This is a genomic window from Cnuella takakiae (assembly GCF_001953305.1).
Classification (GTDB): domain Bacteria; phylum Bacteroidota; class Bacteroidia; order Chitinophagales; family Chitinophagaceae; genus Flavisolibacter; species Flavisolibacter takakiae.
The window spans coordinates 2,571,387-2,629,057 of record NZ_MTFE01000010.1; the positions used below are offsets into that span (position 1 = coordinate 2,571,387).

Annotated in this window: 39 protein-coding genes (2 of these 39 cut by a window edge); 15 read left to right on the top strand and 24 right to left on the bottom strand. The window is 50.4% G+C overall.

All coding sequences use genetic code 11. The features are described 5' to 3' along the window. From BUE76_RS11275 to BUE76_RS11290, 4 genes are all read left to right on the top strand, one after another. On the top strand, nucleotides 1-3,052 hold the 3' portion of the coding sequence (locus BUE76_RS11275) for a SusC/RagA family TonB-linked outer membrane protein (RefSeq protein ID WP_073046438.1). It extends 86 nt beyond the left edge of the window; only the last 3,052 of its 3,138 coding nucleotides appear in the window; its start codon lies off the left edge, out of view; it ends in the stop codon at nucleotides 3,050-3,052. An 11-nt stretch (nucleotides 3,053-3,063) separates the two neighbouring features. Beyond that, the gene (locus BUE76_RS11280; protein WP_073046299.1) at nucleotides 3,064-4,929 is read left to right on the top strand and encodes a RagB/SusD family nutrient uptake outer membrane protein; all 1,866 of its coding nucleotides are present in this window, start codon (nucleotides 3,064-3,066) and stop codon (nucleotides 4,927-4,929) included. Nucleotides 4,930-5,113: 184 nt separating this feature from the next. Further along, on the top strand, nucleotides 5,114-8,446 hold the full coding sequence (locus tag BUE76_RS11285; RefSeq protein WP_073046301.1) for a VCBS repeat-containing protein: 3,333 nt from the start codon (nucleotides 5,114-5,116) through the stop codon (nucleotides 8,444-8,446). Nucleotides 8,447-8,486: 40 nt separating this feature from the next. After that, complete coding sequence (locus tag BUE76_RS11290; RefSeq protein ID WP_073046303.1) at nucleotides 8,487-9,794, top strand: vanadium-dependent haloperoxidase; 1,308 nt, start codon at nucleotides 8,487-8,489, stop codon at nucleotides 9,792-9,794. Nucleotides 9,795-9,815: 21 nt separating this feature from the next. Here BUE76_RS11290 and BUE76_RS11295 read toward each other — a convergent pair whose 3' ends face one another. The 3 genes from BUE76_RS11295 to BUE76_RS11305 all read right to left on the bottom strand — a co-directional run bounded on the left by BUE76_RS11295 (nucleotide 9,816) and on the right by BUE76_RS11305 (nucleotide 15,821). Further along, nucleotides 9,816-10,619 carry a glycoside hydrolase family 16 protein gene (locus BUE76_RS11295; RefSeq protein ID WP_073046306.1) on the bottom strand — a complete coding sequence of 268 codons (804 nt, stop codon included), beginning with the start codon at nucleotides 10,617-10,619 and terminating at the stop codon, nucleotides 9,816-9,818. A 52-nt stretch (nucleotides 10,620-10,671) separates the two neighbouring features. Next, nucleotides 10,672-11,844 (bottom strand): glycoside hydrolase family 43 protein, encoded by a 1,173-nt coding sequence (locus BUE76_RS11300; RefSeq protein WP_073046309.1) that lies wholly within the window; start codon nucleotides 11,842-11,844, stop codon nucleotides 10,672-10,674. 221 nt (nucleotides 11,845-12,065) lie between these two features. After that, a complete protein-coding gene (locus tag BUE76_RS11305; protein WP_073046311.1) occupies nucleotides 12,066-15,821 on the bottom strand; it encodes a ThuA domain-containing protein in 3,756 nt (1,251 codons plus the stop codon). Nucleotides 15,822-16,093: 272 nt separating this feature from the next. On the opposite strand from BUE76_RS11305, the gene BUE76_RS11310 reads away from it, so the two are divergent. Further along, nucleotides 16,094-19,180, top strand: coding sequence for a PVC-type heme-binding CxxCH protein (locus tag BUE76_RS11310; RefSeq protein WP_073046313.1), 3,087 nt, complete (start codon nucleotides 16,094-16,096; stop codon nucleotides 19,178-19,180). Nucleotides 19,181-19,248: 68 nt separating this feature from the next. Further along, a complete protein-coding gene (locus BUE76_RS11315; RefSeq protein ID WP_073046316.1) occupies nucleotides 19,249-20,154 on the top strand; it encodes a hydroxypyruvate isomerase family protein in 906 nt (301 codons plus the stop codon). A 505-nt stretch (nucleotides 20,155-20,659) separates the two neighbouring features. Here BUE76_RS11315 and BUE76_RS11320 read toward each other — a convergent pair. Together BUE76_RS11320 and BUE76_RS11325 are read right to left on the bottom strand one after the other, a co-directional pair. Next, nucleotides 20,660-20,971 (bottom strand): hypothetical protein, encoded by a 312-nt coding sequence (locus BUE76_RS11320; protein ID WP_143157412.1) that lies wholly within the window; start codon nucleotides 20,969-20,971, stop codon nucleotides 20,660-20,662. 165 nt (nucleotides 20,972-21,136) lie between these two features. Further along, nucleotides 21,137-21,469, bottom strand: coding sequence for an ArsR/SmtB family transcription factor (locus tag BUE76_RS11325; RefSeq protein ID WP_073046321.1), 333 nt, complete (start codon nucleotides 21,467-21,469; stop codon nucleotides 21,137-21,139). 234 nt (nucleotides 21,470-21,703) lie between these two features. On the opposite strand from BUE76_RS11325, the gene BUE76_RS11330 reads away from it, so the two are divergent. Beyond that, nucleotides 21,704-21,991, top strand: a complete 288-nt coding sequence (locus BUE76_RS11330; RefSeq protein WP_073046324.1) for a hypothetical protein — start codon at nucleotides 21,704-21,706, stop codon at nucleotides 21,989-21,991. Nucleotides 21,992-22,235: 244 nt separating this feature from the next. Here BUE76_RS11330 and BUE76_RS11335 read toward each other — a convergent pair whose 3' ends face one another. Both BUE76_RS11335 and BUE76_RS11340 read right to left on the bottom strand, forming a co-directional pair. After that, on the bottom strand, nucleotides 22,236-24,230 hold the full coding sequence (locus tag BUE76_RS11335; protein ID WP_143157413.1) for a PAS domain-containing protein: 1,995 nt from the start codon (nucleotides 24,228-24,230) through the stop codon (nucleotides 22,236-22,238). Between the two features lie 62 nt (nucleotides 24,231-24,292). Beyond that, the gene (locus tag BUE76_RS11340) at nucleotides 24,293-24,481 is read right to left on the bottom strand and encodes a hypothetical protein (RefSeq protein WP_073046331.1); all 189 of its coding nucleotides are present in this window, start codon (nucleotides 24,479-24,481) and stop codon (nucleotides 24,293-24,295) included. A gap of 89 nt (nucleotides 24,482-24,570) precedes the next feature. Here BUE76_RS11340 and BUE76_RS11345 point away from each other — a divergent pair, with 89 nt between their 5' ends. Next, nucleotides 24,571-24,804 (top strand): LysM peptidoglycan-binding domain-containing protein, encoded by a 234-nt coding sequence (locus tag BUE76_RS11345; protein ID WP_073046334.1) that lies wholly within the window; start codon nucleotides 24,571-24,573, stop codon nucleotides 24,802-24,804. A gap of 157 nt (nucleotides 24,805-24,961) precedes the next feature. Here the strand turns inward: BUE76_RS11345 and mqnE are convergent, their stop codons facing one another. Further along, nucleotides 24,962-26,119, bottom strand: a complete 1,158-nt coding sequence (gene mqnE / locus BUE76_RS11350) for an aminofutalosine synthase MqnE (protein WP_245798407.1) — start codon at nucleotides 26,117-26,119, stop codon at nucleotides 24,962-24,964. Nucleotides 26,120-26,431: 312 nt separating this feature from the next. Here mqnE and BUE76_RS11355 point away from each other — a divergent pair, with 312 nt between their 5' ends. Beyond that, a complete protein-coding gene (locus BUE76_RS11355; protein ID WP_073046444.1) occupies nucleotides 26,432-27,685 on the top strand; it encodes a nucleoside permease in 1,254 nt (417 codons plus the stop codon). 166 nt (nucleotides 27,686-27,851) lie between these two features. Here the strand turns inward: BUE76_RS11355 and trxA are convergent, their stop codons facing one another. Then, nucleotides 27,852-28,172, bottom strand: coding sequence for a thioredoxin (trxA, locus tag BUE76_RS11360; RefSeq protein ID WP_073046337.1), 321 nt, complete (start codon nucleotides 28,170-28,172; stop codon nucleotides 27,852-27,854). A gap of 233 nt (nucleotides 28,173-28,405) precedes the next feature. After that, nucleotides 28,406-32,035, bottom strand: a complete 3,630-nt coding sequence (dnaE, locus tag BUE76_RS11365; RefSeq protein ID WP_073046339.1) for a DNA polymerase III subunit alpha — start codon at nucleotides 32,033-32,035, stop codon at nucleotides 28,406-28,408. A 170-nt stretch (nucleotides 32,036-32,205) separates the two neighbouring features. On the opposite strand from dnaE, the gene BUE76_RS23995 reads away from it, so the two are divergent. Continuing rightward, nucleotides 32,206-32,898 (top strand): C40 family peptidase, encoded by a 693-nt coding sequence (locus BUE76_RS23995; RefSeq protein ID WP_083596648.1) that lies wholly within the window; start codon nucleotides 32,206-32,208, stop codon nucleotides 32,896-32,898. 284 nt (nucleotides 32,899-33,182) lie between these two features. On the opposite strand, the gene BUE76_RS11375 is transcribed toward BUE76_RS23995, so the two are convergent. Both BUE76_RS11375 and BUE76_RS11380 read right to left on the bottom strand, forming a co-directional pair. Then, nucleotides 33,183-34,679: a lipopolysaccharide biosynthesis protein gene (locus BUE76_RS11375; RefSeq protein ID WP_073046342.1), complete on the bottom strand. Its 1,497-nt coding sequence runs from the start codon at nucleotides 34,677-34,679 to the stop codon at nucleotides 33,183-33,185. A 101-nt stretch (nucleotides 34,680-34,780) separates the two neighbouring features. Then, nucleotides 34,781-36,451, bottom strand: coding sequence for a M1 family metallopeptidase (locus BUE76_RS11380; RefSeq protein ID WP_073046345.1), 1,671 nt, complete (start codon nucleotides 36,449-36,451; stop codon nucleotides 34,781-34,783). A 96-nt stretch (nucleotides 36,452-36,547) separates the two neighbouring features. On the opposite strand from BUE76_RS11380, the gene BUE76_RS11385 reads away from it, so the two are divergent. Further along, complete coding sequence (locus BUE76_RS11385; protein WP_073046348.1) at nucleotides 36,548-38,191, top strand: ABC transporter substrate-binding protein; 1,644 nt, start codon at nucleotides 36,548-36,550, stop codon at nucleotides 38,189-38,191. 63 nt (nucleotides 38,192-38,254) lie between these two features. Here BUE76_RS11385 and BUE76_RS11390 read toward each other — a convergent pair whose 3' ends face one another. The 3 genes from BUE76_RS11390 to BUE76_RS11400 form a co-directional block, all read right to left on the bottom strand. Beyond that, nucleotides 38,255-40,540 (bottom strand): M4 family metallopeptidase, encoded by a 2,286-nt coding sequence (locus BUE76_RS11390; RefSeq protein WP_073046350.1) that lies wholly within the window; start codon nucleotides 40,538-40,540, stop codon nucleotides 38,255-38,257. Nucleotides 40,541-40,626: 86 nt separating this feature from the next. After that, nucleotides 40,627-41,550 (bottom strand): hypothetical protein, encoded by a 924-nt coding sequence (locus tag BUE76_RS11395; RefSeq protein WP_143157415.1) that lies wholly within the window; start codon nucleotides 41,548-41,550, stop codon nucleotides 40,627-40,629. Between the two features lie 773 nt (nucleotides 41,551-42,323). After that, on the bottom strand, nucleotides 42,324-42,599 hold the full coding sequence (locus BUE76_RS11400) for a hypothetical protein (RefSeq protein WP_143157416.1): 276 nt from the start codon (nucleotides 42,597-42,599) through the stop codon (nucleotides 42,324-42,326). Nucleotides 42,600-42,972: 373 nt separating this feature from the next. Between BUE76_RS11400 and BUE76_RS11405 the strand changes: the two genes are divergently transcribed. The 4 genes from BUE76_RS11405 to BUE76_RS11420 all read left to right on the top strand — a co-directional run bounded on the left by BUE76_RS11405 (nucleotide 42,973) and on the right by BUE76_RS11420 (nucleotide 49,188). Beyond that, nucleotides 42,973-44,886, top strand: coding sequence for a DNA topoisomerase IV subunit B (locus tag BUE76_RS11405; RefSeq protein WP_073046359.1), 1,914 nt, complete (start codon nucleotides 42,973-42,975; stop codon nucleotides 44,884-44,886). 79 nt (nucleotides 44,887-44,965) lie between these two features. Then, nucleotides 44,966-45,871, top strand: a complete 906-nt coding sequence (locus tag BUE76_RS11410; RefSeq protein WP_245798408.1) for a DUF1835 domain-containing protein — start codon at nucleotides 44,966-44,968, stop codon at nucleotides 45,869-45,871. A gap of 213 nt (nucleotides 45,872-46,084) precedes the next feature. Beyond that, nucleotides 46,085-48,595: a DNA gyrase/topoisomerase IV subunit A gene (locus tag BUE76_RS11415; protein ID WP_073046362.1), complete on the top strand. Its 2,511-nt coding sequence runs from the start codon at nucleotides 46,085-46,087 to the stop codon at nucleotides 48,593-48,595. A 65-nt stretch (nucleotides 48,596-48,660) separates the two neighbouring features. Continuing rightward, a complete protein-coding gene (locus BUE76_RS11420) occupies nucleotides 48,661-49,188 on the top strand; it encodes a DUF4269 domain-containing protein (protein ID WP_143157417.1) in 528 nt (175 codons plus the stop codon). A gap of 136 nt (nucleotides 49,189-49,324) precedes the next feature. Here the strand turns inward: BUE76_RS11420 and BUE76_RS11425 are convergent, their stop codons facing one another. The 9 genes from BUE76_RS11425 to BUE76_RS11465 all read right to left on the bottom strand — a co-directional run. Further along, nucleotides 49,325-50,437 carry a PQQ-dependent sugar dehydrogenase gene (locus BUE76_RS11425; protein ID WP_245798409.1) on the bottom strand — a complete coding sequence of 371 codons (1,113 nt, stop codon included), beginning with the start codon at nucleotides 50,435-50,437 and terminating at the stop codon, nucleotides 49,325-49,327. Nucleotides 50,438-50,731: 294 nt separating this feature from the next. Further along, complete coding sequence (locus BUE76_RS11430) at nucleotides 50,732-52,267, bottom strand: SulP family inorganic anion transporter (protein WP_073046367.1); 1,536 nt, start codon at nucleotides 52,265-52,267, stop codon at nucleotides 50,732-50,734. Nucleotides 52,268-52,423: 156 nt separating this feature from the next. Then, on the bottom strand, nucleotides 52,424-53,362 hold the full coding sequence (locus BUE76_RS11435) for a hypothetical protein (protein ID WP_073046369.1): 939 nt from the start codon (nucleotides 53,360-53,362) through the stop codon (nucleotides 52,424-52,426). Nucleotides 53,363-53,511: 149 nt separating this feature from the next. Then, nucleotides 53,512-53,946: an SsrA-binding protein SmpB gene (smpB, locus tag BUE76_RS11440; RefSeq protein ID WP_073046372.1), complete on the bottom strand. Its 435-nt coding sequence runs from the start codon at nucleotides 53,944-53,946 to the stop codon at nucleotides 53,512-53,514. A 56-nt stretch (nucleotides 53,947-54,002) separates the two neighbouring features. Beyond that, the gene (accD, locus tag BUE76_RS11445; RefSeq protein WP_083596650.1) at nucleotides 54,003-54,917 is read right to left on the bottom strand and encodes an acetyl-CoA carboxylase, carboxyltransferase subunit beta; all 915 of its coding nucleotides are present in this window, start codon (nucleotides 54,915-54,917) and stop codon (nucleotides 54,003-54,005) included. Between the two features lie 250 nt (nucleotides 54,918-55,167). Further along, on the bottom strand, nucleotides 55,168-55,377 hold the full coding sequence (locus tag BUE76_RS11450) for a hypothetical protein (RefSeq protein WP_143157418.1): 210 nt from the start codon (nucleotides 55,375-55,377) through the stop codon (nucleotides 55,168-55,170). A gap of 167 nt (nucleotides 55,378-55,544) precedes the next feature. Next, nucleotides 55,545-55,871, bottom strand: a complete 327-nt coding sequence (locus BUE76_RS11455; protein ID WP_143157419.1) for a hypothetical protein — start codon at nucleotides 55,869-55,871, stop codon at nucleotides 55,545-55,547. Between the two features lie 135 nt (nucleotides 55,872-56,006). Then, nucleotides 56,007-56,900, bottom strand: a complete 894-nt coding sequence (locus tag BUE76_RS11460; RefSeq protein ID WP_073046381.1) for an aldo/keto reductase — start codon at nucleotides 56,898-56,900, stop codon at nucleotides 56,007-56,009. Between the two features lie 187 nt (nucleotides 56,901-57,087). Further along, nucleotides 57,088-57,671, bottom strand: the 3' portion of a protein-coding gene (locus tag BUE76_RS11465; RefSeq protein WP_073046384.1) for a 4Fe-4S dicluster domain-containing protein. Its footprint extends 748 nt past the window's final position; only the last 584 of its 1,332 coding nucleotides appear in the window; the start codon falls outside the window, past its right edge; its stop codon occupies nucleotides 57,088-57,090.

Consider the following 57,671-nt stretch of genomic DNA (forward strand, 5'->3'; position numbering starts at 1 on the left):
CGTTTCGGTTCAGGTAAAAGGTGGGGCCACTGGCACCCAAACCAATGAAGCCGGTAACTACACGCTGCAAGTGCCGGCCAATGCAACCCTTGTGTTCAGCTATGTAGGTAACGAAACCCAAGAAGTTGCAGTGGGCAACCGCTCCGCTGTGAATTTTCAGTTTAAGTCTACCAATCAGGAAATGCAACAGGTAGTGGTTGTGGGTTACGGCCGGCAAAAGAAGGCCACCGTTACCGGCTCGGTTGCGGCCGTGCAGGGTACGGAGCTGGACAAGTCGCCAACCGTTAACCTGTCCAACTCACTGGCAGGCCGTCTGCCGGGTATCACTGCCATTCAAGGCAGCGGTGAGCCAGGATATGATGGTTCTACCATTCGTATTCGCGGTACCAACTCTTTTGGTAACAGCTCACCACTTGTAGTTATTGATGGTGTGCCTGACCGGGCCGGTGGTTTGGATCGTCTGAACCCTGCCGACATCGAGAGTATGTCGATTCTGAAAGATGCTGCGGCCGCCATTTATGGTGCCCGTGCAGCAAACGGTGTCATCCTGATTACTACCAAACAGGGAAAAATCGGTAAGCCTGTAGTTTCCTATGACTATAACTATGGTCTACTGCAGCCAACCGTTGTTCCGGAAATGGCCAACGCTGCTCAATATGCCGAATTGATGAATGAGCAAACGATGTTTCAAAATGTACCTTTTGCCCAATGGGGTGCCGCTTGGCCTGCTATCAAGCAACAAGGTTTTTATGTTCGTTCTGACAACAACCAAAGAGTAAATGCCATTTATTCTCCACAGGACGTACAAAAATTTGCAGATGGTTCCAGCCCACTGACCCATCCCAATACCAATTGGTACAACAGTGTGTTTAAGAAATGGACGAACCAGCAAACACACAGCCTGCAAGTAAGCGGGGGTACAGAAGCGTTGCGGGTTTTGGCTTCCATTGGTTATCAAAACCAAGATGCTTACTACAAAAACTCAGCTACCAAGTACAGCCAATACGATGCCCGCATCAATATAGATGCAAAGATTAACAAGTACATCAACACAACCATTGGTGCTTTGTACCGCCAGGAAGTCCGCGATTTTCCAACGGTAGGTGCCGGCGATATTTTTAGGATGTTGGTACGTGGCAAACCTACAGAAATGGCTGTATGGCCAAACGGTCTTCCTGGACCGGACATTGAGAACGGACAAAACCCTGTTGTGGTAACTACCGGTGCCACTGGCTATGATAAGGACAGGCGCAATTATCTGCAAGCAAACGGGCAGATGGTGATCAGCAACCCCTGGGTAAGTGGGCTGAAGCTAACACTGCAAGCAGCAGCAGATAAATATATGCGCAATACCAAACGTTTTGCTACCCCATGGGCACTGTACACCTGGGATAAAACTACTTTTGAGGCGGATGGTGTAACGCCAAAGCTCACAAGAACAATCCGTTCAACCTTTACTGACCCTCAATTGAACATGGGGAATGAGGATGCATTGAAACTTACGCTGACAGGCTTATTAAACTATGACCGCACCTTCGGTGACCATACCGTAGGATTACTGGCTGGTATTCAAAAAGAGCAAAATGATGGTGAAAGCTTTTCTGCTTTCAGACGAGATTTCATTTCGGCTGCACTGGATCAGTTGAGTGTTGGTGGACAACAGCGGCAGAATGTCGGAAGCGGTGGTTTTGCTGAAGCCCGCCTTAGTTATTTCGGCCGGGCTGCTTACAACTACCAGGAGAAATATCTTGCAGAATTCTTATGGCGTTATGACGGTTCCTACTTCTTCCCAGAGAAGGATCGTTTCGGATTCTTTCCTGGCGTGCTGGCAGGCTGGACCATTTCAAAAGAAAAATTCTTTGAGCCTGTAAAGTTTGTCAACAACCTGAAGATTAGAGGTTCTTATGGCCAGATGGGTAATGACCGTGTGGACTTGCCTGCATTTGGATTTTTGTCTACTTACTCACTTTCCGGTACACAGGTAATCAATGGTCAACTGCAGCGTACACTTACCGAGGCCCGTGTGCCTAACCTGAATTTTACATGGGAAGTTGCTACTAACGCCAATATCGGTTTGGAAGGTACCCTGTTCAACAATCGTGTTTTCTTTGAGGCAGATGTATTTCGCAACAAGCGTGATCAAATGTTGATTACTAATTCCGCAACTATTCCAAACAGTGCAGGTATTGCTTCCCTTCCTCCTGTAAATGAAGGGGAAATGGTAAATAGGGGATGGGAGTTCCGATTGGGTTACAATGGTAAACGCGGTCGCGATTTCACCTATACGGTATCAGTGAACGGAGGCTACTCTAAAAACGAGGTGCTGAAATGGAATGATATTGCCAGCGCACCTGAGTATCAAAAAACTGTAGGCCGTCCTGTTGGTACCAATGGTGCTGCGTATTTAGTTTTTGAGTCTGATGGCATTTTTGTGGATGAAAAAGATATCGCAGCAAACAAACTCGATTATACGGCTTTTGAACGGGAACTGCGACCCGGCGATATGAAATTTAAGGATATCAACGGCGATAATAAGATTGATAACTTCGATCAGGTACGTCTTGACCAAACCCGTGATCCACGCTTTACCGGTGGCCTCAGTATTAATATGAGTTATAAAAGCTTCGACCTGTCCATGCTGTTTCAGGGTGCAACAGGCGGCCTGCAAAGGTTGAACTTTAACGAGACCGGTGAGTTTGGCAACTGGCTTACCTATGGTTACAACAACCGTTGGTCTGTTGATAATCCAAGCAGCGAACATCCTCGTTTGGTGAGCCGTAATAACCGTTACTATGCCGGCAGCCAGGGCAACAATACTTATTGGTTGCGCAGCAACAGGTATTTGCGTTTCAAAAACTTTGAACTGGGTTACAACCTTGCTCCCAGCATCGGCGACAGGTTGGGTATCAGCCGCTTGCGCTTATATGTAAGTGGGTTGAACATTGCTACTTGGGATAAGTTGGGCATTTGGGATCCGGAGGCAACAGCAGAAAACGGGTATGCTTATCCTCAGTCCCGTATTATTTCATTTGGTGCCCGTGTTACCTTCTAATTCCTACAATCATGAAAAGTACAATAAAGCAATTTTGGATTTTGTTGCTGGCGGCAGGTGGCTTGCTTTCTGCCTGCAAAAAAGATTTTTTAAATACAAAGCCGCTCGATCAAATTGATGGGGCAGCTACCTGGCAAGACCCCGCTTTAGCGCAGGCATTCGTATTTGGCCTTTATGGTGGGTTGTTTGAAGGTGGCTTTGATGAGGAGATGCTTGCTGCCCTCACAGACGAAGCAATTTTTACCCACCAGGGACGCAACATCAATACGATTAATCAAGGCAGCGCAAGCCCTTCCAACCCGGGATGGCAGAACCGTACAACATCATTTGGTGAAATGTACCGGTTCATTCGCCAGACCAATATTGCGTTGCAAAATTTGCCTGATGCTGCTATCGCTGACGAAATGATGAAAAAAAGACTCATTGGTGAAGCTCGTTTTCTCCGGGCGTACTATTATCATCAGCTGTTGCGTTTTTATGGCGGTGTACCCCTTGTTACTAAACCTTACCTGTTAAGCGACAGTTTCAGCATTGCTCGCAATACGTATGCGGAGATACATAACTTCATTATTACAGAAGCAGACCAGGCAATCACTTTGCTGGCCGGTCAATCAAAAGTAAAAGGACGTCCTTCTGATTTGGCTGCGATGGCGCTAAAAGCAAGGCAGTTGCTGTACGCAGCATCCGATTTGCACGATGTGCCTACGGCAAAGTCAAAATCAACAGTGCTGAATTCATATGCAAACCCTGAGCTGGTCGGCTTTGTTTCCGGCGACCGCCGGGCACGCTGGCAGGCAGCAAAAGATGCCGCCAAAGCGGTGCTCGACGCAGCTGGTTCTGGTTATAAAACCAACCTCACGGCCCCGGTTACGGCCGATGAAGGACGCAAAAACTACCTGGCTATTGCCATGGGCGGCCGCAGCAAACACCCGGATGCTGATGCGGCTGTTGCTAGCTCCAACGAAATTTTGTTCGAACGCACTTTTTCGCCAGAGCAGGAAGTGGGTGCAATGCGACATGGTCTGCGCCAGGGCCCCAATGGCTACAACAACTGGGCAGGCAATACGCCTATTCAGCAGGTGGTAGACGACTACGAACTGATGGACGGCACCCGCTTCGACTGGACCAATCCGGCGCACAAAGCAGATCCTTATGCTAACCGCGATCCCCGTTTTTATGCATCCATTTTATATGATGGTGCTGGTTGGAAGCCGCGGAACCGGGCAGAAGATCCTGCAAACCAGATCCAGACCGGAACCTACTTTGCTGGCGCCAACAAAATTGTGGGCATCGATACCCGACAGGGCCCCATCGAGAACTGGAACGGCAGCTTTACCGGATATTATTTCCGCAAGTTTATCGATCCGGATCCAGCTATCCGCGACAATACCACGCCACAGCTGGTACCCTGGCCTTTCTTCCGATACACCGAAGCGGTTTTGAACTATGTTGAAGCCTGCATCGAACTGGGTGAAGACGCGGAAGCCCGTAACTGGTTGAATAAAATTCGGTTCCGCGCAGGGATGCCGGCAGCTACCGAATCCGGAGCGGCGCTTCGCGACCGTTACCGCAACGAACGCCGGGTGGAACTATTGCTGGAAGAACAAAGGTATTTTGACGCAAGGCGTTGGATGATTGCCCCGCAAACCTTGGGTAGAAAGGTGCAGTTCATTCAGATTGAAGGACAGTTAAAACCGGGCGCTACGGCACCTTCGCCTTACCGAAAAGACCCGAACGTTTTCAACTACACCTACACACCTGTGGTGAACAACGATCTGGAAAACAGGACTTGGTTGGATAAAATGTATTTCCGGCCTATTAGTTTGTCCGAGATTCAGCGTAACAGTAAACTGGTACAAAACCCAGGTTACGAATAAATCGGGATTCTTTCCCAACAGGCAAAAACCAATGCAGCCGCTGGCTGCATTGGTTTTTTTATTGGGTGCCCATCCTGTTTTCTGTCCACAATCACACTGTGCAACAGCTGTTTTTCCTAATTTTAATAGGTGTACCCATTGTTGCGGGTCCCTTTGTTTTTTCGCCAACCACCGAACCGCCGATATGCTTTGCCGCCTGATTTCCGTGCTGTCCCTGGGAACCTGTAGTTTCCTGTTTTCCTGCTCCGCCGACTCCAACAAAAAAGAGGCTTCCGGGCCCTCTTTGTTTACCCTGCTGCCAGCCGAACAAACAGGTATCGCGTTCAACGATACCCTTGTTGAAGGGGTAAATACCAACGTACTGATGTACGAATACTTTTACAATGGCGGAGGGGTTGCCGCCGGCGACCTAAATGGTGACGGTCTCGATGACCTATATTTTTCAGCCAACATGGCTGCCAATAAATTGTACCTGAATAAGGGCAATTTGAAATTTGAAGATATTACCGACGCCTCCGGGCTGGTTACCCGCGATGGTCCCTGGAAAACAGGTGTAGCCATGGCTGATGTAAATGGCGACGGCAGGCTGGATATCTATGTTTCTTACTCGGGCAACCTGCGGCCCGAAAAGCTGGTGGGCCAGCTTTTTATCAACCAGGGCGCCGGTGCGGATGGGATACCGCATTTCAAGGATCAGACCACCGCTTTTGGCCTCGACATCCCGGGGCATACTACCCAGGCTTATTTCTTCGATTACGATGGGGATAGCGACCTCGACCTGCTGCGCCTCAATCACAACCCCCGCAACATACCGGTGCTGGATGAAGTAAATACCGCAGCCCTGCTCAAGGTAGCAGAGCCGCTCTATGGCCTTCGGCTGTACCGCAACGACGGAAGCCGCTTTTCAGATGTAACAGCGCAAACCGGTCTCAATAGTTCGGCTTTGAGTTATGGCCTGGGTGCGGGCATATCTGATTTCAACAACGATGGCAGGCCGGACATCTATGTTTCCAACGACTACTCGGCTCCCGATTACCTGTATATCAATAATGGTGATGGCAGTTTTACCGATAAAAAGGCGCAAGCCCTCGGTCACATTTCGCAGTTTTCGATGGGCAACGATGTGGCTGATATCAATAATGATGGCCTTTCCGATATTATCACCCTGGACATGCTGCCCGCAGACAACCGCAGGCAAAAGCTGCTCTTTGCTCCCGACAACTACGAGAAATTTGACCTGGGTGTAAAAAGCGGTTTTCACTACCAGTACATGCGCAATATGCTGCAGGTAGCCAATGGCGATGGCACGTTTAGCGAGGTAGGCCAGCTGGCTGGCATCAGCAATACCGACTGGAGCTGGGCGCCGCTCTTTGCCGATTACGACAATGATGGCTGGAAAGACCTGTTTGTAACCAATGGTTATGTGCGGGATTTTACCAATATGGATTTTATGAAGTACATGGGCGACCGGCTGGAAAACCGGGAGTCCGGCGTGCTGCGTTCCGATGTGCTGAAGCTGGTAGAACAAATGCCTGCATCCAACGTGGTAAATTATTTTTTCCGCAACAACGGCAACCTCACCTTCAGCGATGTCTCCGCAGGCTGGGGTATGACCGAGCCTTCCAACAGCAATGGCGCTGCCTACACCGACCTGGACAACGACGGCGACCTGGACCTGGTGGTGAACAATATCAACAAGCCCGCATTTGTGCTGCGCAACGATGCCGATAAAGTTGCCAAAGCACAATTTTTAAAAATCAAACTGCAGGGTTCTGGTGCCAATACCATGGGTGTAGGTGCCAAACTATGGCTTTATGCCGGTGGCCGCAGCCAGTACCTGGAGCAAATGCCTACCCGCGGTTACCAGTCGAGTGTTTCGCCGGTACTGCATTTTGGATTGGGCAATACTTCCGCAGTGGACAGTCTCAGGATTATATGGCCCGGTGGCAGTCAGCAGGTAATGCGGAGTATCAAAGCCGGTCAAACCCTCACCCTGAAACAATCCGATGCACAGGGTAAAACCTTGCCGGCCAACAGCCCCAAAACCCTATTTACGGAAACTTCCAGCCCGGTGCCCCACCAGCATGGGCCCGTAGCGGTAAACGATTTCAAACGCCAGCCCCTGATGGTGAATCCCGTGTCTTATAGCGGCCCCTGTATGGTAAAAGGCGATGTAAATGGAGATGGCCTGGAAGACCTGTTTGTTGGCGGCGGCAGCGGCACTGCCGGGGCCCTTTTTCTCCAGCAAAAAGGGGGCGTTTTCCGGAAAATGGCCAGCTCAGCTTTGGAAGGCGATAAGACCTATGAGGACGGCGGTGCTGTTTTCCTGGACGCAAACAAGGACGGCAAAATAGACCTGTTTGTCGCAAGTGGCGGTTACCATAACCTGTTGCCAGAAGACCCGCTATTGCAGGATCGGCTTTATTTGGGTGATGGTAAGGGTGGGCTTGCAAAAGCGCCTGCCGGTGCCGTGCCCCAACTGCTGGTTTCCAAGGGATGCGTGGCCGCCGCCGATATCAATGGTGATGGCAATGCCGATCTTTTTGTCGGCGGCAGGGTAGTTCCGGGCCGCTACCCCGAAACGCCCAAAAGTTTTGTGCTGCTGGGTGATGGCAAAGGGGCCTTTAAAGACGGTACCGCTTCCGTAGCTCCGGAAATCCAAAACTTGGGTATGGTGACGGATGCCGTATTTACCAATCTTGGCGGCAGCAACCTGCCCGAGTTGGTGGTAGTGGGCGAGTGGATGCCGGTAACTGTTTTTGCGTTGGAAGGGGGCAAGCTGCGCAATAAAACAAACCAGTATCTGCCAAAGGCTTATAGTGGTTGGTGGAACAAAATACTGGCCGAAGACCTGAATGGCGATGGCCGTACCGACCTGGTGCTGGGCAACCAGGGGTTGAATACCCAATGTAAGGTGAGTGATAAGGAACCTGCGGAGTTGTACTTCAAAGATTTTGACGACAATGGCGCGGTTGATCCCATCCTTTGTTTTTACATGCAGGGAAAAAGCTACCCCTATGTTTTCCGCGATGAACTGCTGGAGCAGATGACCATCATGCGCACCCGCTACCAGGATTACAACGCTTATGCCGATGCCAAACTTTCTGACATTTTCACCCCTGAAGAACTAAAAGGCGCCGGCCATTTACAGGCAAATACCCTGCACACTACGCTCTTGTTGCAGGATGGCAAAGGAAAGTTTGCCGAGCAGCCCCTGCCCATTGCTGCCCAGTATGCACCTGTTTATGCACTGGCAGCAATGGATGCAAATGGCGACGGGTTTAAAGACCTGGTGCTTTGTGGCAATAACAACCGGGCTAAACTGCGTTTTGGAAAAAGCGACGCCAATTATGGGGTGTTATTAAAAGGAAACGGTAAGGGCGGTTTTGCCTATTTGCCACAGCAGGAGAGTGGATTGAAACTGCAGGGTGATGTTCGGAGCCTGGTACAGGTAAATGGCCAACTCCTTTTTGGCATCAATGGACAGGCCTTAAAAGCTTACCAGTTACGCAAATAAATGGTTGCCACCGCATAGGTGCGGTTTAAAGGATTGTTTTATGAAAAAGATACTGGCATTTGCCTCCATAGTATTGCTGCTGATTTGTTGTAAATCGAAGCAGGAAGCCCAGGTGCGTTTTGGGGCCGTTGATATCTCGAGGGTAATAGGCGAAATGACGGAAACCATGGTGCACGACGTGACCAACCCGCCCTTGGCAGCCCGTTTCTTTGCTTATACCTGCCTAGCTGGCTACGAGGTGGTGGCGCAAAACAATAAAGATTTTGCCTCCATGAAGGGGCGTATCAATGATCTTCCTGCCCTGCAAAAGCCTGATAGCATCAAAGGCTACAATGCGCAGCTGGCGGCCCTGCTGGCAATGATGCAGGTAGCCGAAAAGCTGCAGCCTTCGGGAAAGATGATCCAGGCTTACCACAACCGTTTAACCGATTCCCTGCAACAAGCAGGTCTGGATGCTGCAGTACTGGACGCCTCGGAACGATATGCAGCGGTAGTGACAAAACAGGTACTGCAATATGCCCGTGGTGATGGTTACCGCACCATCAGCAACTACCCCCGCTATACCCCGGTGAGCAACCAGCAGGGTACCTGGTATCCTACGCCACCCGCTTATATGGCTGCAGTAGAACCCCATTTTAAAATGGTGCGCCCTTTTACCCTCGACTCGGCAGCACAGTTCAAGCCCGATGCACCGGCTCCCTACACTACGCAAAAAGGCACTCCATTTTACCAAATGATGGAAGAAATTTACCGGCACAAACTGACGGACGAAGAAAAAGCCATTGCCGCTTTTTGGGATTGTAATCCTTTTGCCGTTCAGGACAACGGGCACCTGCTTGTAGGACTTAAGAAGATTTCACCGGGCGCACACTGGCTGGGCATTACCGGTATTGCCTGCGCCAAAGGCGGCAAAAATTTTGAGCAAAGCATGGAAATTTTTACAGCCGTTTCCATGGGGCTCATGGATGGGTTTATCTGTTGCTGGGACGAAAAGTACCGCAGCAACCGCATCCGTCCGGAAACCGCCATCCGCCAGAACCTGGATCCCGAGTGGAAACCCTTGTTACAAACGCCGCCTTTCCCCGAATACCTGAGCGGCCACTCTACCATTTCGGGTGCATCGGCAACCATTCTCACCCGGTATTTTGGCGATGCATTTGCTTATGAGGACACTGTCGAAATCCGGTACGGACTGCCTGCCCGCAAGTTTTCCTCTTTCCGGCAGGCTGCCGAGGAAGCTGCCATCAGCAGGTTGTATGGCGGTATTCATTTTAAGGATGCCGTTGCCAATGGACTGGTGCAAGGCGAACTGGTAGGCAAGCAGGTGTTAAAAAAGCTGGGCAAATAGGTAATACAGACCCGGTTTACCTTACTGGTACACCCGTACATAATCTACCAGCATGCTCTGAGGTAAGCTTTTTGTATCCACACCCTTGCGGCCGCCCCAGTCGCCACCATAGGCGAGGTTGAGAATGAGGTATTGCGGTTTATCGAAAGGCCATGCTTCCACATCGGTTTTTTCGTTGGCATAGGAAAACACTTTCTTTCCGTCAAAATACCAGTCAATATGGTCGGGGAACCTGGCAACGCCATAGGTATGAAATCCGTTATGTGGATTTTGCACATAGATTTTGGTGCCCTTGCCACTACCTGCTGCATGGTTATACTTTTTGGTGTGTACATTAAAATGCAGCGTATCGGGCATATAGCCCACATGTTCCATGATATCAATTTCGCCGCAAAGGGGCCAACCTGCTTCTTTGATATTGCTACCCAGTGTCCAGATGGCGGGCCAGGTGCCGAGCGCATTGGGTATTTGGGCACGTACCTCAATATAGCCATAGGTCCACTGGTGCAGGCCCTTTGTGACCAGCGAAGCCGAAGTTATAGGTACCACCTTCCCATCATGCTGCATCGAATCATTGCGGGCTGTAAGCACCAAGTTGCCTTTTTCTATCCGGGCATTTTGCGGCCTGAGGCGGGTATAAAACTGCAACTCGTGGTTGCGGAGATAACCTTCTTCATAGTTCCAATTCTTTTCGTCGGGCAAACCGGCCTTGTTGAATTCATCAGCCCATACCAGGCGGGTATAGGTTTGCTGGGGCAGGTCTTTTTTTTGCGCAAACCCGGTAAGGCTTAGGAGCAGGGCAGGGAGTAATGGTTTCCAGTTCATCTAACCTGTATTAATGAGGTTAAGTAATATGGGTGCCAGCTGAAAATATTGTTTAGCGAAGCTTGGGTAAGGGCTTCGTTCCCTTCACACCGGATGGTAAGGGTTGTGGTGTTGTGGTAGGACCCTTTACGGTGATTTTTCCGTCCTTGACAATCATGCGGTCGATAAACACTACGCGTTCATCACCCGTTTTTGCGGTGCGGCCATGGTACACGCAAAACATTTCTTTTCCATCCGGCGAATAGGTGATGCTATTGTGGCCCGTGCCGCTAACGGTGCCGCCTTTATCTGTGTTCTTTTGCAAAATGGGGTTGTTTGCAGCCTTGGTAAAAGGACCCAACGGGCTTTTGCCGGTGGCATATCCAATGGCATAATGCTGGCCGCCAAAATGGTTGGCAGAGTACATGATGTAATAAAGCCCGTCTTTTTTAAACGTAACAGAACCCTCGGTCCAGCGGCGGTTTACCTCTTTGGAGGTAACCGAAAGGCTTTCCCAACCCGCCTGTTTGTCGGCCAGTTTTACAGGTGGACGCAACAATAGAACAGGCTCACCGATGGCCCCGGTGAAATCGGGTTTCAGTTCCACACCATACACCCAGCTTTCTTCCACTTCCTTGTACAAGCCCTGTTTACGTGCCCAGTCGGCAACCTCGCTTTCAACTGGGTGTTTGTAGGCTGCCCTTGAGTAGTAGAGGTAAACCTTGCCATGGGTATCGAAGAACACATTGGCATCAATGATGGGGTAGCCAGGATCAAAAACCGGCTTGTTCTGCAAGTCAATAAAAGGGCCAGTGGGTTGGTCGGCAACGGCAACGCCTATACGAAAGTTTTCTTCTTCTTTCGCCGGGTTTTCTTTCCACTGTGCGCTGTAGAAAAGATAGTATTTGCCATTGCGCTCATACACTTCGGGTGCCCAGTAAGCGCCACCCCAGGCTGCCTTTGGATCGCTCCACCCATTGGGATTGTTGTGGAAATAAACCTGTCCTTCCTTTTTCCAGTTCACCAGGTCGGGAGAGGAGTAAGCGGCAAAGCCTTTCTCGGCACCCCCCGTACCGTACATATAGTAAGTGCCCTTTGTATACAGTACAAAAGGGTCGCCAAACTGCACCGGCATCGGGTTGGTGTAGGTTGCTTTTTGCCTGGCGGGTAAATGGACGGTTTGCGCAGCAACGGGGTTCAGGGAAAGACAAGCGGCAAGGGTATATAGGGCAACAATGGGCTTCATGGCAAGAGGGGTTTAAAGGCCGCTAAATGTAGGGAAATAGTTGGGTTTAGGGGTTAAGGGTTTGGTGTTGGGAGTTTGGAGTTTTGCGTTTGGGTTGAAGTGTTTGTTTTATCGGCAATAGTGATTGCTTAGCGTCCTTTGAGTTATACAAATCACCAGCACTTTTTAGCCCACAAAAAAGCCCCACCAACCGGTGGGGCTTTAATTGGACTTTACTAACCCTATTTCATACTGAGAATATGCTCCACAATGGCACCAGCTTCCTGCTTCGAAAGCTGTGGGTGCGGGGTCATGGGTATCTGTCCCCAGTTGCCGGCACCGCCACTGATCACCTTGGCCGCCAGCTTATTTACATTAGCTGTGGTCTTGGTGTATTTCCTGGCGATGTCGTGGTAGGAGGGACCTACCATTTTTGCCTTCGGTGCATGGCAGGCCTTGCAATCGCTTTTGGCAATCAGGGCGCCACCATTGATGCTTGTTTTAGTTACTGCCTGCGTCGGTGCAGCGGGTTTTTCGGCCGTAGTTTTCACCGCGGCAGTTTTGGCTTCCACTACCGTTTTGGCAGGTGCCTTTTTAGTTGGTGCGGGTTGCACTTCGCGGCCACCTTCCACGCGGATATAGTCCACCACGGCAAGCCTGTTGTTGGGCGTATCATTTTTTGTAAATACAAAATACAGGTTGTGCGTACCTGTTGTTGCGGTGGCGGGGGCTGTTACCTCTGCAAACTTGCGGTCGCCGGTAACTTCCATCGCCTGGCTGCTGATGAGGGCACCCCTGGCTGAATCGGTGTGCACTTCAATGGTACCACCACTAACCGTTGTACCATAACGGTAGGTAAAGCCGGTTACATCCTGGAGGTCGATGTTGCGGAAAAGGATCCAGCTGCCGTTGCCACCCATCATCACGTTGCGGCCTTGTTTTTGGGCACGTCCAACAGCATCGGCATCTTCTGCCTGCAGCTTGCTGGGGCGCAGCACCAGAATGGTTTTGCCGGTGAGGGGCTGGGCATCGCCACCTTTATCGGTATAAGATGCGGTAAGGATATAGCGGCCCGTTTCTACGTTGCCGGCATGCTCCTGTAGTGCCAGGCTACCCTGTGCGGGCAGCGATGCATCCTGCGGCTGGTTGGCCAGCGACAACACATATTTTACAATCTCGGTAGCGTCTTCGCGGCTTAGCTGCGGGTGGGCATTCATGGCATGTTCGCCCCAAACGCCACCACCACCGGTGATCACCTTGTTGGCCAGCTTGCTGATAGCAGTTGCATCACCCTGGTATTTCTGGGCAACCTGCAGGAAGGCTGGGCCAACCGATTTGGCGTTGATCTGGTGACAGGCTTTACAATCGCTGGCCTGCATCAGGGTCTTGCCCAGGTTATAGCTTTCGCTGATCTCCTGGTGGCCAACCAGGTTTTGCGTAGTGGCCACCTTAGGGATATAAGTCAGCGCCACTTTTACTTTCTTCTTATCAATGGCCTGGTCTTCTTTGTCGGTAACATCTACCGAGTAGTTAAGTCCGGTGGTTTTATTGAAAAAGAAAGTCTTGTTGTCGGTGGTATTGAGCTTCACTACCGGCATGGCGTTGCCCACCTTTACTTTCACGGTATCGGCGCTGGTGGCACCGGCAGCATCGCGGGCCTGCAGGATGGCCAGGTATTCGCCTTTGTTGTTGAACGTATACCTGAAGTCTGGCTTGTCGGCAGGGATGGTTTTGCCTTCCACTACCCACTGGTAGCTTACCTGGTCTTCTTCATCAAAGTCTTTGGCAGCCCTGCGGTTGAGCGATACAGTCAGCGGCGCAGCACCTACGGTATCCGAAACGGCTACCTTGGCAATGGGCGCACGGTTGCCGCCATTGAAGTCGATGCGTACCAGGCGGGCATCCTCGTTGTCGATACCATATACCGAACCATATTCCAGCATATACAATACGCCGTCGGGGCTGATCTCCAGGTCCACGGGGCGGCGGAAATCGCCGTTGGTGGGCATAAAGGGCTCCATGCGTTTGTAGTTGTTGTTTTCGTCAAAACGAACGGCCATCACCCAATTGCGCATCCAGTCGTAGATAAACATGGCGCCGTCGTAATAGGCAGGCAGCCTGTTGGGATTGGTGCCATTAGGATCGTAACGGTAAATAGGACCACCCATGGCGCAACGGCCACCTTGTCCCAACAGCGGAAACTCTTCCGAAGCGTTGTACGGATAATAGATCATCGCCGCATTGGTGGGCGGCAAGGTCTTCAGACCGGTATTGTTGGGCGAATTGTTGGTAGGACCATTCTTGTCAAACAAGGGACCGATTGCCTTGGTGGCAAAATCCGAATCATGGTAAGCTACGCTGTTGCCCACGAAAAAGGGCCAGCCATAGTTACCTGCTTTTTTTGCCTGATTGAATTCGTCGTATCCACGGGGACCATGGTTAGAGTCGGTACCTGCATCGGGACCAATTTCACCCCAGTACAGGATACCGGTTTTCTGGTCAACGGCTATGCGGTAGGGGTTGCGGCAACCCATCACGTAAATCTCGGGGCGGGTGCCGGCAGTGCCTTTGGCAAAGAGGTTGCCCTCGGGAATGGTATAGCTGCCATCAGCTTCGGGGTGTATGCGGAGGATCTTTCCACGCAGGTCGTTGGTATTACCCGCCGATCGCTGGGCGTCATACACTTTGCGGCCATCGCGTTCGTCCATGGGGGCATAGCCATGGCTCTCAAAAGGAACGGTATTGTCGCCGGTACCGATGTAGAGGTTACCCTGTGCATCCCATGCCAGCGAGCCGCCAGTGTGGGCACTCACTTCCAGGTCGATGGGCACTTCAATCAGCACCTGCTCGGAAGCTTCGTCCAGCACATTGTCCTTGCTGATCTTAAAGCGGCTGATCTTCTGCATGTATTCCTCACCCCTGTTGGAGGAGTAGAAAAAATAAATCCAGTTGTTCTCGGTGAACTTTGGATCAAGGGTCACGCCGATCAAACCATTCAGATATTTCTCAACGGCTTTCACCGGGAAGTCGCGCACCAGTTTGGTGCTGCGGGTAGTGGGCTCGTATGCATAAAACTTACCGCCCCTTTCGGTAAAAAACACGCGGCCATCGGGCGCCACGGTCAGCTCCATGGGCTCGTTGAGGTCGTTGGTCAGTACCGTTTTGGTGAAACGGTTGTCCTCGGGTGTGCGCACCGCGTAGGCTTTGCTGAAATCAAGACCCCTGTTTTCGCCAATGGCATACTGAATGCCCCCCAGGAGATGCTTCAGGAAATTGGTTTCTTTATATGCCTCATCGGTATGCCCCAGGCCGGTATAAAAGGCACGGCCACCGTCATAGTCGTGGTACCAGGCAATGGGGTGATTGTCGCCATTGGCGCCCCCTTCATAAGTGGTTTCATCCAGCGTAGCCAGTACCTTGATACCGGGATAGATGTTTTTATAATTGTACCACTCGTCCCAACGCGTCCAGCGGTCGGGGAGGTGTGCTGTGCTTTTGTGCGACTTGTCTTTTACATCAATGGATGCGGTTTGCTGTTTGGGATGGCTTAGGAAATAAGCACCCACCAGGCGGTTGTACCAGGGCCAGTCGTACTCGGTATCGGCTGCGGCATGTACGCCGGCAAAGCCGCCCCCTGCCTGGATATAGCGTTCAAAAGCCACCTGTTGTTCGCCGTTGAGGACGTTCATGGTGGTGCTCAGGAAAACTACGGCACTGTAGTTCTGTAGGCTGTCCTGTACAAAATAGCGGGCATCGCGGGTGGTGTCTACCACAAACCCGTTTTCGCGGCCCAGCAGCTGGATGGCTGCCATACCTGCGGGTATGGACTGGTGGTAAAATCCTGCGGTTTTGGCAAAAACCAAAACCCTTGGCGGTCGGGCTGCGGGTGGTTCGGGCAAGGGAACAGAGACCGTTTTGGTAGACTTACAGCCGGAAAAACCTGCAAGTACGCTAACCAAGGCGGCCGAAAGGAACCATGTCTTTCCTGGAAAATTCATGAGGCGAAGCTTTCGGTTTTAAGTGTAAAAGGAACGTTTAAATATAGATATTTTCACAAGTGCACCGGCAACTTATCTGGAAGGAAAGATGGAGAATCTTATTTCCTGCCGGCAAATGCAGCAGGGTAGCAGGTTTGGCCCATTTCTATTTTCCCAGGCAACAAAGATTGCTGTACTAAACCGGGCAGCGCCTCCCTTATTTTCCTTACCTTAAGCACGCTTTTACGTGCTACTAACGATTTAACGCTTAACCCATTACCATTCCTTTCAGTATGAAAAAACGGAACCTGGTGCTTGCCTGTGCCGGTGCAATTGCCGCCTTCGCACATTTTGCCACCCCATCCTCCTCGCTGCAGTCTACTTCCGATAAGGACAGTGCCTGGGCTAAACTTTCCGATGCCGAAAGGCGGCTGCCCCAAAATGCCCTGCTGGGGGTGGACCTGGCACCCGGACTGCAGGCTACCCTTTTTGCATCCGAGCCCATGATGGGCAATCCTACCAATATCGATATCGATAACCGCGGCAGGGTATGGGTATGCGAAGCTTATAACTACCGTCCTAAGCTCAACCCCAACAACCCGCAGCGGAATGAAGGCGACCGTATCCTGATCCTGGAAGACACCAACGGCGATGGCCGCGCCGATGTTTCCAAAGTTTTTTATCAGGGAACGGATATCAATGCCGCCCTTGGGGTGGCTGTGCTGGGCAATAAGGCGATCGTTTCCTGCAGCCCCAATGTTTTTGTACTCACCGACACCGATGGCGATGACAAAGCTGATAAAAAGGAAGTGCTGTTTAGCCATGTTGGCGGCGAGCAGCACGACCATGCCGTCCACTCGTTTTCATTTGGACCGGATGGTAAACTGTATTTCAACTTTGGCAATGAAGGGCAACAGCTGATGGACAAGGACGGCAACCCTTTAAAAGATAAAGACGGTAAGATTATCAACCATAAAGGCTCTCCCTACCGCCAGGGTATGGTGTTCCGGATGAACCCCGATGGCAGCGAGCTGGAAGTGCTGGCCCATAATTTCCGAAACAACTACGAAGCTGCCGTGGATGCGTTTGGCACCATCTGGCAAAGCGATAACGACGACGACGGCAACCAGGGTGTGCGCATCAATTATGTAATGGAGTATGGCAACTATGGTTATACCGATGAAATGACCGGTGCCGGCTGGCGGGCCAACCGCACCAATATGGAAGCGGAAATCCCCAAGCGGCATTGGCACCAGAATGATCCCGGTTCTATTCCCAACCTCTTGCAAACCGGCGCAGGCTCACCCACCGGGATGCTGGTTTATGAAGGCAGCAACCTGCTGCCCGAAGCGTTCCGCAATGGCATGATCCATACCGATGCCGGTCCCAACATTGTAAGGGCATACCCTGTAACAAAGGATGGCGCGGGATACAAAGCTTCCATCGTGAAGATCATGGAAGGTACCCGCGACAAATGGTTCCGACCTTCGGATGTATGCGTGGCGCCCGATGGTTCCATCTTCGTTGCCGACTGGTACGATCCCGGTGTGGGTGGTCACCAGATGGGCGATATGAACCGTGGCCGGGTGTACCGCATTGCCCCTCCGGGTTCGGCTTATACCGTCACCGCCTCCGAGCTCAATACTGCCGAAGGTGCGGTAAAAGCATTGCTGAACCCCAACATGGCCACCCGTTACCTGGGCTGGCAGCAACTGCAGCAAATGGGTGCTGCTGCCGAACCTGCATTGCTGGCCGTATACAATGGCGCCGACCAACGGATGAAAGCAAAGGCATTCTGGTTTTTGGCAAAAATGCCCAACAAGGGTAATAGCTATGTGCAACAGGCACTCAAAGATGCCAACCCGGATATCCGGATTGCCGCTTTGCGTGCTTCCCGCCAGCTTAATGGTGATGTGATTGCTGCCGTGCGCCAACTGGTACGGGATGCCGACCCGCAGGTGCGCCGTGAAGCTGCCATTGCCCTCCGCCACAACGCAGCTCCAGAAGCTGCAGCGCTTTGGGCCGACCTGGCTGCTCAATATGATGGCCGCGACCGCTGGTACCTGGAAGCATTGGGTATTGGTGCCGATGCGCAGTGGGAACGCTACCTGGCTGCTTGGAAGGAAAAAGCAGCAACCATGCCTGTAGCTGCTGCCCGCGATATTGCCTGGCGTGCCCGCACAGGGGCGGCCCTGCCGATGCTGGCTGCTGGCATTACCGATGATGCCACTGCTGCCCCAGACCGCCTGAAGTTTTTCAGAGCTTTTGATTTTATCCAGGATCCTTTTAAAGAGGAAGTGCTGCTTTCCCTGCTCGACAACCAGGGCCCCAACAAGCAACAGATTGTGGCTACAGCCCTGCGTCATCTGGACCCTTCCGTTGTAGGCCGGTTCCCCAAAGCCAAGACTGCCCTAGATGCTACCCTCGCTTCGCTAAAGGGCACCCAGGATTTTGTATCCCTGGCTGGCCGTTATGGCGTAAAGGACCAGAATGAAGAACTTTTGAAAATTGCCTTGGCAAATGCCAATGCTCCGCTGGGTGTAGAAGCCGCCAACATGCTACTGAAAACCGGCGGCGAGCCCCTGATCCGCAAGGTTATTTCCGGAACAGATAAATCCAAAGCCATGGCTGCTATCGGTGTGCTGGGCCGCTCGGGCAGCGGGCAGGCCATGAAAGCCATGGAAGCCCTTATTGCTGACCCTGCCATACCGGTGCAACTGCGGCAGGAAGCCGTGCGCCGGCTGGCAGGCGGTTGGATGGAATCGGAATACTTGGTGGGCATGATTAAAAGCGGAAGGCTGCCCAAAAACCTGGAACCAACTGCTGCTGCAGCCCTGTCTACCACTTATCGCAAGGACATGCAACAGGAAGCCCTTAAATACCTCGGTGGCGTTCAAGGCAAAGCCGGCGCCCTGCCCAGCATCAGCATGCTGTCGCAGCAAAAAGGAGATGTGGCCCAGGGTAAAAAAATATATACCACCTTTTGCGCCTCCTGCCACAAAGCCGGCAATGAAGGTGCCGCATTCGGGCCAGCACTGAGCCAGATTGGTAGCAAGCTGCCCAAGGAAGCCCTGTACATGGCCATCCTCCATCCCGATCAGGGAATTTCTTTTGGCTATGAAGGCCATACCTTCAAACTGAAAGATGGCAACACCGCTGTGGGCATCGTCTCTTCCGAAACAGAAAGTGAAGTGGAACTGGTGCTTCCCGGCGGCATCAAAAACAGGATTGCAAAAAGCAATATTGCCTCCCGTGAGCAGATGAAAAATTCGATGATGCCAGCAGGATTGCAAGCCGCCATGAGCCAGAAAGAACTGGTAAGCCTCGTGGAGTTCCTTTCTTCGCTGAAGGCTGCCGACAAGCAAGTAACCATGAAATAAGTATATGCCTTTAGGGTTTGGCATTTGGTGCTGAACCCTAAATGCCAAACCTACAAACTCCTAATCACATGTCCCTCGACCGCCGTTCCGTACTTAAAGGCCTTGCAGGCAGCGCCGCTGCACTGGGTGCTTCCATGGCACTGCCTTCAATGGCAAAGGCTGCCATCACCAATTACGACCAATTAAAAGAAGACCTCAGGGAACTGAAACTTAAAGGCCGCATCAACCATTCCGTTTGTAAGTGGTGTTACGACAAAATACCGCTGGAAGACCTGTGCAAGGCGGCCAAGGAAATAGGTCTTACTTCAATTGAACTGCTAGGGCCCGCCGAGTGGCCAACCCTCAAAAAGTACGACCTCTATTGCGCCATGCCCTGGGGTGCACATAAGAAACTAGATCGCGGTTTCAACGATCCAACTTACCATGATGAATTGTTCCAGTTATACGAGGCCGTTATCCCGCAGGTTGCTGCCGCAGGTTTCAACCAACTAATTTGCTTCTCGGGCAACCGCCGCGGCATGAGTGATGAACAGGGATTGGAAAACTGCGCCAAAGGTTTGCAGCGCCTGATGCCCTTGGCCGAAAAGCATAAGGTTACCCTCACAATGGAACTGCTCAACAGCAAGGTGAACCACAAGGATTACCAGTGCGACCATACTGCCTGGGGCGTGGAGCTGGCGAAGAAGATCGGGTCCGACCGCTTCAAGCTGCTCTATGATATTTACCACATGCAAATCATGGAAGGCGACGTGATTGCCACCATCAAGAAATTCCATCCTTATATCTCGCACTACCACACCGCCGGTGTGCCTGGCCGCAATGAAATTGATGACTCGCAGGAATTAAATTACCCCGCCATCATGAAAGCGATTGTAGATACCGGTTATAAAGGTTATGTAGGACAGGAGTTCATTCCAAAGCACACCGAACCGCTGGTGAGCCTCAGGGAAAGCGTGAAGATTTGTGATGTGTAGGGGAGATGAATGATGAGTAATAAGTAAAAAGTAGAAGCCTTCCTTGTTGGGAGGCTTTTTCCATTTAAAAACAAAAACTAAGGTCGGATAGGTTTTGTTTATATGGCTATTGAATGGCACTGATTAGCCCACGGTTTCAACCGTGGGTAAACGATTCATGCCATTCGAAAAGCAAACCGTTTCAACAGTTTGCAAGGCCTTTGGGCTGAAAGTTCGATTTGAAAGCAGGTTTGTGCTTTGTAAAACATAATTTGTTTGTTCCTGACCTTTTATGTTTGCCCTGGTGTTTAGGGCTGCAGGCTGCGGCAGGTAGTTACATAAAGCACTGCCAATAATGGTACTATCAGGAGGTGACCCAAACCGATGGATACTGCAAAGGTGGTCTCGTTTTCCCATTTACTATTGAGGGGGAAAAAATTGCGGAAGGCTGTGGCCAATCTTTTCCAAACAGATTTTGATTGCAGGAAGGCAAAATAAAGGCAGGTATTGCTACCTGCCTTTATTTTTAAAAATTAGGTTCTTCATCTTCAAAATCGAACCGCTCGTACTGTTCTGCGAGGGTTTCGTCGAAGGTGCCGTAGTCGAAGGGAACGCCCCATTTGGCGGCGGCATACACAAAGGCATAGTTGAAGTCGTAGATATCGTCGTGGTCGAGGCCGGGATGATCGGTTACCTGCAGTACCCAATGGTACATGGCCGGCTGATCGCCTTCCTCGGTAGTGCGCAACAACTCCGCTTGGGGAACGGTAAATGCAGCGGTGCCACCACCGCTATATTTGATGCCTTCGTTGCTGATATCCCAGTTTCCAAACTGCATAGTCAATGTTTTGGGCAAAACTACACCAATGCCGTGCCGCATGTTACCTTTTGGGTAAACAAAATAATTGCCACTGGTGGGCAAAGTGTGGTATCTGGAATATCGGAAGGAAGGGAAGGCCCTTACAGGGGTATTTCGGGCAGGAGGATGGATGATGAAGGAGGCTTAGCTCAGCCCGCCTATTAGATGCAGCATCTGGTTGAGGCGCGGGTAGTTGAGGGAGTAATAGATGTTCTTACCCTGTCTCTCGGTGTGAACCAGGTTGGCCCTGCGCAGGATAGCCAGGTGTTGGGATGCTACGGCCTGTACCAGTCGGAAAGAAATGAAAATGTCGGTAACCGTACAGGAACCTTTGTCGTGGATAAAGAGAATCATGTCGATGCGGAGGCGGTGGTCGAGGGCTTTAAGGAGGTAATGCGCTTTACGGAGCTGCAGTTCCTCGCCCTGTAAAAGGGGCGCATTGTTGCCTTCAGTGGGTACGGATGGCTTGTTAAGCATGGGTTACGTATTTAGGGTTTCGGTATATATGCCAACGGGCATCGGTAACCGAAGATAAAGAAGAGTTTCGGATATGCGTATATGTTCCTGTAGTTTTCCCCCGGCCCATACTTCGTATTTTTACTGTGAACAGCCCCCTCTAGCAAAAATAATTCCGGTTTTGCACCAAGGCCTGATTCTCAATTAGCTGGGAGCTATTTATTTTCCGCACTCCGCTTTTCTTATTTTTGAAAGATGACCTTTCAAGCATTTACCCAAAGCCTGAACGATACCCAGCCGCCACCCAACCTTTCGCTTGCCCTCGAGGCCCTTTGGTATGATGGGCAGGGTAATTGGGAACAATCACACCAGCTCATACAGGATGAACCGGGTACGGAAGCCGCTCTCATCCATGCCTATCTCCACCGCAAGGAAGGCGATACCTGGAACGCCGATTACTGGTACCGCCGTGCAGGCCGAACCCGGCCCGCGCTCAGCCTTCAGGCCGAGTGGGAAGCCCTGGTGCAGGAACTGCTGCCTTAATTAGTTAGCTGGTTGTAGTGGTAAAGCTTGCCGGGTTGACCATGCTTTCAGGTAAATCTATCCATTTGCCATACTACCGGTGTTTATTTCGTTTAAAAGAAACACAGCCCCGTTGGCTTTTGATTGCCTAGACAACAGCGGTCGCTACCTGGCACCAAATGGAAAATGCCGGCGGCTGTTTTTTGGATAAATGCGCTCTTTCTTTTGTGCTGCTGCCCTTACCGAGAATCATTGGCTCCATTCTTCAGGAAAGTAAATTAACCGGCTGGTGCAACGGAAGGGTAATGATAAAAGTAGCTCCTTTATCGGGTTGTCCCTCTGCATAAATGCTGCCCTGGTGCCGTGTAACTATCTTGCGGCACAGTGCCAGGCCTAGGCCCGTGCCTTCGTACCTGTCGCGGCCATGCAGGCGGCTAAAGGTCTGGAATATATAGCCCGCCTCCGACGGTTCGAATCCAATACCATTATCAGCCACGCTGATCTCGATGGTATTGGTAGGGGCGCCGCCAATGGTGGGCAACTGGTAGCTGATGCGGATGACTGGGGGTGTTTCCTTCCGGGCAAATTTCAACGAGTTATTTACCAGGTTGTAAAACAACTGGTAAATAAGTACCGGCGCACCTTCAAAAGGCGGGAAGCTGCCGTATTCCAAACAGGCGCCTTTTTGCGCCATCAACAACTCCAGATCCTGCTCAATACCCTGCAGCACCTCCTGCAACAGGATGGTTTGAAAAGGCTGTGGCTGTGCGTTGAACATGGAATAGTGGAGCACGCCTTCTACCATGGTGGTCATACGCAGCGCCGCCGTATCTATTTTCTCCAGGTAAACCAATGCCCGTTCGGGTAGCTGTGGTGCATACTCGGAGCGGATCCGGTCGGCAAAGAGGCGGGCCTTGCGGATGGGCTCTTTCATATCGTGGCTGGCCACATGGGCAAACTGCTCCAGTTCCTGGTTCGATTCCTGCAGCTGGTCCACCACGGCTTTCAGTTCGGTGGTTCGTTCTTCCACTTTCTGCTCCAGAATGCTGGCTTTCAGCTGCTGGTCGGTAATGTCTTGTAGGGTTCCCGACATATGATGCGGGCTGCCGTCGGCGTTAAAAATGGTTTGCCCTTTTGAGCGCAGGTAACGGATGGCAGCATCACCATGACGGATGATGCGGTATTCTTCAAAGAAAGCCCCGTTGCTGCCCGGTGTTAGGGCTTTTTCAAAATTGCGGATCACTTCATCCCGGTCATCCGGGTGAATCATATTGTTGTTGATGGCCACCTCCGAAAGAACGCCGGGAGCAAAGCCATAAAGTTCGCGGCAGCGGTCATCCCAGCAAATATGTGCCGAGCCCGGGTAATAGTCCCAGGTGCCGAGGCCGGCAATATCGGCTGCCAGGTTGAGGCGGTTCTCGCTGCGTGCCAGTTCCTGCTTGGCAATCACCAGTTCCGTAACATCGGTTGCCATATTGAGGATGGCATATATTTCGCCGGCCGCATTGCGCAGGGGTTTGTAACTGAAGTTGAAGTAAAAGGATTGGAGCTTGCCGTCCACCACCAGGTCGGCACGGTCTTCTGTTGCCCTATAGGTTTGGCCGGAAGTATAAACGCGGTCCAGCAGGTCGAGGAAAGGCTGCCCATCCAACTCGGGCAATGCTTCCCGGACAGTTTTGCCGATTACGGAATCATCTTTTCCCCACAGGCGGAGCATGGCATCATTGGCCAGCTGTATTTTCATTTCCCTGCCCAGGTAAATGGCCGTTGCCACTTCGGCTTCTTCCACCAGGTTGCGGAACCGTTTTTCGCTTTCTTCAGCTCTTTTTCTTGCGTCGACCTGCTCGGTGATCTCGTGGGCAATGATCATCACCCCGCTGACCTGGTTTTCGGCATCGTACAGCGGCTGGTACACAAAGTTGAAATAAACCTGTTCGGGAACTCCGTTGCGCACCAGCAGGGCTGAGCTTTCCTGGGCATGATGGGTAATGCCTGTTTGCAAAACTTGTAACAGCAGGCTGGGATACTTGGTTTCGCGTACTTCGGGAAGAGCTTGCAGCAGGGGCAACCCTATGATTTCATGACCTTTGCCCCAAATGCGCAGCAAGGAGTCGTTGGCCAGCTCCACGGTAAACTGCGGACCCCGCAAAATGCCAATAGCTACCTGTGCCTGCAAAAAAAGGTTGAGGTACTGGCTTTGGGAGGTATTGGCCGGAAGTGTTAGGGTAGGATTGTCCTGTGTAGCAGTTTCCTGAAGCATGGTTTGCAGGGTTGTGAAATTGCCACAAAGGTAAGTTTTGCGGCTTTGTAGGGGTGTAAAACTCAATGTGAGGAGCGCTCGTCCTTGCTGCCGGCTTCGTTTGCAAGCGACTGGTCGCCGGCACCGGGGTCCTGGTCGTTGTTCTTGATCTCGCCGTTTTGTGGCACCAATACAGGCTGACCTTGCTGCGGATGGGCGGTGTTGGATTGGTTGGGAGCTGCTTCCTGGGGGGTAGGTTTGTTTTGTTCCATATTGAAGAGGGGTAAACAGAAACCCTTTAAAAATTTATGCCATAAATGCTGGCCTGCATTTTGGGTAAGGCATTTATAAACAAACCATAATGAACCGAGATAATAATTTTGTAGACCCCCGCTATAACGAAGGCGCACCAGATTCATCCGGACATATCATGAGTTCGTATGTGGTAGAGGAAAAGGATACCCTTCCGGATATTGCCCGAAAATTCAACCTGACCGTAGAGCAGTTGCTGGCAGCCAACCAGGAACATATACCGGATGCCAGCAGCCTGGTACAAACCGGTACAAGGATCATGATTCCTAAAATTCAGGAGTAAATACCCTATTGTAAACAGGGATAAAGAAAAAAGAGGCATCCAAAATGGATGTCTCTTTTTTTGCCATACTTATGGGCCAGAATGGATATAAAATAAGGACCTCGTTTGAGGTCCTTTGGTGTTGTACAATTTATGTTGTCTTGGTAAACCAGAAATCCTAACTCCACTCCTGAATCACATTGTATAAAGTGTCTCTTTCCACTGCCTTGCGTCCTACCTGCCTAATGAGGGTGACAATCTCGTCGGTGGTCATGGAAGGAGTCTGTTCTTCCGAGCCTGCCATGGAGTATATTTTGGTGGTATCGTCGATGGTGCCGTCGATATCGTTTACACCAAAGGCCAGTGTAAGCTGGGCATTTTTTCGGCCCAGCATGGGCCAGTATGCCTTCAGGTGCGGGAAATTGTCCATGTACAGGCGGGCGATGGCATAAAGCTTCAGGTCTTCGATCACGCTTACTTCGGGCACTTTACTCATGTCGTTGTCGCCATTGCGAAACTTGAGCGGGATAAAGGTGTTGAAGCCACCGGTGCGGTCCTGCAGCTCACGCAGCTGGCGCATATGGTCAACGCGGTGGGTGTAGTGCTCTACATGGCCGTACAGCATCGTGGCATTGGTGTGCATACCCAGCCGGTGGGCCGTTTCGTGTATGTGGAGCCAGCCTGCGCCATCTACTTTGTCGGCACAAATCTGCTCCCTGATCTCGGGTGCAAAAATTTCAGCGCCGCCACCAGGCAGGCTTTGCAAGCCCGCATCCCGCAAAATGGTCATTCCTTCCTCGATGCTCACCTTGGCTTTGCGGAACATATAATCCAGCTCCACGGCGGTAAAGCCTTTGATGTGGAGGTCGGGGCGGTGGGCCCTTATTTTCTGGATCAGCTCCACAAAGAAGTAGAGGTTCATCTTAGGGTGAACACCGCCAACAATGTGTACTTCCGTTTCTGGTTTGCCGTCGTACTTTTTTACGATGTTGAGCATGTCGTCGATGCTCAGCTCCCAGCCTTCCTCCCGCTTGGCGTAGAGGCGCGAGTAGGAGCAGAAATGACAGCTGAACACGCACACATTGGTGGGTTCTATGTGGAAGTTCCGGTTGAAGTAGGTGTTGTGGCCATGCATCTTTTCCCGGACATGGTTGGCCAGTGCGCCTACAAAACCCAGGCTGGCCTGTTCAAAAAGGAGGAGTGCATCGGCATCGGAAAGGCGCTCACCGGCCAGCACTTTTTGGCCTACATGGCGGAGGGCTTCGGGCTGGCCGTTTAGCAGGGCCTGGATATTTTGGGTAGCGGTAGCAGGAATTGCTTCGGCTGTAATCATCATGATATTCTTTTGTCTGTGCTCAAATATTGCCGGTGCAAAGGTAAGCCCGGAACGGTGATTAACTGCGGTCTCAAAGCTTTGCCACGGCGGTTTACCAAATGATTTAGATCAGGTTGCAGGCAGGAGACCAGGTATCCGTAATTGCAGTGCACACCCTTGTTCAACCAACAAATGGAAGGAACCAACGGTTGAATCGGCAAGCTCATCCTTAAAATCCGTTTCAAATCCTGCAAATCAGCGGTTATGCTTTAAATTGCTGCCTTTATCCGGCAACCCGCGTGGCCCGCCGTAGTGCAGTTAAAGAAAAAAGGCATGAATATCAAGTTTCGCCTCACCGTGATGAGCTTCTTCCAGTTTTTCGTGTGGGGCGCCTGGCTGATCACCATCGGCACTTATTGTTTTAACGCCAAGGGTTGGACCGGCGCCCAGTTTGGCGCCATTTTCTCTACCATGGCGCTTTCATCGTTGTTTATGCCGGCACTTACCGGCATCCTGGCCGATAAGGTGGTGAATGCCGAGAAGTTGTATGGCATCCTGCACATCCTGTATGGAGCGATCCTTTTTTATGTGCCGCAGGTTGAGGATCCGCAGACCCTCTTCTACGTGATTTTCGCGGCCATGATCTGCTATATGCCCACTATTTCCCTGTCCAACTCCATTGCCTATACTATTTTGAAACGGGAAGGCTTTGATGTGGTTAAAGTGTTTCCACCCATCCGGGTATGGGGCACTATTGGATTTATCGCAGCCATGTGGACCACCAACCTTACCGGCAGCAAGGCCAACGCCAACCAGTTCATCATTGGTGCCATAGCAGCAATTGCCCTGGGTATATTTTCCTTTACCCTGCCCAAATGTCCACCCCAGCGAACTATTGCCAAGGAAGCTGGTTTGGCCGAACAATTAGGATTGCAGGCCTTTAAGTTGTTTGCCAATTACAGGATGGCCCTGTTCTTTATATTTTCCATGATGCTGGGCGGCGCTTTACAGCTTACCAATATGTATGGCGATACTTTCCTGGACGATTTCCGCAATGTGCCGCAGTACGCCGATTCCTTTGTTGTAAAGTACAGCACCATCATCATGTCTATTTCGCAGATTTCGGAAACGGTATTTATCCTTTCCATCCCATTTTTCCTGAAGCGTTTTGGTATCAAACAGGTGATGCTTTTTTCGATGCTCGCCTGGGTGCTGCGTTTTGGCCTGTTTGCCTACGGCGACCCGGCAGGCAACCTTTGGATGATCATCCTGTCCTGTATCGTTTACGGAATGGCCTTCGACTTTTTCAATATCTCGGGTTCCCTGTTCGTGGAAATGGAAACCAGCCCGGCCATCCGTTCCAGCGCTCAGGGCATCTTTATGATGATGACCAATGGTGTGGGTGCCTACCTGGGCAGCACGGTAAGCGGCTACCTCATTGATGCCTATTATACAACCCCTGAAGGGGGCAAGGACTGGCACAGCCTCTGGCTGTCTTTTGCCGGCTATGCATTTGTGGTAGCTATCCTGTTCCAGTTATTGTTCCGCTATAAACATAAGGCGGCCGTAGAAACGGTAGCCCATTAGGTAAATTACACCTGGCAGGTTTTAGCAACCCTGCCAGGTGTAATTCATAACAAAAAGCCGGAGTTGTCAATCAACTCCGGCTTTTTGTTATGCTGTTAACCCTCCTTTAAGTTTCTGAAATCGCAATCAAGGAAACTCATCGGGTGCACTGGTGCAGGGTTACTGCTTATCCAATGTGGGCTTCGATCTTTTTTACAAAATTGCTTTTGGGCTGTGCGCCAACCAGTTTGTCTACCACCTGGCCACCTTTGATGAACAGGATAGCAGGAATGGAAGTGATACCGTAGTTCATGCTCACCTGGGGGTTCTCGTCTACGTTCACTTTGCCGATGTTCACTTTGCCATCGTATTCTTTCGACAGTTCGTCGATAACGGGACCGATTGCGCGGCAGGGGCCACACCATTCTGCCCAGAAATCAACTACAGTCAGTTTATCGGAGCTGATAACATCAGATTGGAAATTCGCGTCAGTGAATGCTTTTGCCATGATTTATCGTTTTATGTTCTATCAGAAATTTTCGTGATTGGGAAACAAATTTAAAGCCGAATGCTATACGCTGCACTACTGTCAGTTATTGAAAGATTTTGTCAGGTTATAGAAGGGGTTTATGGTTTTTTGTTTTTGGTTTATGGTTTTTGGTCAAATAGCTGCTCTTTAATGGAATAAAACATGAATTTTTAAGTACAACCAAAAACTAAAAACTACAAGCCAAAAACTGATCACGCCGTTTCCACGCGGATACCTATCTCCGGCGCACCTTCGAGGAACTCGATAAATTCATAGGTCATTTCCACACCGCCACCCATGGTACTCAGACTAACCTTCATGTTTTCCCTGGGTTCGTATAGCGATATTTTTAGCCCGGTGCTGCCGGGGTGCTCTTTTACCTGGCGCTCGATCTTTTCCAAAATTCCGGGCTGCAGGTAACGGGCTTCCATGTCGATGTGCACGTTCTTGGTCATCTTTTTCACGTTCTCTGCCAGCATCACACCGCTCACTTTAAATTCATACTCACCCTCGCGGTAGCGGGGCTTGAAGGAACCCGTGATGAGCAGGGTGGCGCCCAGTTCCAGGTATTGCTGGAAGCGCACAAAGTCGTCGCCAAAGAGTACCAGTTCCGTTTTGCCGGTATAGTCTTCCAGTACATAGGAGCCAAATTTGTTGCCCTGCCGGGAAATGCGGTGCTGCGCCGAGGTTACCAGGCTCAACAGCTTGCAGGTGCGGCCACTGGCCATCACCGCAGGCGTGTCCTTCATTTCGTTGAAGTCGGCAATGGAGGTAAAACCAAAATACTTGTTCTCGAAGCGGTAGTGATCCAGCGGGTGCCCCGACAGGTAAATGCCGGCCACTTCTTTTTCCTTGTCCAGTTGCTCTGTCAGGGACCAGGGTTCACAGGGCAGGATAACGGGCGGCTTGATGTCCATGGCCGAGGACATTTCCCCAAAGAGCGTATTGGCAGAAGAGTTGGCTTCTGCCTGCACCTGCTGGCCGTACTTGGAAAGTTTCTCCAGGCCGTTCACCTGTTCGCCGGGAGGCACACAGAGATACTGCGCCCGGTGAAACTGGAAGTTGTCGAAAGCGCCTGCGCATATCAGGTTTTCCAGGGTCTTCTTGTTGGCCGTGCGCTGGTTAATACGTTTGATAAAGTCGTAAGCATCTTTAAACGGACCGCCTTTCTTGCGTTCCTCGATGATGCTCTCCACCGCAGCTTCACCCACGCCCTTCAGTCCGCCGAGACCAAAGCGGATATCACCCTTGGTGTTTACCGCAAAGCCTTTCAGCGATTCGTTGATATCCGGACCTAGTACCTTAATGCCCATGCGTTTACACTCTTCCATAAAGAAGGTGAGTTTTTCGATGGCATTGGCGTTGTTGAGCACCGCGGCCATGTATTCGGCAGGGTAATGGGCCTTGAGATATGCCGTCTGGTAGGCCACAAAGGCATAACAGGTAGAGTGCGACTTGTTGAAGGCATATTGGGCAAATGCCTCCCAGTCGGTCCATACTTTTTCCAGGGTTTTAGCATCATGTCCTTTGGAAACGGCACCCTCGATGAACTTGCCCTTCATCTTGTCCAGGGTCTTCCGGTCCTTTTTACCCATGGCCTTGCGCAGTACGTCGGCGTCGCCCTTGGAGAAGCCGCCGATCTTTTGCGCCAGCAACATCACCTGTTCCTGGTACACCGTAATACCATAGGTTTCCTCCAGGTATTCAGCCATTTCCTGGAGGTCATATTTAACCTCCTCGCGGCCATGCTTGCGGTCAACATATTGCGGAATGTATGCCATAGGACCGGGACGGTACAAGGCGTTCATTGCAATCAGATCCGCAAACTGGTCAGGCTTCAGCTCCTTCAGGTACTTCTGCATGCCCGGGCTTTCAAACTGGAAGGTGGCAATGGTTTCTGCCTTCTGGTACAGTTCGTAGGTTTTCTGGTCATCCAGCGGAATGTCGTCGATCACGATATCAACGCCATGGTTGGCCTTGATCATCTCCAGCGCATTCTTGATGATGGTAAGGGTCTTCAAACCCAGGAAGTCCATCTTGATTACGCCGGCGTCTTCAATAATTTTGCCTTCAATCTGGGTTACTAACAGTTCGGAGTCCTTGGCCGTACACACCGGGATGATGTTCATCAGGTTGTCAGGCGCAATGATGATACCCGCGGCATGGATACCGGTGTTGCGCACCGATCCTTCCAGGCGCTCGGCTTCGTGGAGTACCTGTGCCCGGATGTCATTGCCGTTATAAATCTCCCTGAGTTTTTTTACGTTTTCCAGGTCATCCTGGCCCAGGCCTTCTTTTTCCTCCAGGCTCTTTTCACCTTCTTTTGCCGTGAGCGGCGCATGCAGCACCCGGCCCAGTTCGGTACCGGGTTTATCGGGCACCAGCTTGGCAAGTGCGTTCGATTCTACCAGCGGCAGGTCCAATACCCGCGCTACGTCCTTAATGGACATTTTTGCCGCCATGGTACCATAAGTAACGATCTGCGCTACCTGGTTGCGGCCATATTTTTCTACTACATAGTCAATAACCTTCTGACGGCCTTCATCATCGAAGTCCGTGTCAATATCGGGCATCGACTTACGGTCGGGGTTCAGGAAACGTTCGAACAGCAGGTCGTACTTGATGGGGTCGATATTGGTGATGCCGATACAATAGGCCACCGCCGAACCCGCTGCCGATCCACGACCAGGTCCGATAAATACGCCCAGCTCACGGCCTGCACGGATAAAGTCAGATACAATGAGGAAGTAACCTGCAAAACCCATCGTCTTGATGGTATGCAGTTCAAAATCGAGGCGCTCCTGCGCCTTCGCATCGATGGTGCCATAACGTTGACGCGCACCCTCAAAGGTGAGGTGCCGCAGGAACTCCCACTGGTTCAGGTTGCTGTCGTTGTGCACCTGGAATTCTTTGGGAATAGGGAAGGCGGGGAGAAGGATGTCCTTCTTCAGGTTCAGCAGTTCCACCCGGTCCACGATCATATTGGTATTATCAATGGCCTCAGGTACATCGCTGAACAGCTGTTTCATTTCATCAGCGCCCTTGAAGTAAAACTGGTCATTGGGAAATTTAAAGCGGCGGTTCTTGATAGCCGTATCATCATTCACGAAATCATCAAAACCTGGTGTGCTTTGCTTTTCGCCAGTGTTGATACATAATAGAATGTCGTGGGCATTATAGTCGTCACGGTCTGTATAATGGCTATCATTGGTAGCAATCATCGGCACATTGTACTTTTTGGCAAACTTCATCAACACCTGATTGATGGTTTCCTGCTCCTGCATGTTGTGGCGCTGCAGCTCGATGAAGTAGTCTTCGCCAAACATATCGAGCCACCACTTGAATTCTTTTTCCGCAGCCTCTTCGCCGTCGTGCAAAATGGTTTGCGGCACATAGGCACCTATACAACAGGTTGTTGCAATCAGGCCTTCATGGTATTGTTCAATAAGCTTTTTATCAATACGCGGATACTTGGAGTACATGCCCTCGAGGTAACCCAGCGAGGTAAGCTTGATCAGGTTCTGGTAGCCTTGTGCATTTTTTGCCAGCAGCACCTGGTGGTAGCGGTGGTCGCGTTGCTCTTTTGAAAAGGTTTTACGCGTACGGTCTTCCACCACGTAAAATTCGCAACCCACCACCGGTTTTACTTTAACCGTACCATCGTCGTTCTTGTGTTTATAAGCTTCCGATACAAATTCAAAAGCGCCGAACATGTTGCCATGGTCGGTGATGGCAATGGCGGGCATCCCTTCCTTAATGGCTTTTTTATATAATGCCTGGATGTTGGCCGCACCATCCAACAGGGAAAACTGGGTATGTACATGTAAATGAGAAAATTTCATAATGGATATTCCTTACGCAACAAAATCAAAAAGGATAAACGGAAAGAAACCGCAATTTAAGGGGTGCTTTGGGCAATACCATGATATTAAAAAACGTTGATAGGTTTCCTCATCTTGAGGATTAAATCCCTATTTTCGCAACCCTAGTCACCACCTATTAAAAAAGCCACATGGTAAAAACCCTGATCCTTTCAACCAGCATTATGCTGGGAATGGCTTCGTTGAACCCTGTTTCGGCGCAGAAATCCAAAGGTCCTAATAGTACGCCAAAAGCGGAAGTTAAATTCCTGGATGACATATCTATTGAACTGGCACCCACTACCGTATCCCTTGTGGAAAAGCCGGTAAAACCAACTGCTACTTTTGCTTACAGCAAAACAGAAGCGCCTGCAAGTACTATTGAAAACGCCTCCCAGCTGCAATTGAAGTTCGCCATCCTCCTGGATGCTGAAGTAGAACAAATCACACCCAGTGCCCTGTACCAAAGTGTAGATGAGTGGTGGGGAACCCGTTACCAGTATGGTGGCAGCACCCGGGATGGCATCGACTGCTCGGCATTCACCCAGGTTGTATACAATGCACATTTTGCTGTAAGTCTGCCCCGCACCGCCAAAGAACAACACGATGTGTCTACCGCCATCAGCCGTGAAGAGTTGAAAGAAGGCGACCTGGTGTTTTTCAATACACGTGGCGGTGTATCGCATGTGGGGGTTTACCTGCAAAACAACAAGTTTGCACATGCGGCTACTTCCGGTGGCGTAATGATCTCCGACCTCGATGAAATCTATTGGGCTAAACGCTTTATCGGCGCCGGCCGTTATGAGAAACCTGCTGAAGAAGGTTTGGTTTCCATGAAGCCTTAAGGTTTGAAAACATAAATGATTGAGCAGCGGGTTTTGTGCCCGCTGTTTTTGTTTGTGCCCATCATTTTGCCATCTATTTAAGCCTCTATTTGTGAGTCGTCATTACGAAGCGTCCGCAGTGTTTTATTTCATACAACCACTTGCGGCGTTGAAGCAATTCCTAGCACTTAAATGGTAGCGGTTATGAGAATTTATTTTACTACGGTGCAAGGAGATTGCTTCGGCGTGCAAGTTTGCTGAAAGCACATGCCGTTGAAGCGCCCCGCAATGATGCCTCGTGATATTTATCGCCGTATTCTATTCCTTACTGTTGCCAGTACTTGGTCTACATCAGGCGACAACTTCAGCCAGTAAGCGCTGATGCCAAACAGGATACAGTAAAAAGTACTGCGGGCAACTATCCACCAGAAACCCTGGTAGGCATGGAATAAATACCAGGTGACGCCAAAACAAAGCCCTGTAAGCAAAATTGTATACAGCGTTGCCTTCGAAAAGGGCTGCATGCCAAAGCGCTTGTACAAAAACCAAAACCGAAGCGCATTGTAAGCGGTAAAAGCTATCAGGCTGGAGATGGCGGGACCAATGATGCCCAGTTCTTTGGTCAGGAAATAATTCAATGGTATTGCCATGGCCAGTAATACAAGGCCGGAAGTAAACTCAAATTTCCAGTGGGAAGAAGTGCCTATAATCTGGGCATTCAAACCTGTACCCATATCTATTACCCGGTAAAGGCCCATAATCAGGAACACCCATTTAGCCCCTACATAATCGGGCTGGAGCTTAAACGTGTACACTCCGTCTTCGAAGTTGAGCCAGATTAAAGAAAACAGAATGCAGGCAGACAAGAGCTGGTTGATGGCAGAACGGTGATATATGCGGTTGATGCGGTCAAGGTCTTTGTCCTTCCATGCTTGCGACAACGGACCAATTGCAGATGCAATAACACCTCGCTGTGGTGCTTGTATCAGTGAAGCGATATTTTGCGCCAGCGTATATACTGCCGCCTGCTCCAACCCGTTTGGCAGCACGGCTGCAATAACAATACTATCGAATACCGTCGACAGGTTGAGCACCAGGCCGCCGCCCCAAACATAACCGCAAAGCGCAACCACCTTTGGCCAATATTTTTTGGTAACAACGCTTTTCTGCCACACAAAATGCGCTTTGCCCGACTGTATAAAATACACGATCAGTACCAGCGCCAACAGCGGATACATAAAGGCATAAAGGTGCACAAAGGTGTCAAAATGGCCAATGAGCCCCAGCGTGGTAGCTACTATGAGCAAGGCAATCAACAATCGTGACAGCAGTTCTTTTAAAAAATTGGTAAGCACCGGCACGCCCTGCTGCCAACCATAACTTTCCAATACCATGAATAGCGTGTAGCCATAACCGAAAGGAAAAATCCAGTAATAGTACTGCTGCAACATCGGGGCATTGTTGAAGCGGGCCAGCACCTGGTCCTTGAATATAATACCCAGCACCGTTACCACCGCAAACCCCATTGTGGCAACAACCAGGGCACGGGTAAACATATCGTTTTGCCGCGGCGCCAACCGGTCTTTATAGTATGGAAAAAACTTGGATACATAGGCAGGCATACCCAGAGCGCCCAAGGAATACATCACATTGGCAACCGCGATAAAAAGCGCAGTAAGGCCGTATTCGGTTTTGGTAAAACCGCCTTCCCGGGCATAGAGATAAGTATTGACAAAGCCCAGCGCAAAGCCAAAGTACACCACAAGGGAAGAAAGGATACTCTTTTTGCGGATGGTGCTCATAAGGGTGCGAAAGTAAAACGGAACCGGTGATAATTAAGTTTTACAAATAATAAGCAAAACAGGAAACGGCCTGCCATTTACTGCCACACAAAAAGGGCAGCTTAAAGCCGCCCGGACACTTGTTTTTGTTTGAAAAAGTTACCCGAAGGATTTGCCTTGATATAAAAATTAGGATCGATTGAAATAACTTGTTCAGGATCCAGCTTAAGCCTTGTCCACTCGGTACCGGGTTTGATCCATTTTCCGGTTGTGGTTTTTACCGGCATGTTGAACCCTTCAACACAGTTGGTCCAGCGGCATTCAAAACCTCCCTTATCGGGCCGAAACTCTAAAACTGGTATTTGGGTGGTACGCAGATACTGGTCGAAAACCTTCGAAAAGTCAATCTTGCTTTTTTGGGAGATGTATTGTTCCACCTGCTGTGTGGTAACCGTTTTGTGATAAAAGTCCTTATTTAGCCCGCGCAGGATGTCGCGGAACAATTTGTCATCGTTGATCACCTGGCGGATGGTGTGAATGAGGTTGGCGCCTTTATAATACATATCGCCGCTGCCTTCCTGGTTTACGCCATAAGGCCCGATGATGGGCATATCGTTCTGGATGCTGGCACGCAAGCCCTGTACGTATTCGCTTCCGGCCTTTTTGCCATGGAAAAACTCGGTAAACAGGGTTTCACTGTAATCGGTAAAACCTTCCTGTACCCACATGTCGGCCACATCTTTGGTGGTGATATTGTTGCCAAACCACTCGTGCCCGCTTTCGTGTACGATGATATAATCCCACTTGAGGCCCCAGCCACTACCCGACAGGTCGCGCCCCAGGTAGCCATTGCCAAAGCGGTTGCCATAGGCAACCGCGCTTTGGTGCTCCATGCCTAGATGCGGCGATTCTACCAGTTTGTAATTGTCTTCGTAAAAAGGGTAGGGGCCAAACCAATGCTCCAGCGCCTGCAGGGTTTGGTGTGCCTGCACAAACTGCTTCCTGGCTTTTTCCTCGTTATAGTCCAGCACCCAATAGCTGCAATCGAGGTTGCCTTTTTCCCCTTTATAGGTGTCCTTCCAGTTTACATACTTGCCAATATAGGGTACCAGGTTGTAGTTGTTGATGGGGTTGGAAACACCCCAGCGCCAGGTAGTGGTGCCGTTGTTGGATGTTTTGCCCAGCAGCCTGCCATTGGCAACGGCTACCAGCGAATCGGGTACCGTGATGTTCATAAATGCGCTATCGGGTTCATCGCCCTGGTAGTCTTTGCAGGGGTACCATGCCGAAGCGCCCAGTCCCTGAACAGCTACGCTCATCCAGGGACGTCCCTTGGCATCTTTTTTCCAAATCCAGCCACCATCCCAGGGCGGGTTCACGGCCGACCGGGGAACACCCTTGTACTCCAGCACCACGGCGTGTTGCCCGCCCCTTGTTAGTTGTTGCGGAAATTGCAGGTAGTATACATTGCCATCCTGTTTCAATGGCAACTCCTTTCCCTGGAACAGTGCCTTAGACAATTGCATGGGGGCCTGCAGGTCGATTTGCATGGTTTGGCCCGGCTGCAACACTTTAAACTGTACCAGGTTGCTGCCGCTAATGCTGCGGCTATTGTAATCGGGGATTACCGAAATGGTATAAGAGGTTGCATCCCACCAGGCCCGTTCTGGGGTTACAGACCCCCGTAAAGTATCCTGCCGGGTAAAGCTTTTTTTCTGGCTAAGGGGTTGGGCACAGGCGGAAATAGAATGCAGGGTAAGGGCAAAGCCAATTAAAAACAGGACTTTTTTCATGAACAGGGTTATTGTCAATAGAATTTGGTGCAGCGATAAAAAAGGGTTTGCCGCCTGCTACCACAACAGTTCGCTAATTTAGACCCTTCATACCACATGCATTTACGGTTTCCCCAATATTGGCTTTTTGCCTGCCTGCTGTTGCTGGCTGCCTGTTACAACAGCGACAAGGCGGCAAAGGGATACTTTTATTACAACGAAGCTTCGGGTATCGCATCTCTCGACCCGGCTTTTGCTAAAAACCAATCGGTGATGTGGCCCATACACCAGTTGTACAACACCCTGGTGGAACCCGATAGTGCCCTGCACCTGGTGCCTTCACTGGCAAAGGGTTGGAACGTTTCTGAAGACCGTACAACCTATACTTTCTATTTACGCAACGATGTTTTCTTCCACGATGATTCCTGCTTTCCGGGAGGCAGGGGCCGCAAGATGACGGCACAGGACGTGGTGTTCAGCCTGCAGCGGTTGCGGCAACCCGGCACGGCTTCGCCGGGAGCCTGGATTTTTAATAATAAGGTGGATAGCCTCACTGGTTTTACGGCCATCGACGATACTACTTTTCAGTTGCAGCTGCTTCGGCCTTACCAACCTATCCTGGGTATTTTGTCCATGCAGTATTGCTCTATCGTGCCGCGAGAGGCTGTGGAAAAATATGGCGCCGGTTTTCGCAGGCATCCCGTAGGCTCCGGTCCCTTCAGGCTGGGTAGCTGGCAGGAGGGACAGGCGCTGGTTCTGCACCGCAATGAACATTATTGGGAAAAAGACCAGCAGGGAAAAGCGCTGCCTTACCTGGAAGGCATCCGCATCAGTTTTGCGGTTAGCAAGGCCACCGAGTTCTTGTTGTTTCGCCAGGGTAAGCTCCATTTTATCAACGACCTCGACCCCTCCTTCAAGGATGAAGTTTTATCCAAAAAAGGCGTACTGCGCAAGGAGTGGATGGGAAAAGTGGCCCTTCAAACACATCCTTATCTCAACATCGAATACCTGGGTTTTTTGGTAGATACCACCAACCCATTGCTGCGCAACAACCCGGTGCGGCAAAGGGCTTTTCGACGGGCCATCAATATGGGATTTAACCGGGAGCAGATGATTTTGTACCTGCGCAACTCCCTGGGTATTCCGGCCCAATCGGGCTTTGTACCGGCAGGCTTGCCTTCTTTCGACTCTACACAGGTGAAAGGATACCGCTACAATCCTGTTGCGGCACGTAAGCTGTTGCAGGAAGCCGGATTTGGAAGCAATAACCCGGTGCCTATAGTAAATTTGCTCACCATACCCATCTATGCCGATATGGCTGATTATATCGCCCGGCAGTTGGAAGAAATAGGCATCCGGGTGGAGGTAGAAGTGGTACAAAAATCCCTGCTGCTGGAGCTTACCTCCACCAGCAGGGCGCTGTTCTTCCGTGGCAGTTGGATTGCCGATTACCCCGATGCGGAAAATTACCTGTCTGTATTTTACTCCAGGAACCCCGCGCCGCCCAATTATACCCGTTACCATAATCCCCGCTTTGATGCCCTTTTTGAAAAGGCTCTGGCAGAAACCAATGATTCGCTACGGTATGCTCTCTATCGCCAGGCAGACCAGTTGGTGATGGAAGATGCCCCGGTGGTTCCGTTGTGGTACGATAAGGTGGTGCGGCTGGTACAGCCGGGAGTAGCAGGTTTTCAGCCCAATGCCTTGAATATGCTGGAACTGCGAAGGGTATATTTTACGGGGAGCAGTAATAAAAACTAAAGGCTGCCCACCTGGGCAGCCTTTAGTTTTAGGTTTTTAAGGTTAAAAAATTAAAAGGGGCCTTTAGAGTTTAGTTATTTTCTTAACTGTCCTTTCGTTGCCCTTGATGATCTCAACCAGGTAAACACCCGCAGGTAAACTGCTACCGTTGAAGCTGGCTTTGTTCTGGCCTTTTGTAAAACCAATCCCTTGTTTTTCCTGGAGTTTTTCACCCATTGCATTGTACAGGGTTACCCTGCCTCTAACTTCTCTATCAGATTGGATGATCACCTCAAAGGTTGACTGGAATGGGTTCGGCAAAATTACAACCGGCTGTTTTAGATCCTCCATGGGCGCCCGGTCTGCCTTTGCAATACTTGTAGTTGCTTCAACCTGTGGCTTGATACCTTTTTCAGGATCGCTCATTACAATTAGGTCATCGCGGGTAGTAGCAGGTCCTTCATCAGCCCAGCGGGTTGAAGAGCAGGGCTCCAGGTAAGCTATAAACTTTGAACCTTCTGCAGCCCGGAAGCCCGGATTTAAAATCACCCGGTCGCGGGCAGTAAAATAAACAGTTGTTGCCGAAGGGGTAATGTTTGTAGCACAGCCACCGGCAGATGCTGTTAACTGCGATATAGCCTGGATGAAGGTTCCTGCGGTAGGATAGGTGCCGCAAACATTAAAAGCAAATGCAGGCGATTGCGCTTCCACACCTACGGCATGCCATGCATTACCTACAGCGATGATTTCCTGTGAACACTGACCGTAAATATCCCATGCAGCCTGCAGTGTAGCACGGCGTGCATCGATATAGCCAGAGCTGCTGGTCAGGTATTGGGTGAGTGCACGGTAGGCAATCAGGCGGGCTTTGAAACGGGTAATCCCTGTAACACTGTAAGCCCTGCCAAAATCATCGGTGCCACTGCCACCTTCTGAAACAAGGTAGAACCAATGGTTCTGAACACCGCTATTCGTATGTACGCCGCCGTTATCTAATGAGCCGGTATACCAGTTGGTACCCCGGTAAGTATCAGGGTCGCCATACAGGTTGGGATTGCGCATACTCCTGATGGCACCCCTGTCGCCGCCGATCAGGTAATCGTTAATGCCCTCCGACCAGCTTTCCACCATTTCACCAAAGATGTCGCTGAATGATTCGTTAAGCGCGCCCGACTCACCACTATACACCAGGTTGGCTTCAGACTGGGTAACGCCGTGGGCAAACTCGTGGCCGACGATGTCGTTTGTGTTCCAATCATCAGTAGCCCCGGAAGTATTGCCGGCATAAAAGATGGCCGAATTACCCGTACAACCCCAGCAGGCATTGTTTGAACCCAGATAGGCATTATTGTAGGTAATCATGGATGCCGATGCGCCATTCCAGCCTGCCCTGTTATGCTGGCCAAAGAAATAGTCGTAAGTCATCTTGGTACCCCATTGTGCCTGTACGGCCGATTGTTGGGATGCCAGGTTCCAGTTGTTGTCTGCGTCAGCATAGAGATCATTGGCTGGGCCGGCACCATTGCAGTTGTATACAATCAGGCTGGTAGACTGGCAATTGTTTTGTGACAGGTATACCCCGAAAAAATTGGTGGTATTAAAAGCAACCGTTCCATTGAACGCAGAGGTACCGCTACCGCCAGAACAGTTCATGGCTATATCTGCACTGTTGATCACTTTTCCCGTAATGGCATCTACGTACACGCTTTTGGCAACCACTTTTGGATCGTCTGTATACACTTTAAAATGCCAGGCCAGGCGGTAATTGGCGCCAGCCAGGTTTTCATTGTTGTTGGGCGCATACACCAGTTCTCCTTTGGGAAAGTAAGTTGCCTGGTCATTTTTCATCTGGGCCTTCAATTCTTTTTCCAGGTTGGCGTTCTGCCACAAGTATTTACTGGCATTCATGAATTGAAGGGCGCTTGCCAGGGCTTGTTTTTCGGTTACCGATGCCTGTTCTGGTTGGTTGATGCCGGTTATGAGCTTTCCATTTGCCGATTTTACAAAACCATCCGGTTGTTGGTGCACAATGTACTCGCCATAAACTACCCGCCGGTTTTTATACAATTGTTGATACCGGAAATGATTAAACTTCAGTTCATCTACCGATTTTTTCTGCAGCAGCATGGAGTCGCCTGCCTTTAAACCAAATGCATCTTTGTATTCCCGGAAAATTGTAGATGGATTAATCCGAGTGTCTTCCCTGAACTCAATCCAGTTTGGATTGCTATTGGGCTTTGCGAGTACCTCCATTTTGGGAGAAAGGGACGGGGGACCCTGCGCTACAACAGAAAGGGGCAAAAGAGCCAGCAGTAACATGAGTCTTGCCCATGGATGCAGCTGTTTTTTTTGAAAATATATTTTTTTCATGGCCACATAATTTAATTGCTGCCCAACCCAGGAACCTTGTCCTGGTTCAGGCTTTGAAAATTGTTTGCAATCCTCAGGTCAGGTACTTATTTGTGGCCTTTTTGCTGCTTTTTCTGCAGTTGGTCTACCTGCTTTTGCAAGGCAATAACATACAGCGTCAGTTCTTCTATTTTCTCCATCATTTTGGTTTGCATAGCGCCTACCTGCAAACCGTTTTCCTGGATTTCTTTGGCTGATGCTATGCCCGGCAGGTGTTTGTTTTTCTGTACAAACTGTTCAACTTCGGCAAGGGGCCGCAAGGGATAGTTGTTTTCAAAAACATAATCGGCCCAACCAGTTTCCACCCTAACCTCCTTGGCCTGGATGGCGCCATTTACTGAAAGTTTGTAACTGGGGTTGATGGTTCCGATGCCCACGTTGCCCGAGCTCAGGTTGATGGACATTTTTGAAGAGCCGGAGCCGATAAAATTAAATTGGTCGGTACCATCTATGTATTGCAAGCCCCAGTTTGGAAAAGCCGGAGAATGAGCCAGTACCATCCTGTTGGTGTTGGTAGTGCCAGAAGCCAGCATGTACATCATGGGTGCCGGAGTGCCTGCAGGGTTTGCAAATTGAATGGACTGCTGGTCCGATACAAACTTGAGGTTGCCATCAAGTGTTTGATTGCCTACAACATGAAGGCGTTCTGCTGGCGTGGATGTACCCAGTCCAACGAAACCGTTTACAAATAAACCATTAGAAACTGCTGGTGCGGTGGAACTGCCTACAGAAACACCGCCATTGGCGTGTACCATGAGCTTCGTGCCGTTATTGACATAAACCCTGAAAGGACTGGCGCCGGTGGGTGCATTTACAGCCAACTTGGAAGATGATGTGACGATGCCAATGCCAATATTGCCACCATCGGTTACACGTATCCGTTCTAAACCGCTTGTTCTTATACTTAAGGAAGTAGCGGTGGTAGTACCTAAGATTGCTGGGTTGGCGGGCGCATTTGAGTTTCCTGACATGCTCCAATAAGGTGTCCCATTTTGTGCAAGGATTTCATTGGAAGCAATAGATGTCAGAGCTACCATTAAAAGAAACAGGTTCTTTTTCATAAAAAGAAGAGTTGGGTGAAAGAAATCAGTTAAAGCGAACAGGTAGCAGACAAGGGGTGGGATAGAAGCAAACAGATGTTCCAAGGCTAATGCCTGCAGGTAAAAGGTTGAAATGACGATTTGCTTCGTTGGTGATTAGTTACAAAGGATAACAGACATTGTGTAGGAGAACTCCGAAAGAATAAGTACTTATTGAGTGTAAAGTAAATAAAGGAATTTGGGTTCCACCAGTGTTTTCACCCTTATTTGTTCCGAAAAACTGGATGTGCAAACATGGAATTCAAATGTGTATTGTACAGGTTTTGTAAAGCCTTTCTACAGAACTGTTTGCGAAAAAAAACTTAGTTAAAGGCAGCTCCCATGCGGGTGCCCATCCGGCAAAAAAATAAAACACCAACAATAAAGTACTGCCAGCTTGTAACGATCGATGGATCTGTTTTTTGGTAGTCTAAAAATTCAAAGTGGAAAAAGACAAAGCACCAAGGTCTTCAAGGAAGTAAAGGCCTGCTGGAGAGGGATAATTATAAGTTGGGCACTAAAAGTACTTTCCAGTTTTTGTATGTAATACCAATTTCCAAAACTAATCAGGGACAAAAAAAGGCGGTACAGGTCCTTCCTGTACCGCCCAATGGTTTTACTGTTGGCTTCCCTGCCGCGCTACGCTTGCCCGATCTTAAACAACACTACTCTTCGTCTTCTTCATTATACACATCTTCGTTGCTGCTGTTGTAATGCTTTTCCCATGCTTCCACGGCGGCATCACTCAAACATTCGATGATGTCGTAAATGGCGTCGGTCTTTCGCTTCCAAATGGTGGTGATCTGGTCGTCGTAATGGAACACATACATACAATGATCCGACTCCATCATCACCTTGATCAACGACACGGCCTGGTCCTGCTTTTCCTGTATCAGGTAATAACAACCCGGTTCCAGCAATCCATACGTATACATACTCATCCTCCTTTTTACATTATTTACGGTTACCATGGGTTAGTAAGTGCAAATAATTGAATGGGTCAGGAGCAGGGTTTTGGTGGACAATTGATGGGGTTGTTCCCCTTTGCCCGGGCCAAAATTAGGGGCTTTTCCTTAGCCCGCCCGCCTCACCCGGTAAAGAAATCTTTAAAGACAATACAAATATTGAAAATCAACTACTTAGCTCTATAACTATTCGCCGGAACAGTTTATTTTTTCGCTAAAAAACTTAGCAAATAACGTGTTTTTTTTCCGTATATTTGCCCGCTCTCCGGAACAAAGCCCCGTTATTTTTATCCACTAAAATTGACGGCGGCTTCCCCGGCGACAAACCACAACAGACAGCAACCATCCTATGGCAGAAACAAAAAAAGTAGTAGCCGATTATACCGAAGACAGTATCAGGAGCCTCGACTGGCGGGAGCATATCCGTCTCCGTCCGGGTATGTATATCGGTAAGCTGGGCGATGGCTCCAGCCCCGACGACGGTATCTATGTATTGGTGAAAGAGGTGCTCGACAACTGTATTGATGAATATATGATGGGTTATGGCAAATCCATCGAAGTATCCATTAAAGATAAAACCGTAACCATCCGCGACTATGGTCGTGGCATTCCCCTGGGTAAGGTGGTGGACGTGGTAAGTAAAATCAACACGGGCGCCAAATACGACAGCAAGGTGTTCCAGAAATCGGTTGGTTTGAATGGTGTGGGTACCAAGGCGGTAAACGCCCTCAGCCACTACTTCAAGGTGGCTTCTTTTCGCGAAGGCAAAATGAAGATGGCTGAATTTGAAGCAGGCCAGCTCATTAAAGAACACAAGGAAGTGCCTACTACTGAAGCTAATGGCACACTGGTTTCTTTTGTTGCCGATGACAGCATCTTCCGCAACTATCATTATATCCCCGAGTACCTCGAGAAGCAGATCTGGAACTACTGTTTCCTGAATGCGGGTATGCGCATCAATTTCAATGGTAAGAATTACGTTTCCAAAAACGGCCTGTTGGACCTGTTGGAGCGGGAAACCAATGCCGACGAACTGCGTTACCCCATCATCCACCTGAAAGGCGAAGACATTGAAGTAGCCATTACCCATAACAATGACTATGGTGAAGACTACCATTCCTTTGTTAACGGCCAGCATACTACCCAGGGCGGTACCCACCAGGCAGCATTCCGCGAAGCCTATGTAAAGGTGATCCGGGAATTCTTCAAGAAAGACTTTGATGCGGCCGATATCCGCCAGAGCATCGTTGCGGCCGTTGCCGTACGGGTAGTGGAGCCTGTGTTCGAATCGCAAACCAAAACCAAGCTGGGTTCGCTCAACGTGGAAGAAGGCGGGCAGAGCATGCGCCAGTTTGTGCTGGAGTTTTTGCAGCGCAACCTCGATAACTTCCTGCATAAGAACCCCGCGGTTGCCGAAGCCCTGAAGAAAAAGATCGAGCAGAGCGAACGCGAACGCAAGGATATGGCCGGTATTAAAAAGCTGGCAAACGAAAGGGCCAAGAAGGCCAACCTGCACAACAAAAAATTACGCGACTGCCGTATTCACCTCAACGAAGAACCGCCAACTAAGGGCAAGGAGGAGTTTGCGTTCAAGCAAAACAATACTACCATCTTCATTACCGAAGGTGACTCGGCATCGGGCTCCATTACCAAGGCCCGCGATGTGGAAACCCAGGGCGTTTTCTCGCTCCGCGGTAAGCCGCTCAACTGTTTTGGCATGACCAAGAAGGTGGTGTACGAAAACGAGGAACTCAACCTTTTGCAGCACGCCCTCAACATTGAGGAAGGCATGGAAGGTTTGCGCTTCAACCGCATCGTAATTGCTACCGATGCCGACGTGGACGGTATGCACATCCGCTTGCTGATTATGACCTTCTTCCTGCAGTTCTTTCCCGACTTGGTGAAGAAAGGGCATGTGTACATCCTGGAAACGCCTTTGTTCCGGGTGCGCAACAAGCAAACAACTATTTACTGCTACAGCGAGCAGGAAAAACAGGCAGCCGTGAAAAAGCTGGGCAACAAACCGGAGATCACCCGTTTTAAAGGTTTGGGTGAAATTTCTCCTGATGAATTCGGCCGCTTCATAGGTGAGGACATGCGCCTCCAACCCGTGATCCTCGACCATGGCGATCATATCCAGCACCTGCTGGAATACTACATGGGTAAGAACTCGCAGGAGCGCCAGGAGTTTATTATCAACAACCTGCGTGTGGAACTGGATGTAGTAGAAGAAGGCGCTGTACCTGTTGCGGCAACTACATAATTCCTTGGCGCCTCTGCGCCTTTGCGTGAAAATGTTGCTCGCAAAGACGCAGAGGCGCTAAGCATAACCAAAGCCAATCATGAGCAAAGAGAAAAGAGTAGGAGCAAGGGCTCCTGAAGCGGATATCCCCGCCGAAATCATTCACCTGGTGTTTCAGGAAGCTGATATCGCGGTACTGCAACAGGCTATAGCATTAGATGAGAACCTCGAAGGCGAGGTAATCATCATCCGCGATGACTATGCCGTTGGCCCGCTCAATCAATTGGAAGAAGCCGAAGGCTGGCAGGCACGCAAGGAATGGTGGAAAGAGCAGTTGCTCCTTTCGCCTTACGGCGATACCACCGATATGGTAAATGACCGGATGACCGTGCACAACCTGAAGAAAGTGCTGGACGAAGATGAAAACCTGGCTCTTTGGATCTGGATGGGACAGAACGGACATGATGTGTGCGGCTATTACTGGCTGATTGGCCAATTGAAAGAATACCAGGGAAGGGTGTATGTGTTGTACATGAACAACCTGCCGTTTATTAATGAAAAAGGTGGCATTTTTTATCCCAATGCCATTCATGATATTCCAGCCAAAGAGTTTCGCAAGGCGAAAAAATTATCGCGTGCCGTAACCCTTTCGGAGTTTGAAGTTGACCCTGATGAATGGAAGCGCCTGGCGCAGGAAAACGCCCTGGTGCGGATCCTTGAAGGCGGTAAAAAGATCGCCAGCAAGGAAGCGGATTTCTACGACAGTGAATTGCTTAAGGTAATCACCGGCGAATGGCAGAAGATTCCCAAGGTGCTGATGAATGCCCTGGGCAAGATGAAGATCAAAACCGGCGATGTATTCCTCAATGGCCGCCTGCACCAGATGGCTGCAGCGGGAAAAGTGGAATTGCAGGGCGATTTTTCGAAGGGATGGAAGGAATGTAGCGTGCGGTTGGACGGTGTGGCTGCCCCTGCAGAAAGTGTAAATGCCGCAGCTGCGGAGTAGGTTGCACGCAACGACGCAACGAAATACATCTTTGTAGATTGTTTAAAAAATAGGCAGCTTTCTTTGCGCCGCTGCGCCATAACGAGCAACTTGCCTTTGCGGCGTTGCTCCTGTGCCTCTTTGCGGGAAAACGCTGTTGTAAAAAAATATTCTTTGCGCCTTTGCTCCTTAGTGGCTTTGCGTGCAAAACTTTGTAAAAGACAATAACCTATAATGAGTTCCAAGAAGACGAACTACGAACACGTGCAAACGGACACCGGCATCAACGGCCAGTATAAAACCTGGTTCCTGGATTATGCCTCTTACGTGATCCTGGAGCGTGCCGTACCTGCCGTTGAAGATGGTTTGAAACCCGTACAACGCCGTATCCTCCACGCCATGAAGGAAATGGACGATGGCCGCTTTAACAAAGTAGCCAACGTTATTGGACAAACCATGCAGTACCACCCGCACGGTGATGCCTCTATTGGCGATGCGCTGGTGAACATGGGCCAGAAGGACCTGCTGATTGATACCCAGGGCAACTGGGGTGATATCCGCACCGGCGACGATGCCGCCGCGCCCCGTTATATTGAAGGCCGCCTGAGTAAGTTTGGTTTGGAGGTATTATTTAATCCTAAAACCACCAACTGGCAGCTCAGCTACGATGGCCGTAAAAACGAGCCCATCACCCTTCCGGTAAAATTTCCCCTGCTGCTGGCGCATGGTGCCGAAGGCATTGCAGTGGGTTTGGCTACCAAAATTTTACCCCACAACTTTTGCGAGTTGTGCGACGCTGCCATAAAATACCTGAAAGGAAAACCATTTGCGCTCTACCCCGACTTCCTTACCGGGGCAATGGTTGATGTTACCGATTACAACGATGGCCGCCGTGGTGGCCGCGTAAAAGTGCGGGCACACATCGAGGAGCTGGATAAGAAAACCCTCCTGATCAAGAGTGTACCTTATGGCGTGACCACATCGGCGCTTATCGACAGCATCGTAAAAGCCAACGACCAGGGTAAAATCAAGATCAAAAAGGTAGTGGATAATACTGCTGCTGAAGTGGAGCTGCAGGTGGACCTGGCGCCCGGCATTTCACCCGATATCACCATCGATGCGCTGTACAAGTTCACCGATTGCGAAATCTCCATTTCACCCAACCTCTGTGTCATCATCGACCAGAAACCACACTTCGTGGGTGCAAGCCAGATGCTGCGTACTTCGGTAGACAATACCAAGAACCTGCTGCAAATGGAACTCCAGATCAAGTTCGGTGAGCTGCAGGAAAAATGGCACTACACCTCACTGGAAAAGATCTTCTTTGAGCAGGGCATCTATAAGGAGCTGGAGAAAAAGCACGAGACCTGGGAAAAGGTGATCGAGGCAATTGGAAAAGGGTTTGAACCCTTCCGTAAAAACCTGCGCCGCGATATTACCCGCGAAGACATCCTGAAGCTTACCGAAAAGCCGGTACGCCGCATTTACCGACTAGACATTGCCGAACTGGACGCCCAGATCAAGAACCTGGAAGCGGAGATCCGCCAGGTGAATTACGACCTGGAGCACCTCAACGAATACACCATCGCCTGGTTTGAAAGCCTGCTGAAAAAGTATGGCAAAGGCAAAGAGCGCAAAAGCGAGATCAAGGTATTTGAAGTGATCGAGGCCAAGCACGTTGCCATTGCCAATACCCGCCTGTATGTAAACTGGCAGGAAGGCTTTATTGGTACCGCGCTGAAGAAGGACGAGTTCCTGGTGGAATGCTCCGATCTCGACGATATCATTGCCTTTACACGCCGCGGGCACATGAAAGTGGTGAAAGTTTCCGATAAGGTATTCATCGGTAAGGACATCATCTATGCTGCCGTTTTCCGCAAGGGCGATGAGCGCACCACCTACAACATGTTGTACACCGATGGTGAAACCGGTACCTCCTATGCCAAGCGTTTTAATGTTACCGGTATTACCCGCGATAAGGAATACGACCTTACCAAGGGGCACGAAAAGAGCAAGGTGCACTACTTTACTGCCAACCCCAACGGCGAAGCGGAAGTAGTGCGGGTGCTGCTGAGTCCCAACTGCACGGCCAAGAAAAAGGAACTGGACTTTTACTTTGAAGAACTGGAAATTAAAAGCCGTTCCTCGATGGGTAACCAGGTAACCAAGTATCCCGTTCGTTCAGTTAAGTTCAAAGAGGCTGGTGTAGCTACTTTGGGCAGCATCAAGCTTTGGTTTGATGATAAATTCGGCCGCCTCAACCACGATGGCAAAGGCATCGAGCTGGGGTCGTTCAGTGCTGAAGACCGGGTAATGCTGATTTATACCGATGGTACGTACGAGATCACCGACCAGGAACTGACCCAACGGTTTAACCCTGAGGAAGTGATGCTGGTGGAGAAATATGACCCTGAGCATGTGATCACCGCCATTTACCTGGACAATGACAAAGGCCAGTACAACGTGAAGCGTTTCCGGATTGAAACCAACACCTTGCGCCAGCGCTTTATGTTTATAAAAGAAGGCAAAGGCAATATCCTGGAAGCCGTGAGCACCGAAGGCAAGCCCACCCTCATCGTTGAGCAGGGTAAAGGTTCGATGGCCCGACGCAGCAAGTACAAGATCGCCGATATGGTGGATGTTACCGGCTGGAAGGCTGTAGGTGCCAAACTGATCGACTTCAGCAAGAATGTGCTGATGGAGTGGGAAGTGCCAGCAGAAACAGCTCAGAACTCTCTGTTTTAAACTTGCCAATCATAAACAACAAAAGGGACGCAACTTTGCTTGCGTCCCTTTTGCATTTTACCGGTATGATACCCATCGACTTTACACACATTGACTACCTGCGTAGTGGAAACCTGCGTCAACAAGAGGCTTATACTGCACTAAGCACCATCGGCATAATGGACTTGCTGGGGTCTTATATGCCTTTGCTGGCCGGTACCATTCCTTTAGGTATTGATGTTCCGGGCAGCGACTCGGATATATTGTGTTACAGGACAGATGGGGATGGTTTTGCCACTACATTGCGTCAACACTTCGGGCATTATAAAGGCTTTGCTATTGACCATGTTCAAACAATGCAAGGTCTTGCCACGACGGCTTGTTTTATAGCACATGGATTTACCATTGAAGTGTTTGGCCAGGCGGTGCCGTCACAGGAGCAATTGGGCTACCGCCATATGTTGGTCGAACACCGTTTGTTAGAGGAACATGGTCCGGTGTTTCGCCAGCAAATTATAAATCTGAAAATATCTGGATTGAAAACAGAGCCGGCATTTGCACAGGTACTTGGTTTATCCGGTGATCCTTACCAGGCTTTACTTGAACTTGAGTAGCTCCATCAATTTGGCTGTTGCAAAAAGCCCGCATCCGGCTACCGGAAGCGGGCTTTTTGTTTAATTTTTGATGAAATGGTGGTTAAAAGCTCCTCCCACCGGGAGGTGTTTGGGGTGGGCTATGGGGGCGGGCTTTTTACTTTTTCCCGATTCGGTACAGCCTGCCCTCATCTGTCACCGTGTACAGGGCACCATCTTTTCCCTGGGTAATGTCCCGGAAACGCTGGTTCTCACCAGCCAGTAATCGCTCTTCACCCACCACTTTATTGTCCCTGATCACCAGGCGGGCAATATGTTTGCTGCTAAGGCCTGTAATAAAAAGGTTGTTATTCCATTCTGCTATTCCATCGCTGTTGTAAAAGGTCATGCCGCTGGGCGAGAGCACAGGATCCCAATAGTACACTGGTTGTTCCAGGCCTTCTTTTTGGGTAATGCCTTCACCCACCTTTTGCCCACTGTATTCCAGGCCATAACCGATAGTGGGCCAGCCGTAATTTTTACCAGGCTGTATGCGGTTGATCTCATCGCCGCCACGCGGGCCCATTTCACTTTCCCACAAATCGCCGGTTGTAGGATGAAGGGCAAGGCCCTGCGGGTTGCGGTGCCCCAAAGAGTAAAACTCCGGCCTTTGCTGGCTGATGGTTGGATTGCCGGGTGCCGGTTGCCCTTCCTTGGTAATCCGGATGATTTTACCCAATCCTGAAGCGGGGTCCTGGGCCTGCGGCCTTGTTGCCAGGTCGGAGCGTTCACCGGTGCTGATGATCAGGTTGCCGGTGCCATCCACCACAATACGGCCGCCATAGTGCATGGTGCCATTGTAAGCAGGCCCTGCCCGGTAGATCACGGTAGCGTTTTCTATTTGCTGTTCATTATCCGACAGACGCCCTTTGGCAACAGCGGTCAGGTTACCCTCCTGCACCGGCTCGGAAAATACCCAGTACACCATGCGGTTGGCCGTAAACTGCGGGTCAACGGTCAGACCAAGCAAACCACCCTGCCCGCGATCATCTACAGCAGGTATTCCGGTAATGGAGGGTCCGAGTTGCCCTTGGGTGGTGGCAATGCGCATGGTTCCGCTTTTCTCTGTGATCAGTAACCTGCCATCCGGTAAGGTAGTGATACCCCAGGGGCGGCTTAAAGCACTATTGAGCAGCTTGCCTTCATATGCGGTTTGGGTAGTTACACTGCCAATCCGGGTTTGCCCTGGAAATGCGGGCTGGTAGGAGGTGTTGGGCGGACTTGTTTCCACCGGGGCGCCAGTTGCCGGTGGAGGGGTGTTGTTATCATCATTCCTGCGCGAATGGGAGTTACAGGATTGCAACAGCAATCCGCCAGCTCCAAGAAGTACCCATAAATGCCATTTATACACTACTGATTATTTTAAAGTGACTACCGTTAACCAGCAGAAAAAATAATACCATTCTTGGCAACAGCAGGATAGCACCACAGCAGTTTCTTTCTGCTGGCTCTTGCAGGAACTGTTACTCTTTTCCTTTTGCAGCAAAATAGATGGCCCTGGAAGTTCTGTTTTACCAGCCATGGCTCAGCTTTCTGTACCCACCCTGTATTCGGGGTCTTCCGCAATGTTTACTTCAATAACCTTTTCTGCGTCTGCCAGCAGTTTACGGCAGTCGGCACTCAGGTGACGAAGGCGTAGTTGCTTACCTGCTATTAAGTATTTTTTGGTGAGTTTATTTAAAGCTTCAATAGCACTCATATCCATTATCCGGCTGTCCTTAAAATCGATAATGACCTCATCAGGGTCGCCTGTTACATCAAACTTTTCCTGGAAAGCAGTAACAGATCCAAAAAACAGCGGACCGTATAATTCATAATGTTTTACACCCTGACTGTCGAGGTACTTACGTGCCCGGATGCGTTTGGCACTTTCCCAGGCAAAAACAAGGGCAGCGATAATTACGCCTACCAGAACGGCGAGCGCCAGGTTGTGCAGCCAAACGGTTATTACTGCCACCAGGATGCCCGTGAAAACATCATGTCGGGGCATTTTGTTGATGACCTTAAGGCTTGCCCACTCAAAAGTGCCAATAGCAACCATGATCATGACGCCAGTAAGAGCTGCCATGGGCAGTCGTTCAATTACCGGTGCGCCAAACAAAACGACCGCAAGGATGGCGAGTGCACCAACAATCCCGGCAAGACGGGCACGGGAGCCAGCTGAAAGGTTTACAAATGTCTGGGCAATCATTGCGCAGCCTCCCATTCCGGTAAACAACCCATTAAGCATGTTGGCAGTTCCCTGGGCCAGGCATTCCCTTTTACCATTGCCCTTATTACCGGAAATTTCATCCACCAGGTTTAGGGTCAGCAGTGTTTCGATGAGGCCCACACCTGCCATAATCAAGGCATAGGGGAACACCACTTCAAGGGTATGCCAGTTGAGCGGAACCTGGGGCAGGTGAAAAGGAGGGAAGCCTCCGCTAACAGTGGCAATATCCCTGACCGTTTTAGTATCGATGCCCAGCATCAGTACCAGCAAAAAAACAATGATAATGGCACCCAGGGAGGCAGGGATCTTTTTGGTGATGCGCGGAAATACCAGTACCAGCACAATGGTTAACGCTACAAGGACTGCCATGGTCCATAATGCTGCACCGGAAAGCCAAACGGTTTGTCCATTTGCTATTGTTTTAAATTGCTCCAGTTGTGCCAGGAAAATTATAATAGCCAGGCCGTTTACAAAACCGTACATCACCGGCTGGGGTACCAACCTGATAAATTTGGTTAGTTTAAAGATACCTACCAACACCTGCTGCACACCTGCCAGCAGTACCGCTGCAAATACATAGTCGATCCCATGGCTATTCATCAGTGCGATAAGCACCACCGCTGTTGCCCCCGCACCACCTGATATCATGCCCGGACGTCCTCCGAAAATGGCCGTTACAAGCCCCATAATGAAGGCTGCATATAATCCTGTCAGGGGTGGAAAACCAGCCAGGATCGCAAAGGAAAGAGATTCCGGTATCATGGTCATGGCCACAGTAAGCCCGGCCATGACCTCTGTTTTTAGATTTACCTGCTGCCGAAAATCAAAGAGATGTAAAATAGCCTTCATGCTTTGCTTGCAATTAATGGGCGTTCCGGGCCTGAAGAGGGGCCGGAGCCAGGATAAAGTGGGCAAAGGTAGGAAAGCACACAGGACGGTACGTTCACAGAAACTTGTCCCTAGAATAAGAATGGGCACACGGGCAGCGATTCTGCGGGCACCGCTTTAGGGAGTGGCTGCCTTCTTTTTGCGTATCCGCACAGTCGCACTTTTTTCCAGGTTGCTGGACAGGCGGATATCGTGGCGCTTATTGCCATCATACACAATCATCAGCGAAGTGTTGGGCGCAATCCGGCCCAGGTTATCGGCAAACATGGTCACTTCGTTGAACTCCTTGGAAGGGTCGAGGCCTATTTTAAATTGAATGGCTTTTGCAGAAAGCAGGCGGTTGAAGGAAAGCAGCTGGTCGTTGAAGAACACAGAAATAGAGTCGCCATCCACTTCGCCATTATCGTAAAAATTCACCAGCACCGAGTCGCTGGTAACCTCAATTTCATTTTGCACCTCTTTCACCCGTCCCCTGAACTGGTTGGTCACCACGTAGTTTACTACGGGCCGCTGGAGGATGGTTGCGGCCACCAGCGTATCCGCTTCACCCGGTTGCCACAAGGCATAGCTTTCCCGCTTCCTGCGGATATCAGCATAAACGGAATCGAGGTTCTTGCTGGCTTCTTCATCCAGCGCCATATCCAGGAAAATTTCGGGGCAGGTATTGCGGTATTGCGACTGTCCCACAAAGCGACCATCCAAGTTGGAGCCCTCGCGGCTTACCCGCAGGGTGCCCACAAAGTCCATCATACAATCTACTTCAAAACTGGCGGTAGAGCCATGATAGGTGAGGGCCAGATTGGGAATACGCAGCTGCCGGGTAGTAGTATTGTATGTGCCTTTCAAGGGTATGCTGCGAAAGCTGTTGCGGAAATAATAATTCATCACCCCTGATACCGTGCTGCCGTTCTGTTCCACTACCACTTCCATCGAGTAGTTGTTGGTAGAGCCACCATTGCGCACATTGGCGGTGCCGTACCAAAAGCCTACAACTTTATTTTGGCCTTGGGCAAAATAAGAACAGGCAAGGAGGAGCAGGGTCGCAATCCGTTTCATAGCGGTGGCTTGAGTTCGTTTGAAAATGGCTGGGTTGTAAAAACGGGGGGAAGGTACCTGAAATCAGCCGGAAACAGCTGCAATGGGGGTAAATGCGCAGGCGCCCTGAAAATGAGCGGCTTAGGTTTTGGGAAAACAGCAGGTTGGCGCTACTTGATGTATCGTTTTAATTCTCTTTCGGAATCGCGCTGCTTGATGCTTTCGCGTTTGTCGTGCAGCTTTTTACCCTTGCCCAGTCCAATCTCCATTTTCAGGAGGTTGTTTTCATTAGAAAATATTCGGAGCGGGATGATGGTATAGCCTTTCTCCTTGATCTTGGCCTGGAGTTTCTTCAGCTCTTTTTTGTTGAGCAGCAGCTTGCGTTCGCGCAGCGGGTCGTGGTTGTTGAAGGTGCCGTGGCTGTATTCAGCAATATGGAGCGAACGGATAAAAAGTTCATCGCCATGAAAGATGCAATAGGCATCATTGAAGGAAGCCTTGCCTGCACGGAGGGATTTTACTTCCGTTCCGGTCAATACGATGCCGGCGACGTACCTGTCGTCGAAAAAGTATTCGTAAAAAGCGGAGCGGTTGCGTATATCCATGGTAAGGCTGGTAATACACCTAACAGGCTTAGGAAACCTGTTAGGTGTTTAAAAAATTATCCTTTAAAAAGTGTGAGTACAGTAGCCAGTTTGTTTTTCAGTTCCTTACGGTCAACGATAAAATCGAGGAAGCCGTGCTCCAGGATAAACTCGCTGCGCTGGAAACCGGGCGGCAAATCTTTCTTGATGGTTTCTTTGATCACACGCGGACCGGCAAAACCAATCAAGGCTCCCGGTTCGGCGATGTTGAGGTCGCCAAGCATACCAAAGGAAGCCGAAATGCCACCAAAAGTAGGATCGGTAAGCATGGAAATATAAGGCAGTTGGGCATCGCTCAGTTGGGACAGCTTGCCGCTGGTTTTTGCCAGCTGCATCAACGAGAAGGCGCTTTCCATCATCCGGGCGCCCCCGCTTTTGCTGATCACCATGTAAGGCACTTTGTGCTCGATGCAGTAGTCAACAGCCCTGCTGAACTTCTCGCCCATTACCGAACCCAGCGAACCACCAATGAACTCGAAGTCCATACAGGCTACCACCAGGTCCTGGCCGTTTACCTTACCATGCGCCACCCGCATGGCGTCCTTCAGGTCGGTTTTCGACCAGGACTCTTCCAGGCGTTTATGGTAGGGCTTCAAATCGGTAAAGCCCAGGAAATCCTTGGCGCGGATATTTTCAAAAAGCTCGGTAAACTCGGCGTTATCGAAGATGATATCGTAGTACTCAGAACTGCCTACGCGGTGGTGGTAATTACACTTGGGGCAAACAAAAAGCGCTTCCCTGAGCTCGCTCACCGTGCAGATATAATTGCACTCGGGGCATTTGCTCCAAAGGCCTTCAGGCGTTTCTTTTTTTTCCGATGAAGGCGTCAGGATGCCTTTTTTGATGCGCTGGAACCAACGGGTCTTTGTCTCCTCGGTCTTTCCTTCCTCACCCGCTAGGTTGGCGTCAAAATCCTCAAATTGTTGAACCATAATGGAAAATTGCTGACGGCAAATATAGGGCAATGTGGTAATTAGCTAATAAGCCAATGAAGCAATATGCTAATTAGCCAGGTAGCTATTGTGGTAAAAAGAAAATACAGGTTCATTCCGGTAATAAATATGGCATAAGTAACCTTATTTCTAATCACCAATTACCATAAAAAACAGGTGCTCAAATCAAGGAACCCTTGTGGTTTACCCCAATCTGAGCACCCGTATCCTTGCTGTAAGGCTTTTTATTTTACTCGCTGTTCCGGTCTGGCTGGCGGCCTTTCTTTTTCAGGTTGCCGGTCTTTGTTTCTTTCTTGTTGTGCGTTACATCATCACCTTTACTGTCCTGCTCTTCGTTTTTACGGCTATCCAGGTCGTCGCGGGTTTCGGGTCGTGGACGGTGTCCTGCCATTTGTTTATTCTGCATGTTATTCATGCTGCGTGATCCTTTCATCGTCATGGTTAAAAGTTTTGTGGTTCAATAGCATTGGGCCACAAATCATACCAAAACACAACCGGTGATGTGCAAGATGTAGAAAGGTTTCAAAGAGGAGCAACCCAGTTTAATACTTAAAAGAACTGCGCTGTACAACCGCCGTAAATTGCCTGGCTATTAAAATGAAAATCCTATTCAGCAGTATCATCATCATCCACACTGCGGTCGCCTACTCCCTGGTTACTATCACCAGCCATCCGCGGCGGGATGGGTTGGTTGATATCGTCGTTGGAAGCCTGCATAGTATCATCTTTTGTGGGGTCGGTCTGGTCATCGCGTTCCGATTCTTCCGCAGTTTGCAAGGTGATATCGCCGTTTACATAAATAGGCGTGGTGTCCGATTCCCGGTTGGGATTAAGTTCATCACCCCGTATGGTGTCGGGGCCTTCGGTGCGGTCGTATTCGCGGATTTCTCCTGGTTCACCCAGTCCGTCATCTTGTTTTTTGTCTTGAGCCATGAGGGTAATTTTTATTACTACCATCAGCTATTGTGCCAAGGGGATGCTGCCTGCTTTCCAACGGTTCTGTCCACAGCTAACAGGTATTCACAACCTGTTAGCTGTGGACCATCAGTTCGGCTTCTAGGTCGGGGCTTACCGGTGTTGCTGGTAGGTAAGACCGGGTGCCACACCCCGCAGGCGGCTATAGCTTTCCTGGTCCAGCGGCGGTTCCTCCAGGGCTGCCAGCGCTTCCTGTAACTGCTGCGGGGTACGTATGCCCACCACGGCGGAGGTAACTGCCGGGTGTTTAAAAACAAACTGGAGGGCCGTGCCGGTTAAGGTTCGGGAACCGGTGCCGACAGCCGCCATTTCCTGTGCCGCCCTGTCCACAACCAGTTCCCCATATTCGAGGTAAGGCTTGGGCGGTTTGCCCAGAAGCAATCCCTGTGCAAGGGCGCCTCGCACCAACACCCCGATATTTCCCGAATAGGCCAGATCCAAAATATCTTCTTCAGGGCGTCGGTCCAGCAAGCTGTACTGAACCATCAGGCTGTCGATGCCGACATGGCCCACCCAACGGCGCACCACGTTGGGCCGGATAGAGGAAATGCCATAGGCCCTGATCTTGCCCTGCTGTTTCAGCAGTTCAAAAGCTTCAATGGTTTCGTCCGTGGGGTCGTCGATGGTGCCGCCATGCAACTGGTAAAGGTCGATGTAGTCGGTTTGCAAACGGCGCAGGCTTGCTTCCGCAGCCTCGAGGATATAAGCTTTTTTGGGGTTCCAGTCCCAGCCGCTTCCATCGGGTCGCCACTGGTTGCCCACTTTTGTGGCAATAACTACTTCGCCCCGCTTTTCGCGGAAAGCCTTGCCCACCAGTTCTTCGTTGGCACCCTGTTCGTAGAGGTCGGCAGTATCAAACAGGTTAATGCCTTTTTCAAATGCCTCTTGCAGCAGCGCTATATTATCTTCCGTATTGCCTTTTAAAGACATACAGCCGAATGCAATACGGCTAACCTGTAATCCGGAGCGGCCAAGGGGGAGGAGCATGGGAAAAGATTGGGTGATTGGGTGATTGGTGATTGGGGTATTGGGTATTGGTAAACAAACTATTTAAGCTAAAGAAAAAAGAGCGCCAAAGGTTTTATCCCAGGCGCTCTTTTTTATTGTTAGATGCGTGTATTTGAGAAAACATTTACCAACCACTAATCGTTAATTCCCATTACCTAATACCCAATTATTCCTCCTTGCTCATCAGTTCTTCGGCCCAGCGGTCGCGGTCGTCAGGAGCAAATTTCCAGGGGGCAAAGTTGTTTTCCACGTTGCTGTACATGCCGTTCCACTCGCCGGGCTGGTTGCTTTCTTCCAGGGCCAGGTAGCGCTTCATCTGGTTGATGATGCTCAGCGGGTTGATCAGTACGGGACAGGCCTGCACACAGGCCTGGCAGGAGGTACAGGCCCAAAGTTCTTCGGTGGTGATATAATCGTGGAGCAGGTTTTTGCCGCCTTCAGGCGCAGAACCGCTGTTGCCGTCCATGGTGGCACCCAGTTCTTCCACCCGGTCGCGGGTGTCCATCATGATCTTGCGGGGGGAGAGTTTTTTTCCAGTCTGGTTGGCAGGACAGGCTTCGGTACAACGGCCGCATTCGGTACAGGTGTAGGCGTCGAGCAGGTTTTTCCAGCTCAGGTCGGTAACGTCCTTGGCGCCAAACTTCTTGGGTGCTTCGGCGGCTTCTGCCGGAATCTTGTCGGGCTCCATGGCATACAGCACTTCCCGCTGTATTTCGGGCATATTGGTCATCTCGGCCTGTGGCTCCACCT

Excerpts from the sequence above, each read along its gene's own strand:
- BUE76_RS11280 (WP_073046299.1), top strand. The coding sequence starts at position 3,064 with ATGAAAAGTACAATAAAGCAATTTTGGATTTTGTTGCTGGCGGCAGGT.
- BUE76_RS11285 (WP_073046301.1), top strand. The coding sequence starts at position 5,114 with ATGCTTTGCCGCCTGATTTCCGTGCTGTCCCTGGGAACCTGTAGTTTC.
- BUE76_RS11290 (WP_073046303.1), top strand. The coding sequence starts at position 8,487 with ATGAAAAAGATACTGGCATTTGCCTCCATAGTATTGCTGCTGATTTGT.
- BUE76_RS11295 (WP_073046306.1), bottom strand. The coding sequence starts at position 10,619 with ATGAACTGGAAACCATTACTCCCTGCCCTGCTCCTAAGCCTTACCGGG.
- BUE76_RS11300 (WP_073046309.1), bottom strand. The coding sequence starts at position 11,844 with ATGAAGCCCATTGTTGCCCTATATACCCTTGCCGCTTGTCTTTCCCTG.
- BUE76_RS11305 (WP_073046311.1), bottom strand. The coding sequence starts at position 15,821 with ATGAATTTTCCAGGAAAGACATGGTTCCTTTCGGCCGCCTTGGTTAGC.
- BUE76_RS11310 (WP_073046313.1), top strand. The coding sequence starts at position 16,094 with ATGAAAAAACGGAACCTGGTGCTTGCCTGTGCCGGTGCAATTGCCGCC.
- BUE76_RS11315 (WP_073046316.1), top strand. The coding sequence starts at position 19,249 with ATGTCCCTCGACCGCCGTTCCGTACTTAAAGGCCTTGCAGGCAGCGCC.
- BUE76_RS11320 (WP_143157412.1), bottom strand. The coding sequence starts at position 20,971 with ATGCAGTTTGGAAACTGGGATATCAGCAACGAAGGCATCAAATATAGC.
- BUE76_RS11325 (WP_073046321.1), bottom strand. The coding sequence starts at position 21,469 with ATGCTTAACAAGCCATCCGTACCCACTGAAGGCAACAATGCGCCCCTT.
- BUE76_RS11330 (WP_073046324.1), top strand. The coding sequence starts at position 21,704 with ATGACCTTTCAAGCATTTACCCAAAGCCTGAACGATACCCAGCCGCCA.
- BUE76_RS11335 (WP_143157413.1), bottom strand. The coding sequence starts at position 24,230 with ATGCTTCAGGAAACTGCTACACAGGACAATCCTACCCTAACACTTCCG.
- BUE76_RS11340 (WP_073046331.1), bottom strand. The coding sequence starts at position 24,481 with ATGGAACAAAACAAACCTACCCCCCAGGAAGCAGCTCCCAACCAATCC.
- BUE76_RS11345 (WP_073046334.1), top strand. The coding sequence starts at position 24,571 with ATGAACCGAGATAATAATTTTGTAGACCCCCGCTATAACGAAGGCGCA.
- mqnE (WP_245798407.1), bottom strand. The coding sequence starts at position 26,119 with ATGATGATTACAGCCGAAGCAATTCCTGCTACCGCTACCCAAAATATC.
- BUE76_RS11355 (WP_073046444.1), top strand. The coding sequence starts at position 26,432 with ATGAATATCAAGTTTCGCCTCACCGTGATGAGCTTCTTCCAGTTTTTC.
- trxA (WP_073046337.1), bottom strand. The coding sequence starts at position 28,172 with ATGGCAAAAGCATTCACTGACGCGAATTTCCAATCTGATGTTATCAGC.
- dnaE (WP_073046339.1), bottom strand. The coding sequence starts at position 32,035 with ATGAAATTTTCTCATTTACATGTACATACCCAGTTTTCCCTGTTGGAT.
- BUE76_RS23995 (WP_083596648.1), top strand. The coding sequence starts at position 32,206 with ATGGTAAAAACCCTGATCCTTTCAACCAGCATTATGCTGGGAATGGCT.
- BUE76_RS11375 (WP_073046342.1), bottom strand. The coding sequence starts at position 34,679 with ATGAGCACCATCCGCAAAAAGAGTATCCTTTCTTCCCTTGTGGTGTAC.
- BUE76_RS11380 (WP_073046345.1), bottom strand. The coding sequence starts at position 36,451 with ATGAAAAAAGTCCTGTTTTTAATTGGCTTTGCCCTTACCCTGCATTCT.
- BUE76_RS11385 (WP_073046348.1), top strand. The coding sequence starts at position 36,548 with ATGCATTTACGGTTTCCCCAATATTGGCTTTTTGCCTGCCTGCTGTTG.
- BUE76_RS11390 (WP_073046350.1), bottom strand. The coding sequence starts at position 40,540 with ATGAAAAAAATATATTTTCAAAAAAAACAGCTGCATCCATGGGCAAGA.
- BUE76_RS11395 (WP_143157415.1), bottom strand. The coding sequence starts at position 41,550 with ATGTCAGGAAACTCAAATGCGCCCGCCAACCCAGCAATCTTAGGTACT.
- BUE76_RS11400 (WP_143157416.1), bottom strand. The coding sequence starts at position 42,599 with ATGAGTATGTATACGTATGGATTGCTGGAACCGGGTTGTTATTACCTG.
- BUE76_RS11405 (WP_073046359.1), top strand. The coding sequence starts at position 42,973 with ATGGCAGAAACAAAAAAAGTAGTAGCCGATTATACCGAAGACAGTATC.
- BUE76_RS11410 (WP_245798408.1), top strand. The coding sequence starts at position 44,966 with ATGAGCAAAGAGAAAAGAGTAGGAGCAAGGGCTCCTGAAGCGGATATC.
- BUE76_RS11415 (WP_073046362.1), top strand. The coding sequence starts at position 46,085 with ATGAGTTCCAAGAAGACGAACTACGAACACGTGCAAACGGACACCGGC.
- BUE76_RS11420 (WP_143157417.1), top strand. The coding sequence starts at position 48,661 with ATGATACCCATCGACTTTACACACATTGACTACCTGCGTAGTGGAAAC.
- BUE76_RS11430 (WP_073046367.1), bottom strand. The coding sequence starts at position 52,267 with ATGAAGGCTATTTTACATCTCTTTGATTTTCGGCAGCAGGTAAATCTA.
- BUE76_RS11435 (WP_073046369.1), bottom strand. The coding sequence starts at position 53,362 with ATGAAACGGATTGCGACCCTGCTCCTCCTTGCCTGTTCTTATTTTGCC.
- smpB (WP_073046372.1), bottom strand. The coding sequence starts at position 53,946 with ATGGATATACGCAACCGCTCCGCTTTTTACGAATACTTTTTCGACGAC.
- accD (WP_083596650.1), bottom strand. The coding sequence starts at position 54,917 with ATGGTTCAACAATTTGAGGATTTTGACGCCAACCTAGCGGGTGAGGAA.
- BUE76_RS11450 (WP_143157418.1), bottom strand. The coding sequence starts at position 55,377 with ATGACGATGAAAGGATCACGCAGCATGAATAACATGCAGAATAAACAA.
- BUE76_RS11455 (WP_143157419.1), bottom strand. The coding sequence starts at position 55,871 with ATGGCTCAAGACAAAAAACAAGATGACGGACTGGGTGAACCAGGAGAA.
- BUE76_RS11460 (WP_073046381.1), bottom strand. The coding sequence starts at position 56,900 with ATGCTCCTCCCCCTTGGCCGCTCCGGATTACAGGTTAGCCGTATTGCA.